The organism is Burkholderia sp. Bp9099, from assembly GCF_003857805.1.
Lineage (GTDB): Bacteria > Pseudomonadota > Gammaproteobacteria > Burkholderiales > Burkholderiaceae > Burkholderia.
Genome location: NZ_QTPU01000047.1, coordinates 1 through 44,819 on the forward strand (window position 1 = coordinate 1; position 44,819 = coordinate 44,819).

General features: G+C 66.5%; 39 protein-coding genes and 3 pseudogenes. 26 read left to right on the forward strand and 16 right to left on the reverse strand.

Translation table 11 applies throughout. The features are described 5' to 3' along the window. From DIE17_RS34375 to DIE17_RS34395, 5 genes are all read left to right on the forward strand, one after another. The coding region (locus DIE17_RS34375) for an amidohydrolase family protein (RefSeq protein WP_148095672.1) at positions 1-615 on the forward strand (615 nt) is incomplete at its 5' end. A gap of 1 nt (position 616) precedes the next feature. Further along, a complete protein-coding gene (locus tag DIE17_RS34380) occupies positions 617-1,063 on the forward strand; it encodes a DoxX family protein (RefSeq protein ID WP_124921741.1) in 447 nt (148 codons plus the stop codon). 384 nt (positions 1,064-1,447) lie between these two features. Beyond that, positions 1,448-2,467, forward strand: coding sequence for an aldo/keto reductase (locus DIE17_RS34385; protein WP_124921742.1), 1,020 nt, complete (start codon positions 1,448-1,450; stop codon positions 2,465-2,467). Between the two features lie 17 nt (positions 2,468-2,484). Further along, positions 2,485-2,898 (forward strand): SRPBCC family protein, encoded by a 414-nt coding sequence (locus DIE17_RS34390; RefSeq protein WP_124921743.1) that lies wholly within the window; start codon positions 2,485-2,487, stop codon positions 2,896-2,898. Between the two features lie 627 nt (positions 2,899-3,525). After that, complete coding sequence (locus tag DIE17_RS34395; protein ID WP_124921744.1) at positions 3,526-5,109, forward strand: aldehyde dehydrogenase (NADP(+)); 1,584 nt, start codon at positions 3,526-3,528, stop codon at positions 5,107-5,109. A 274-nt stretch (positions 5,110-5,383) separates the two neighbouring features. On the opposite strand, the gene DIE17_RS34400 is transcribed toward DIE17_RS34395, so the two are convergent. Next, positions 5,384-6,292 (reverse strand): LysR family transcriptional regulator, encoded by a 909-nt coding sequence (locus DIE17_RS34400; RefSeq protein WP_124921745.1) that lies wholly within the window; start codon positions 6,290-6,292, stop codon positions 5,384-5,386. A 101-nt stretch (positions 6,293-6,393) separates the two neighbouring features. Between DIE17_RS34400 and DIE17_RS34405 the strand changes: the two genes are divergently transcribed. After that, positions 6,394-7,413, forward strand: coding sequence for an aldo/keto reductase (locus DIE17_RS34405; protein WP_124523812.1), 1,020 nt, complete (start codon positions 6,394-6,396; stop codon positions 7,411-7,413). Positions 7,414-7,687: 274 nt separating this feature from the next. Then, positions 7,688-7,852: pseudogene (locus DIE17_RS34410) on the forward strand (IS5/IS1182 family transposase); the annotation flags it as partial. On the opposite strand, the gene DIE17_RS34415 reads toward DIE17_RS34410, so the two are convergent. Next, entirely contained in the window at positions 7,839-8,285 is a 447-nt protein-coding gene (locus tag DIE17_RS34415) for a DUF6196 family protein (RefSeq protein WP_124921746.1), read from the reverse strand. The pseudogene DIE17_RS34410 and the gene DIE17_RS34415 overlap by 14 nt on opposite strands. A 318-nt stretch (positions 8,286-8,603) precedes the next feature. Further along, on the reverse strand, positions 8,604-9,392 hold the full coding sequence (locus tag DIE17_RS34420) for an EamA family transporter (protein WP_260439295.1): 789 nt from the start codon (positions 9,390-9,392) through the stop codon (positions 8,604-8,606). A 244-nt stretch (positions 9,393-9,636) separates the two neighbouring features. Between DIE17_RS34420 and DIE17_RS34425 the strand changes: the two genes are divergently transcribed. Next, complete coding sequence (locus tag DIE17_RS34425; protein ID WP_124489418.1) at positions 9,637-10,536, forward strand: LysR family transcriptional regulator; 900 nt, start codon at positions 9,637-9,639, stop codon at positions 10,534-10,536. Here DIE17_RS34425 and DIE17_RS38465 read toward each other — a convergent pair. The 4 genes and pseudogenes from DIE17_RS38465 to DIE17_RS34445 form a co-directional block, all read right to left on the reverse strand. Further along, a pseudogene (locus DIE17_RS38465) lies at positions 10,528-10,650 on the reverse strand (IS5/IS1182 family transposase); the annotation flags it as partial. The gene DIE17_RS34425 and the pseudogene DIE17_RS38465 sit on opposite strands and share 9 nt — an antisense overlap. Beyond that, positions 10,644-10,748 (reverse strand): annotated as a pseudogene (locus DIE17_RS38195) (IS5/IS1182 family transposase); the annotation flags it as partial. The pseudogenes DIE17_RS38465 and DIE17_RS38195, both read right to left, overlap by 7 nt. 112 nt (positions 10,749-10,860) lie before the next feature. Next, complete coding sequence (locus DIE17_RS34435) at positions 10,861-11,802, reverse strand: LysR family transcriptional regulator (RefSeq protein ID WP_124489408.1); 942 nt, start codon at positions 11,800-11,802, stop codon at positions 10,861-10,863. A 542-nt stretch (positions 11,803-12,344) separates the two neighbouring features. Next, positions 12,345-12,644 (reverse strand): H-NS family nucleoid-associated regulatory protein, encoded by a 300-nt coding sequence (locus DIE17_RS34445; RefSeq protein WP_124523822.1) that lies wholly within the window; start codon positions 12,642-12,644, stop codon positions 12,345-12,347. Positions 12,645-13,040: 396 nt separating this feature from the next. Between DIE17_RS34445 and DIE17_RS34450 the strand changes: the two genes are divergently transcribed. Further along, positions 13,041-13,436 carry a hypothetical protein gene (locus DIE17_RS34450; RefSeq protein WP_124921748.1) on the forward strand — a complete coding sequence of 132 codons (396 nt, stop codon included), beginning with the start codon at positions 13,041-13,043 and terminating at the stop codon, positions 13,434-13,436. A 257-nt stretch (positions 13,437-13,693) separates the two neighbouring features. Here DIE17_RS34450 and shc read toward each other — a convergent pair whose 3' ends face one another. Further along, positions 13,694-15,754, reverse strand: coding sequence for a squalene--hopene cyclase (gene shc, locus DIE17_RS34455; RefSeq protein WP_124921749.1), 2,061 nt, complete (start codon positions 15,752-15,754; stop codon positions 13,694-13,696). Positions 15,755-15,806: 52 nt separating this feature from the next. Between shc and DIE17_RS34460 the strand changes: the two genes are divergently transcribed. From DIE17_RS34460 to DIE17_RS34475, 3 genes are all read left to right on the forward strand, one after another. Next, a complete protein-coding gene (locus DIE17_RS34460) occupies positions 15,807-16,553 on the forward strand; it encodes a TetR/AcrR family transcriptional regulator (protein WP_124921750.1) in 747 nt (248 codons plus the stop codon). A 711-nt stretch (positions 16,554-17,264) separates the two neighbouring features. Beyond that, complete coding sequence (locus tag DIE17_RS34470) at positions 17,265-17,519, forward strand: hypothetical protein (protein WP_124489403.1); 255 nt, start codon at positions 17,265-17,267, stop codon at positions 17,517-17,519. Between the two features lie 145 nt (positions 17,520-17,664). Then, entirely contained in the window at positions 17,665-18,837 is a 1,173-nt protein-coding gene (locus tag DIE17_RS34475; protein WP_124646692.1) for a 4-hydroxybenzoate 3-monooxygenase, read from the forward strand. 78 nt (positions 18,838-18,915) lie between these two features. On the opposite strand, the gene DIE17_RS34480 is transcribed toward DIE17_RS34475, so the two are convergent. Then, a complete protein-coding gene (locus tag DIE17_RS34480) occupies positions 18,916-19,815 on the reverse strand; it encodes a helix-turn-helix domain-containing protein (protein WP_124489401.1) in 900 nt (299 codons plus the stop codon). 183 nt (positions 19,816-19,998) lie between these two features. On the opposite strand from DIE17_RS34480, the gene DIE17_RS34485 reads away from it, so the two are divergent. From DIE17_RS34485 to DIE17_RS34500, 4 genes are all read left to right on the forward strand, one after another. Then, positions 19,999-20,835 carry an SDR family oxidoreductase gene (locus DIE17_RS34485; RefSeq protein ID WP_185735422.1) on the forward strand — a complete coding sequence of 279 codons (837 nt, stop codon included), beginning with the start codon at positions 19,999-20,001 and terminating at the stop codon, positions 20,833-20,835. 80 nt (positions 20,836-20,915) lie between these two features. Next, positions 20,916-22,730 (forward strand): FAD-dependent oxidoreductase, encoded by a 1,815-nt coding sequence (locus tag DIE17_RS34490; RefSeq protein WP_409410402.1) that lies wholly within the window; start codon positions 20,916-20,918, stop codon positions 22,728-22,730. Between the two features lie 14 nt (positions 22,731-22,744). Next, on the forward strand, positions 22,745-23,086 hold the full coding sequence (locus tag DIE17_RS34495; RefSeq protein WP_124489399.1) for an NIPSNAP family protein: 342 nt from the start codon (positions 22,745-22,747) through the stop codon (positions 23,084-23,086). A 240-nt stretch (positions 23,087-23,326) separates the two neighbouring features. Further along, positions 23,327-24,700 (forward strand): MFS transporter, encoded by a 1,374-nt coding sequence (locus DIE17_RS34500; RefSeq protein ID WP_124921752.1) that lies wholly within the window; start codon positions 23,327-23,329, stop codon positions 24,698-24,700. A 125-nt stretch (positions 24,701-24,825) separates the two neighbouring features. On the opposite strand, the gene DIE17_RS34505 is transcribed toward DIE17_RS34500, so the two are convergent. After that, positions 24,826-25,767 carry a dihydrodipicolinate synthase family protein gene (locus tag DIE17_RS34505; RefSeq protein WP_124523839.1) on the reverse strand — a complete coding sequence of 314 codons (942 nt, stop codon included), beginning with the start codon at positions 25,765-25,767 and terminating at the stop codon, positions 24,826-24,828. A gap of 589 nt (positions 25,768-26,356) precedes the next feature. Here DIE17_RS34505 and abaF point away from each other — a divergent pair. Both abaF and DIE17_RS34515 read left to right on the forward strand, forming a co-directional pair. Next, a complete protein-coding gene (abaF, locus tag DIE17_RS34510; RefSeq protein ID WP_124668330.1) occupies positions 26,357-27,736 on the forward strand; it encodes a fosfomycin efflux MFS transporter AbaF in 1,380 nt (459 codons plus the stop codon). 365 nt (positions 27,737-28,101) lie between these two features. Continuing rightward, positions 28,102-30,861, forward strand: a complete 2,760-nt coding sequence (locus DIE17_RS34515; RefSeq protein ID WP_124921753.1) for a UPF0182 family protein — start codon at positions 28,102-28,104, stop codon at positions 30,859-30,861. A gap of 157 nt (positions 30,862-31,018) precedes the next feature. Here the strand turns inward: DIE17_RS34515 and DIE17_RS34520 are convergent, their stop codons facing one another. Next, entirely contained in the window at positions 31,019-32,389 is a 1,371-nt protein-coding gene (locus DIE17_RS34520; RefSeq protein WP_124489394.1) for an MFS transporter, read from the reverse strand. A gap of 460 nt (positions 32,390-32,849) precedes the next feature. On the opposite strand from DIE17_RS34520, the gene DIE17_RS34530 reads away from it, so the two are divergent. Further along, positions 32,850-33,251: a hypothetical protein gene (locus DIE17_RS34530; protein ID WP_124921754.1), complete on the forward strand. Its 402-nt coding sequence runs from the start codon at positions 32,850-32,852 to the stop codon at positions 33,249-33,251. Between the two features lie 157 nt (positions 33,252-33,408). On the opposite strand, the gene DIE17_RS34535 is transcribed toward DIE17_RS34530, so the two are convergent. Both DIE17_RS34535 and DIE17_RS34540 read right to left on the reverse strand, forming a co-directional pair. After that, positions 33,409-34,332: a recombination-associated protein RdgC gene (locus tag DIE17_RS34535; RefSeq protein ID WP_044847162.1), complete on the reverse strand. Its 924-nt coding sequence runs from the start codon at positions 34,330-34,332 to the stop codon at positions 33,409-33,411. 242 nt (positions 34,333-34,574) lie between these two features. Continuing rightward, the gene (locus DIE17_RS34540; RefSeq protein ID WP_124523845.1) at positions 34,575-35,492 is read right to left on the reverse strand and encodes a LysR family transcriptional regulator; all 918 of its coding nucleotides are present in this window, start codon (positions 35,490-35,492) and stop codon (positions 34,575-34,577) included. Positions 35,493-35,630: 138 nt separating this feature from the next. Between DIE17_RS34540 and DIE17_RS34545 the strand changes: the two genes are divergently transcribed. The 3 genes from DIE17_RS34545 (at position 35,631) to DIE17_RS34555 (ending at position 38,109) form a co-directional block, all read left to right on the forward strand. Further along, positions 35,631-36,395, forward strand: a complete 765-nt coding sequence (locus DIE17_RS34545; RefSeq protein ID WP_124489416.1) for an SDR family NAD(P)-dependent oxidoreductase — start codon at positions 35,631-35,633, stop codon at positions 36,393-36,395. A gap of 83 nt (positions 36,396-36,478) precedes the next feature. Continuing rightward, on the forward strand, positions 36,479-37,186 hold the full coding sequence (locus DIE17_RS34550) for a pirin family protein (protein WP_124921755.1): 708 nt from the start codon (positions 36,479-36,481) through the stop codon (positions 37,184-37,186). A gap of 242 nt (positions 37,187-37,428) precedes the next feature. Further along, positions 37,429-38,109, forward strand: coding sequence for a GntR family transcriptional regulator (locus DIE17_RS34555; protein ID WP_044847167.1), 681 nt, complete (start codon positions 37,429-37,431; stop codon positions 38,107-38,109). A gap of 142 nt (positions 38,110-38,251) precedes the next feature. On the opposite strand, the gene DIE17_RS34560 is transcribed toward DIE17_RS34555, so the two are convergent. Next, on the reverse strand, positions 38,252-38,446 hold the full coding sequence (locus DIE17_RS34560) for a hypothetical protein (RefSeq protein ID WP_124921756.1): 195 nt from the start codon (positions 38,444-38,446) through the stop codon (positions 38,252-38,254). A 558-nt stretch (positions 38,447-39,004) separates the two neighbouring features. Between DIE17_RS34560 and DIE17_RS34565 the strand changes: the two genes are divergently transcribed. From DIE17_RS34565 to DIE17_RS34580, 4 genes are all read left to right on the forward strand, one after another. Beyond that, entirely contained in the window at positions 39,005-39,991 is a 987-nt protein-coding gene (locus DIE17_RS34565) for a TRAP transporter substrate-binding protein (protein WP_124523850.1), read from the forward strand. Beyond that, positions 39,988-40,566 (forward strand): TRAP transporter small permease, encoded by a 579-nt coding sequence (locus DIE17_RS34570; RefSeq protein ID WP_124921757.1) that lies wholly within the window; start codon positions 39,988-39,990, stop codon positions 40,564-40,566. Before DIE17_RS34565 ends, DIE17_RS34570 begins: the two co-directional genes overlap by 4 nt. Positions 40,567-40,570: 4 nt before the next feature. Next, positions 40,571-41,923 carry a TRAP transporter large permease gene (locus tag DIE17_RS34575; RefSeq protein ID WP_124523853.1) on the forward strand — a complete coding sequence of 451 codons (1,353 nt, stop codon included), beginning with the start codon at positions 40,571-40,573 and terminating at the stop codon, positions 41,921-41,923. A 320-nt stretch (positions 41,924-42,243) separates the two neighbouring features. Continuing rightward, on the forward strand, positions 42,244-43,068 hold the full coding sequence (locus tag DIE17_RS34580) for an alpha/beta fold hydrolase (protein WP_124921758.1): 825 nt from the start codon (positions 42,244-42,246) through the stop codon (positions 43,066-43,068). A gap of 98 nt (positions 43,069-43,166) precedes the next feature. On the opposite strand, the gene DIE17_RS38200 is transcribed toward DIE17_RS34580, so the two are convergent. Together DIE17_RS38200 and DIE17_RS34585 are read right to left on the reverse strand one after the other, a co-directional pair. Further along, positions 43,167-43,295 (reverse strand): hypothetical protein, encoded by a 129-nt coding sequence (locus DIE17_RS38200; protein ID WP_260427357.1) that lies wholly within the window; start codon positions 43,293-43,295, stop codon positions 43,167-43,169. Positions 43,296-43,434: 139 nt separating this feature from the next. After that, a complete protein-coding gene (locus DIE17_RS34585; RefSeq protein WP_124921759.1) occupies positions 43,435-44,502 on the reverse strand; it encodes a porin in 1,068 nt (355 codons plus the stop codon). Positions 44,503-44,819: the final 317 nt, after the last annotated feature.

The following is a 44,819-nucleotide window of genomic DNA, read 5'->3' on the forward strand; positions in this document are numbered from 1 at the left end:
GCGAAGATGCTGTCGAAGGGCCTCAAGGTGTCGGCCGGCACCGACGCGACACGCGTGGCGTCGTACAACCCGTGGGTGTCGTTGTCCTGGCTCGTGACAGGCAAGACGATCGGCGGCCTGCGCATGTACCCGCAGCGCAACCTGCTCGATCGCGAGACCGCGCTGCGCATGTGGACCGAATACGTGACGTGGTTCTCGAACGAGGTCGGCAAGAAAGGGCGCATCGCGGTCGGGCAGCTTGCCGACGTGGTGGTCCCGGATCGCGATTTCTTCGCGTGCGCCGAGGACGACATCGCGGGCACGACCGCACTGCTGACCGTGGTGGGTGGCAAGATCGTGTGGGGCGCGGGCCCGTTCGCGTCGCACGATGCGCCGATTCCGCCCGCGATGCCGGACTGGTCGCCGGTGCGTGAGTATGGCGGCTACGGCGGTTGGGGCGCGACGCAGCGCAGCGGCGCACCGCTGCAACGCGCGGCGGCCGCCGCGATGTGTGGCTGCGCGAATGCATGCAACGTGCACCAGCATGCGCACGCGAGTGCGTGGGGCAGCACGCTGCCGACCTCGGACGCGAAGGGCTTCTGGGGCGCGTTCGGCTGTTCGTGCTGGGCGGTCTGACATGTCGACGACGATCGGCCGGTACAGCCCCGCGTGGATCCGTGTCCTGCTCGCGCAGCCGTGGGTCGGCGCGCTGGTCCGGCTTGCACTCGTTTCCGCCTTTCTGCTCGGCGGCGTCGCGAAGGCGCTCGACTTCGACGGCGCGGTCGCGGAGCAGGCGCATTTCGGCCTGCATCCGCCTGCGCTATGGGCTGCACTGGCGGTTGTCGTCGAGATCGGCGGTTCGCTGTGCGTGGTGTTTCGCCGCTTCACATGGCTCGGCGCCGGCAGCCTCGGCGTGCTGACCGTCGTCGCGATGCTGGTGGCGAACGACTTCTGGAACCAGACGGGCGCGGCGCGCGTCATGGCGCTCAACGGTTTCTTCGAGCACCTCGGCCTGATTGCAGCGCTCGTCCTCGTCACGATGCTGGGCGATGCCCGGGATCCGCAAGGGGACGGTCGCGCCTGAGGGCATGAGCCGCGCATTGCGACGGAACGCAGATTCGATCACCAGGCGGTTTTTCCCCGTTGCGCATTTGAAAGAGGCGCAACGGGGATTCCTTTGCGCGACGCGTTGCAGGCGTGCGGCAATTGGGGGCACGCGTGGCGTTGCCCATCGTGCTCACCGGCGAAATCACTTTTGATCTGAAATCACGAATCGGCGGCCGATTCCGTCGCCAGCCTTGTCGGGCGGGGCCGCCGCGCGAACGGACCCTCCGGACGCGATATCCGCCCACCCCTTCAGACCACGTTTTAGACCTCCAGGGACTCAACTGTGTCGAATTCCGTCTTGGACAGACTTAACCCGTCTGCCTAGACTGAACTCGCTTTTCCCTCACCCCTGGAGAAAATGATGAGTCTCAAAGACAAGCTGCCCGGTAACAAGATCCTTGGTTTCGGTACTGCCCCGCTCGGCAACATGTTCCGCAACATCCCCGACGCGGAAGCGGCGGCCACCGTCGAAGCGGCATGGCAACACGGCATCCGTTATTTCGATTCGGCCCCGTTCTACGGCGCCGGCCTCGCGGAAATCCGCCTCGGCGACGCGCTGGCGAATCACCCGCGTGACGAATACGTACTGAGCACCAAGGTCGGCCGCGTGATCCTCGACGAAGTCGAGGACGTGTCGGCGCGCGATCTCGGCGAGAAGGGCGGCCTGTTCGAACACGGCCGGCCGAACCGCATCGTCAACGACTACACGGCCGATGCGACGCTGCGTTCGATCGAGGACAGCCTGAAGCGTCTGCGCACCGACCGCCTCGACATCGTCTGGGTGCACGACATCGCACAGGACTTCTACGGCGACGAATGGCTCGCGCAGTTCGAAGTCGCGCGCAAGGGCGCATTCCGCGTGCTGAGCAAGCTGCGTGAAGAAGGCGTGATCAAGGCGTGGGGCCTCGGCGTGAACCGCGTCGAGCCGATCGAGCTCGTGCTCGACCTGTCCGAGCCGCAACCGGACGGCATGCTGCTCGCCGGCCGCTACACGCTGCTCGATCACGAGCGCGCGCTGCAACGCGTGATGCCGGCGGCTGCCGCGCAGAACGTCGGGATCGTCGTCGGCGGCCCGTACAGCTCGGGCGTACTCGCGGGCGGCACGCACTTCGAATACCAGAAGGCTTCGCCGGAAATCCTCGCGAAGGTCGAGCGCATCAAGGCGATCGCCACACGCTACGACGTGCCGATCAAGGCCGCCGCGCTGCAGTTCTCGATATCGCATCCTGCCACCGTCGCGGTGATTCCGGGCGCGAGCCGTCCGGAGCGGATCGCGGAAGACCAGGCTGCGCTGAACGTGGTGATTCCGGCCGACTTCTGGCGCGAAATGCGTGAACAAGGTCTGATTGCGGCCAATGCGCCGCTGCCGACCGATCGTTGATCCGCAAAGGTGATGACATGGCACAGGCCAATGCAAGCATCGAGATCACGGCTTCGGCCGACACGGTCTGGACACTGATCGGCGGCTTCGGGTCGCTGCCCGACTGGCTGTCGTACATCCCGGCGAGCGAGCTGAGCGAAGGCGGTCGCGTGCGCAGCCTCGCGAACCCGGACGGCGACGCGATCGTCGAGCGGCTGGTCGCCTTCGACGACGCGGCACGCAGCTACACGTACGCGATCCTGGAAGCGCCGTTCCCGGTCGTGAACTATCGCTCCACGCTGCGCGTGCGCGAGAACGGCGCGAACGCGGCGACGGTCGAGTGGTCGGGCACGTTCACGCCGCACGGCGCGACCGACGACGAAGCGATCCGCCTCTTCCGCGGTATCTACGAGGACGGTCTTGCCGAGCTGGCGAAGCGGTTCGCGGCGTGACGGTGTCGTGGCGTAGCGGCGCGATCGCGTGACGGTGTGACGATGTCGCGCGCGGTGGCGCGGGTGCCGGTCGTGTCGGCACCCGCCGGCGCCGTGCGCCGTGGCGGGTTTTCATCCGTGACGACGCGCGGCACCCGCGCCACCGCGCGTGCATCGTCAATCGTCGTATGAACGTGCCGAGCCGTCGTCGGCGTTGCGGTCGCACCGTTCGTCGTCCGGCCGCCGCGGCGGCATGCGATGGACGCGGAACGCGCCCGCATGCGGCGGCGGGGCAACGACCGATAACGCGCGGTTATACCGGTATCACATCCTGTCAATTGTCGCGCGGGGGCGGACTCCGTATGCTGGCCCATTGCGCGGCTTTCCGGCGCATTTCGGACGTGCGCGTCAGTCGGTGCGCCGCCGGCACGCGCTGCGCGCACGGCAGCGCCGGCGCGTGAGCGTGCCGGCCGGCGCACGCGGCGGCACCCGAGCCCGGCATCGAGCGCCCCGCTGCACGGGTTCGAACCGCCCGGCCCACTCACGGCGACGCGACAGGCGCGTCGGCACGACAAACAACACACAACACCTATGCGAGCCCGTGATCGCACGGCGTTCGCCCCCGATCCATCTACAGAGGAAACGAACATGACACTCGCAGGCAACCTGCTGATCGGCTCGCGCGCACGGCGCGGCACGAACGGCGACACATACGCGGTCAACGCATCCAGCGGCGAACGCATGGCGCCGGCCTTCGGCGGCGCGAACAGCGCCGATCTCGATGAAGCATGCGCGCTCGCCTGGGCCGCGTTCGACACGTATCGCGAAACGCAACCCGAAGCGCGCGCGACGTTCCTCGAGACGATCGCGGCGAACATCCTCGCGCTCGGCGACGAACTGGTCGAGCGCTGCGTCGCGGAAACGGGCCTGCCGCGCGCCCGCGTCGAAGGCGAGCGCGGCCGAACGGTCGGCCAGCTGCGGATGTTCGCCGACGTGGTGCGCGCGGGCGACTACCTCGACGCGCGCATCGATCCGGCGCAGCCGGCACGCCAACCGGCGCCGCGTCCCGACCTGCGCCTGCGTCATATCGGCCTCGGGCCGGTCGCGGTATTCGGCGCGAGCAATTTCCCGCTGGCATTCTCGGTCGCGGGCGGCGATACGGCGTCCGCGCTCGCGGCCGGCTGCCCGGTGATCGTGAAGGCGCACCCGGCGCATCCGGGCACGTCGGAACTGGTCGGGATCGCCGTGCAGCGGGCGGTGAAGACGTGCGGGATGCCGGAAGGCACGTTCTCGCTACTGTTCGACACCGGCCTCGAGATCGGCCAGGGGCTCGTGCGCGATCGGCGCATCAAGGCGGTCGGCTTCACCGGTTCGCGCCATGCCGGCACCGCGCTGATCGCACTTGCGAACGCGCGGCCCGAGCCGATCCCCGTGTACGCGGAAATGAGCAGCATCAATCCGGTGCTGCTGTTCCCGAACGCACTCGACGCGCGCGGCGACGCGATCGCGCAGCAGTTCGTGCAGTCGCTGACGCTCGGCGCCGGGCAGTTCTGCACGAATCCGGGGTTGATCCTCGCCGTGGACGGGCCGGCACTCGAGCGCTTTACCGCCGCGGCGGCGGAGCGTCTCGCCCAGGCCGCGGCGGCGACGATGCTCACGCCGGGTATTCATCAGGCCTTCGAGCGTTCGGTGGCCGCGCTCGCGCAGCATCCGCAGGTGCGCACCGTCGCGCGCGCGCATGCGCCGGCCGGCGCGAACCAGGGGCAGGGCGCGCTGTTCTCGACGAGCGCGGACGCGTTCCGCGAGTCGAAGGCGCTGCATGAGGAGATGTTCGGCGCGGCGTCGCTGATCGTCCGCTGTCCGGACCTCGACACGATGCGCGATCTGATCGAGTCGCTGGAAGGGCAGCTGACGACGGCGCTCCATATCGACGAAGCCGACTACGCCGCCGCGCGCACGTTCCTGCCGGCGCTGGAGCGGCGCGCGGGCCGCGTGCTCGTCAACGGTTTCGGCACCGGCGTGGAAGTCGCGCATGCGATGGTGCACGGCGGCCCGTATCCGGCCACCGCGGACGGGCGTACGACGTCGGTCGGCAGTCTCGCGATCCGTCGTTTCCTGCGGCCGGTCTGCTATCAGGACATGCCGGAGGCGCTGCTGCCCGATGCGCTGAAGACCTCGAACCCGCTGGCGATCAACCGGCTGATGGACGGGAAGGTCACGCTCGCGAACTGACGCGCGAGCGGGGGGAAGCCGGCATCAGGTATCGCGCATGCAATCGCATGCGGACCGCTGCCGGCTCGATCGATTTCAGACGGATTCGTGTGCGGGGATGCGGACGGCACGATAGATTCCCTGCCTTTGCCGGCGATCGCGTCGCTCCGGATCGCGGGTCTTCATGCTGAGGCACGGCGATACGGCGATACGGCCGCAGGTCGCGTCATTCGATGTGCGGGCAACGACGCCGCGCGCGGCGCGCGTCACGAGCACACCACGCCCCCCCGTCACGTCACTTGACCGTCGCGACCACATCCTCGCCGGTCAGAATCTCGCGAAACACGCCGACCAGCGGCCGCAGGTTGACCTTGTGCCACGCGGCCCACAGCGGCGTGCGATAGCTGAACCACGGCAGCTCGCGCAGCACGACGCCTTCCGGCACCTGGTGACGCAGGCTCTGCTGGATCATCGTCACGCCGAGCCCGGCGGCGACGAGCCCGAGCGCCGCGAGCGGCTCGCTCGCCTCGACGGAAATATCCGGCGAGAAACCGGCCTTCGCGCACGCGGCGACGAACGCGCCGTGACGCGGCGCGCTTTCCTGCTGCGTGACCCCGATCCACGGCTGCGTCGCGAGATCGTCGGCCGCAAGCGTCTTCTTCTTCGCGAGCGGATGGCCTTCGGGCAGCGCGAGCAGCATCGGGTCGTTCAGCACGCGCATCGATTCGAGTTCCGGATCGTCGGGCGCGGGCGGCTCGGTCACGAGCGCGATGTCGAGACTGCGCTCGCGCAGGCCTTCGAGCTGCGCGGCGGACGTGTAGTTGTACAGCGCGATGTGGACGGCCGGGCGGTCCGCGCGCAACGTCTTCAGTGCGCGCGGCAGCACGCCCGAGTGCGTGGCCGTTTCCAGGTAGCCGATGCAGAGCCCGCCTTCGTCGCCGCGGCCGAGCCGGCGCGCGAGCGATTCCAGCCGGTGCGCATGGCGCAGGAACGCCTGCGTCTCGCTGAGGAACGTGCGGCCGTCGCGTGTCAGACGAATACGCTGCTGGCTGCGCTCGAACAGCGTCAGCCCGAGCTTTTCCTCGAGCTGCGCGATCTGGCGGCTGAGCGGCGACTGCGAAATGTGCAGCCGTTCGGCGGCGCGGCCGACGTGTTCTTCCTCCGCGACCGCGATGAAATATTGAAGCTGACGGATGTCGAGCATATAAGACCTCGGGGGACTCAACTTTGATGAATTATGTCTTGGACAGACATAACCATGCAACCTAGACTGGACGCACTTTTCCGTGACCTGTGGAGAAATGCATGCGTCTCAAAGCCACGCTGCCGGCCGACAACACGCTCGGTTTCGGCGCCGCCCCGCTCGGCAACATGTTCCGCGACATCCCCGACGACGAAGCCGCCGCGACCGTCGAAGCCGCGTGGGCGCGCGGGATCCGCTACTTCGACACCGCGCCGTCGTACGGCGCGGGGCTGGCCGAGTCGCGTCTGGGCGACGTGCTCGCAGGCCATCGGCGCGACGACTACGTGATCAGCACGAAGGTGGGCCGCGTCGTGCTCGACGAAATGGAAGGCGCGAGCGCGCGCGACTACGGCGAGAAGACCGGGATCTTCGCGCATGGCCGCGCGAACCGGCTCGTCAGCGACTACACGGCCGACGCGACGCTGCGCTCGATCGAGGGCAGCCTGAAGCGCTTGCGTACCGATCGCCTCGACATCGTATGGGTGCACGACATCGCGCAGGACATCTACGGCGACGAATGGCTCGCGCAGTTCGAAGTCGCGCGCAAGGGCGCGTTCCGCGTGCTGGGCAAGCTGCGTGAAGAAGGCGTGATCGGCGCGTGGGGGCTCGGCGTGAACCGCGTCGAGCCGATCGAGCTCGTGCTCGATCTCGACGAACCGCAGCCGGACGGCATGCTGCTGGCCGGCCGCTATACGTTGCTCGATCACGAGCGCGCGCTGCAGCGGGTGATGCCGGCGGCAGCCGCGCGAGGCGTCGGGATCGTCGTCGGCGGTCCGTACAGTTCGGGCGTGCTGGTCGGCGGCGCGCACTTCGAATACCAGAAGGCTGCGCCGGAAATCGTCGCGAAGGTCGAACGCATCAAGGCGATCGCCGCACGCTACGACGTGCCGGTCAAGGCGGCCGCGCTGCAGTTCGTGCTCGCGCATCCCGCGGTCGCGTCGGTGATTCCCGGTGCGAGCCGTCCGGCGCGCATCGCGGAAGATGTCGACGCGCTGAACGCGACGATTCCGGCCGACTTCTGGCGCGAGATGCGCGAGCAGGGGCTCGTCGCCGCGAACGCGCCGCTGCCGATCGATCGCTGATCGGGCCGGTCGACGCGAGTCGATAAAAAATGCCCGCGCAAGCGGGCATCGTCGGGACGGTGCGGTGCGGCGCGCCGTTCGGGCGCGCGCTTGGCCGTTCAATTAGAATCTCTAACAAAATGAACGGATGGGGCTGCCAACCTGCCGCACGCTCCGCTCACCACTTCGTTGTTTCGCTGACGACGAGACCATGGCAAAACCGATACTCGATGGCGAAATGCGGTCACTGATCCAACCGCTGCGATATTTCGTGCGCGAATGACCGGTTTAGCGCTTGCGTGCCGTTGCGGTCATCGCTGACAAAGGCTACGACTCGAACGCCTTTGTGGCGAGTATCCACTCTCCGCGTGCGAAGGCCGTCATCCCGCTTCGCTCGAACAGAAAAACCAAGCGTCGCTATAGCCGCGTGCTGTATCGGATGAGCTTTATCGATGATCGCTCTGCCCCTGAACAAGCCGCTTGACTTCCTCGATCACCTCGTCTGACAGCGTCTCGGGTACGCCCCAGTAATCGAAGATACCGCCATCCGCATGATTCTGTCCGCACGTCACGAATACGCCGGTGCCAAATCGATTCTTGAGATGGGTAGCCAGCCAGCCAACGAAGCCACTATTGTCTGCCCCTGCCGGGAAGTGGAATCGAAAGATGCCGAACTGTTCCTTGTGTGAACCGTCACTCGGCACAAGCTGACTCCACACGTTGTCGTCTCGCACCAAGGCAAGTGCGTCGGCCCGCACAGCGCTTGGGAATTGATCCAGCGGAAATTCAATGAACGTGTACGTGCCGGAGTAAATCCGTAGGCGTGCCTCGGTGATGACTCGTCGAAGGCGACGCTCAGTTTGTTCGACGGTCTCACGTGAAATATCAACCATGTCTACTCCGAGAATGAGGCGGTTACAGGTCAGATCATCAATGCAAGTAGAAACGAACTTCATCCTACCAGCATGTGACGCAATCACCGGCGAATAGTCGCCCGAACCGAGCGGACCGGATAACCCGACAACCCGCACAAATGTAAACAGACCCTGGAGCTGCCCGGAGCAGGCGTTTGGCGGACAGACAGGTCGCTCAACATCACCCTGCACTCGAATCGTCGATCGCGGCCAGCGCCTGTCTTGTCAATCCGACTCCGACTCCGACTTCGATGGCGAGGCGACGAAGCGCATGCCAGCCAAGCCTTGTGGAGCCGGCTACTGCTGCATCACGGCGCCTGTGCTGGCACCGATGACAAACAACGTGCCGATACTTTGCAGCAGGGTCACGGGCTGCCCGAGTACCGCAAATCCGATTGCCGAGGCAATCGCAGGCTCGACGCTCATCAGGATGCCAAACGCCGACGCCGTCATGCGCCGTAACGCAATCATCTCCAGAACATAAGGCAGGAGCGGGACGAGCACGGCGAGACCGGCAGCGTCGATCAATTGCCCGGCCGGAAAATGCCCGCCGCTTTCCGCGAGGCCGAATGGCGCGGTCACGAGCGCCGCGACGATCAGCGACGTGGACAGGCCTTGCAAACCATCGAACAGCGACCCCACGCGCTTCATCATCAGGATGTAGGCGGCCCATCCGAGCGCCGAGCCGAGCGGGAATACGAGCGCCGAAACCGGCACGATCCACATGTCGTCCTGGCGCGCGAGCAGCACGATTCCTGCCAGGGCGAGCGCGGGCCACGCAAGCATCCGGATCTTGCGTACGCCGATGGTCGCGACGCACAGCGGCCCCAAGAAATTGATCGCGACCGCGAGCCCGAGCGGCACGCGCTTGACCGCCTCGAAGAAGCACAGTGTCATGCAGGCCATCGCGCAGCCGAGCGCGATGGCGGCGATCCAGCGCTGCCGGGAATAGCGCCGGACGGGCGGGCGCACGATCACGGCCAGCGCGAAGGCGGCGAAGCACAGGCGCAGCCAGGTCGTGCTGAACGTTCCGTACTCGATCATCGCGGGCCGCGACAGTGCAGCGCCGAGCTGGACGCTGCACATCGACACCACGGCGAACCCGGGCGCCAGAGCCGCTTGGAAGCGTCGTGTCCGCGACGCGCCAAACGACGCATTCGCCGTGAACGCGTCGCGCGCAACCGGTGTGGAAGCGGTCGTGTGCCGGCCGGCCCGGATGCTTCCGGTTTCTTCGTTCATGCAGTGCTCCATGATGGCGATGCGGCGATGGTAACCACGCATGTTCGTTTGGTATAAGCTCGAATTTTTTATGGGCGCTTCAAGAATATTTATGGCTCGGGATCTCGACAGCGGCTTGTTGCGCACCTTTCTGATCGTGGTCGAAACCGGTAGCGTGAGCGAGGCGGCGCAGGCGCTGCATCGCACGCAGGCCGCCGTCAGCATGGCATTGCGCCGGCTGGAAGAATCGGTCGGGCAGCGCCTGCTCGAACGTTCGCCACGCGGCATCAAGCCGACAGCGGCGGGCAGCGTGCTGCTGCCTTACGCGCAGCGCATGCTCGACATCGGTATCGCGGCGCGCGCTGCGCTGAATGCAGGTGAGATCTCAGGGACGGTCCGGCTCGGCCTCCTCGAGGACATCGCTGTTGGCCATCTGCCGCACACGCTGCGTGATTTTGGCGCGTCGTTCCCGAATGTCGCCGTGGAGATCGTCGTCGATTCGAGCAAGGCGCTGTCGCAGGATTTCATGAATGGCTCGCTCGATTTCGCGATCATCGACCCGACGTTCATCCATGCGGAACCGCTCGTGCGGTGGCAGCATCCGCTGTTCTGGGCGGCTGGCCTTGCGTATGACGGAGATGTCCGCCACGGTCCATTGCCGTTCGTCGCATTCGGCGGTGCGTGCCCGTGGCAAGACAGGCTGTATGCGTCATTGCGCGATGCTCGGGTCGCATGGAAAGTCATCTGCACGAGCACGAGCCTGGCCGCCATTCAATCCGCAGTCGAGGCAGGGCTGGGGGTCACGGTCCTGCTCGAATGGAACGTCCGGCGCGATTCGATGCGCGTGCTCGATCCGGCTGCCACCGGATTGCCGCACCCGCCATCTGCGGAATTCGGCTTGTTCAGCCGTGCGGATGGCAGCGATCGCATGTCGGCGGTACAGGCCTTGCAGCGCTTTCTCCTTCGCGAGTTGCGCGATGCCGCAACGCTCCAGGAAGCGCTCACACAATGAGTCTTGAAGCCGTCGCCGGCAGTTGATGCAAGCGGCGATCTTCATGAACGCTTCGTGGATCGCCGCGAGGCGCTCGAACCGGATGTGCAGTCGCCCGAAGTTGTGCAGCCAGGCTGTTGCCAGTCGCGCGGTCTGCGCCAGCAGCTGATGCCCGAGCCGCAGCCCGTTTCCTGCGGAAGCATCTTCCAGGAAATGCCGGACTGCGGCACGAACCCAACGGCATCGCGAACGCGGCGCTGCTGCGTTCGTGATCGACTTCAACCTCTCCGCGTGCCCGACGCTCTACCGCGACATCGCGGCGGCGTTCGGCCGCGTTCTCGCCGATCAAGTAGGCAGCGGCTGCTGTAGCGTCTCGACGAGCATGCGCGCACCGGGTGTCAGGTGCGCGAAGGTGCGGGCCACCACGCCGAACGGCTCGTCGAGCGCGGGGATCGCGACCGGCAGGCACGCGACGAGGCCGAAGCGTTCGCCGAACTCGGCGACTTCGCGCGGAATCACCGCGACCAGTTCCGGGTTCGCCTGCAGCAGCGTCAGCGTCGCGAACGTCGACGCCGTCTCGATCGGATAGCCCGGCACCTCGATGCCGGCATCCGCGAGCGCGCGTTCGAGCGCGAGCCGCATCGGCGTGTTGACCGGATACGCGACCCATTCCGCGTCGGCGAGATCGCGCAGCGTCAGCGCGTCGCGTTCGGCCAGCGCATGCGTGCGCGCGGTCACGACCGCGAGCGGTTCGGACTGCAGCGGGATATGGTCGTAGGCTCCCGGGCGCCGGTTGTTGCCGTTGCGGCAGATCGCGAGATCGATGCGGCCGTCGTCGATCAGGGCGAGCAGGCTCGCGCTGGTGCCTTCGACGATCTCGACCGACAGGTGCGGCTGGCGGCGGCGCAGGTCGGTCAGCGCGCGCGTGAGCAGCGGCACCGCGCCCATGACCACGCCGACGGCCAGATGGCCGCCATGCCCCTGCGTGATCGCGAGCACTTCGGTATGCAGGTGTTCGAGGTCGCTGTAGATGAGGCGCGCATAGCGCGTGACGCAGCGGCCGAGGTCGTTCGCGACGAGGCCTTTCGGTTGCCGCTCGAACAGCGGCATGCCGAGGATGTCCTCGATTTCGCGCAGCACCTTGGTCGCACCGGGTTGCGATATCGCGATTTCTTCGGCGGCCTTGTGCAGCGAGCCGTGGTTTTCGAGCGCGATAAGCAGCTTGAGCTGCTTCAGGCGAAGGCGCGACGCGATGTTCGCGAGAGAGGGAACGGCCAGCGGTTTCATGGCGTCGACCAAACCGAAAGCGGCGATTATAGCCCTGCCGGGCCGAAAACGATCTTGAGGATCGCCAATGCAGAACCGGTCAGCGCGCGTGCGGTGAAGCGGCCCCGCACGCGACGCGGCCCGTGATGTTCGTCGTCAATTACCGTACATGTCGAAGTCGAAGTATTTCGACTGGATCCGGTTGTACGTGCCGTCGCCGTGGATCTGCGGGAGGCATTTGCGCGGATGCGGGATCGGCGCGACGCATGAGCGGGGGAGCGGAGGAGCGGATCGCGATTGCGCCGCACCGATTGGCCGTTGCCCGTCGATCATGCTCGGCCCGTATCGCAATGCAGGCAGGTGTTTGCCCACACGTAGCGGAGTGTTCGGCGTGTTGCGGTTGCTCGGGCGAGCACACAAGCGAGCGTAGGGTGCCACTACGCTCGCTTCAGCGCTCCTTGCGAGCGGCTTCATCGACGCGATGACGTGCATTGCCGAAGCACATGATCGGCGCTCGATGAGCGTGTTGCCGCTGATCGAGCCGCGGCGTTATCCGGAATGGTTCATTCCTGAATCAGGAATCGATTCCGGTTCTTGGCATCCTTGATCCATGCGGGCGCGCGGCCACGGCCCGACCAGGTTGCGCCAGTCTTGGGATCGCGATACTTCGCATTCACGGTCGACGGCTTTTTTGCCGTCGCTCGATCCCGACGAACACCGAAGATGTCTTTTTCGGTAATTCCGTACTCCGCGACCTTGGTACGGATGTCTTCGATTACAGCCTGGAGCTCGGTGAGACGGGCGGTTTCCGCTTTCTCCGCCAGCGCGTCCATTTGAGCCTTCAGTTCCTTGTATGTAGCCATGCTTTCCTCCGCGGGTTGTACTGCAAACATGATATGCGGCTTTTTGCCGAAATGATAATGATTGGCTATGCCTAATTCGCCAAGTTTAAAGCAAATTGAACTTTGGATCTCCCTTGCCTTCGGCGCGAGGAACTGTCCGGCTATCGAATTCTATTTTCATATGATGTGAGTTTCGCTGCCGATCGCACTGCCTACGACTGGAAATCGGCGATGAATCCGTTTGTCATCGTGTTTGGCGAGCGATTCACGCCATCGTCGCGACAAGCAGGTCGGTCATGAGTGTCACCAAAAGCGGCGCGGGACCGGAAGGCTGCTACAACATAGTTACCGAATGGCAACGGAAAGCCGGCAATAACGTCGCGAAACGAAAGATGATCTAAAGAGGACACCTGGTTTATGAACTCCGCCAAAGGCAGCGGGGCGGCTGCGCTTACTCGAACGGCGGGCTTTCGTGCTCTGTTGGCGAAATTGCTTTACGAACGGGGCCCGGATTTCGCGCTCGAGGTTCTTGTGGTGACCACGACGCCGGGTTGGGAAGAAAACAGACGAGCGCAAATTTGCGACATCCTTTCAGATGAGGCGAGGCTTGCGGTTATTCAGCGTATGGCGGCAGCGCAGCAGCCTGAAATCGTAGATCAGACAGCGTCCACAACGGTGATTGACGAAATTGCGAGATTTGCTCTGGAATTCCGGATCGAGTCGAAGCGTTTAAGGCAGGGTGCGGCGAAAACGCTCCGTACGAGGATCTTATCTTCCGCCGGCGATCGATTACCTCGCTGTCAGACCGCGTGATCAACCGCTTTTCCCGTGCGTTTTCGCAGCCACGTTGCGGCCGATGATCGTCCGAGAGGGCGGGCATACCCTACATCAGGTAGCAGGACGGGCTCGGCGGAAAGCTTTCGCCGAGCCCGTCCTCGCCGTTCATGTACTCGGCGCGTCACGCGATCGAGCGCGAGGAACGCGCGGCACCTCCCGCGCGCGGGCGGGAAGATCGCGCGCGTTGCCGCTCGAGTTCGGACTCGTGCTTGCGCTCATGCACACGCTCAGGCTCAGGCGAGCGCGGCATCCGTGGTGCGGGAGGCCGACACGCCGGCCCCGCTGGACGAAGACGTACCGGCCAGCGCAGCGCCGGCCAGACGCCGATAGCGCGCAAGCGCCCACAGCGGGAAGTACGCGGTATAGCCGTGATACTTCAGGTAGAAGATGCGCGGAAAGCCCGGCGCATTGTGCGAGCGGTGCCACCAGAAGCCGTCGTCCTGCTGCACCGATTGCAGATACGCGATGCCGCGTTTCACCGAGTCGGATTCGCAGTCGCCGAACGCCATCTGCGCGAGCAGCGCCCACGCGGTGAAGTTCGACGTGCTTTCGCCCGCATTGGTGCCGGCGAGCGCCGGGTCGATGTAGCTGTCGTTCGTCTCGCCCCAGCCGCCGTCCGCGTGCTGACGCGCGCGCAGCCAGGCCAGCGCGCGGGCAATGTACGGCTGCGCGGGGTCTTCGCCCGCGAGCGCGAGCCCGGCCAGCACGCTCCACGTGCCGTAGATGTAGTTCGTGCCCCAGCGGCCCCACCAGCTGCCGTCGGGCTGCTGCGTGCGCTTCACGTAGTCGATCGCGCGCGCGAGCGACGCGCGGTCGGCCGCGCGCTTCGTGACACCGAAGCACAGCAGCACGCGGCCCGATACATCCTCGGTCGGCGGATCGAGCAGCGCGCCGTGATCGGCGAACGGGATCGCGTTCAGGTACATGCGGTCGCAGTCGGCGTCGAACGCCGCGAAGCCGCCGTTGCGCGATTGCAGCCCGCGCATCCAGTCGAGTGCGCGTGCGACGCGCGCCGCATACGGGTGCGAGCCATCCGCGTTGCGGTGCGTGCGGCCACGGCGGTCGAGCATCGCGGTGACGACCGCGGTGTCGTCGATGTCGGGGTAGTACGGGTTCGCATACTGGAACGCCCAGCCGCCGGGTTGCGTGTCGGCGGGCGCGTTCTCGATCCAGTCGCCGCGCAGGTCGTTCACCTGGCGCTCGGCGAGCCAGTCGTATGCGCGGGCGATGCGTGCGTCGAGTTCATTCAGTGAGCCTGCCGGCTCGCCGGCGTCGGGCGCGGCCACGCCACGCGCCTGCTCGAGCGCCATCGTGCTCCACGCGGTGTCCCATACCGGCGACAGGCACGGCTGGCAGTACACGCTGCCGTCGGGCCGCGTGACCAGCAGCTTTTCGAGCGCGTTCTCGCAGTCGCGGCGCAGCGGATGATCGTCCGGGTAGCCGAGCACGTCCATCATCTGGTAGCTGTACACGATCGGCGGAAAGATCCCGCCGAGCCCGTCCTCGCCGTTCATGCGCTCCGCGCACCACGCTTCCGCATGCCGGATCGCACGTTGCCGCAGGCGTTTCGGCAGCAGCGGCTCCACGTGACGCACCGCGCGATCGAGCGCGAGGAACGCGCGGCGCATCCCGCGCGCGGGCGGAAAGTATTGGCGTTCCTGGTCGGGCGGCGTGACGAACAGCTCGGGGATCGCGATGTTGCGCGGGTTGCGCGCACGCGCCTTCAGCGAGCACAGCACGAGCAGCGGCACCATCGTCGTACGTGCCCAGTACGCGACCTTGTACATCGAGATCGGCACCCACTTCGGGAACAGCACGAATTCGACCGGCATGAACGGCGCCGCGCGCCACGGCACCTGGCCGAAGGTCGCGAGCAGGATGCGCGTGAACACGTTCGCGCGTGCCGCGCCGCCGAGCTTCAGGATCGCGTCGCGCGCGCGGACCATGTGCGGCGCCTGCTCGCTGTCACCGGCGGCCTTCAGCGCGAAGTACGCCTTCACGCTGCACGACACGTCCGGATCGCCGTCGACGTACAGATCCCACCCGCCATGCGTGTCGAGCCGCTGGATCGCGCGCAGGTAGCGCGCCATCTTCTCCTGACGCGCGTCGTCGATCTTGTCCATGAAATGCATCATCAGGATGTATTCCGCGGTGATCGTCGCGTCGGATTCGAGTTCGAAACACCAGCTGCCGTCGGGCTGCTGAAGACGCATCAGCGCGTCGCGGCCGCGGGCGATCGCGGTGTCGAGCGCGGACCGGGAGGAGGGGGCGGGTTTATTCATGCGGCGGATCATACCATCCAGCCGGAATGTTTATATCGAGACCGCGGGTGCTAACATCGCCGCCATGAAGAAACGCCCCGAACCCGCTTTGCACGACATCCCCGCGCCCGTCGACACGGCCGAACCGGCCGGCCCGCAGGCGTCCGGCGCACCGGCTGTGCCCGGTTCTGCGCCTGATTCCGCGCCTGATTCCGCGCCCGTCGCCGGCGTGCGGCGTAAAAAGGCGCCGGAACAGGTGCGCGCGCAACTGCTGGAAGCCGCGTCGGAAATCGCGACTCATCATGGCGTGGCCGCGTTGACGCTCGACGCGGTCGCCGAGCGCGCAGGCGTGACGAAAGGTGCGCTGCAGTATCACTTCGCGAACAAGCAGGGCTTGCTCGACGCGCTGTTCGGGCAGGCGACCGAGCGCTTCGCGACGCAGATGGCCGCACGCCGCGCGGCCGATTCGCACGGCGACGGCGCGGCGGCGCGCGCATATCTGCATGCGGTGCTCGACACCGCGCAGCCGGCCGCGAGCACCGACGTGCTGCGCGTGCTGGTCGCGTCGATGATCACCGAGCAGGAGACGCGTGCGCGCTGGTCGGTGCCGATGCGCGAGTGGACGCGGCCGGACCCGGTGCCGCTCGAACGGGCGGCGACGCTGATGATCTGCCGGCTCGCGGCCGACGGGCTGTGGATCTCGGAGCTGCTCGATAGCGTTGAGATTTCGGCGGAACTGCGCGCGGAGATCGTCCGGCAACTCGACCGGATGACCGCGGCGGAGCCCGCGGGCACCGGCAAGATCAAGGGTGAGCGCGGCCGGCGCCGCTGAGTATTCAGTCGCCGGACAGCGCGACGAGATCGGCATACGCCGCACGCCCGTCTTCGCGAAGACCGCCTTGCTCTGGCTGAGCACGGTGCGAATCTGTACGCCGTTGCATGCCGCGTGCTCGGTCGGCGCCAGGCCGCAGGCTATACCGGTCGCGACGGCCGGTTCCGGGCGGGTGAGCGAGAGCGGACGCCGGTGCCGGTGCGCGCGTCGCGCACGAAGCAGTTCGCCGCTCGCGCGTCGGCGAGCGCCATGAGGGCCTCGAGCGCGACGTCCGACTGTTCGGGATCGACGGCGGCCGTGCAGAGCGCCGCGATCGACTCGTCGGCAGCGCAAATCCTCGCGTCCCCGTTCCCCGTTTGCCGCACGCGCTACGTTGCGCGTGTTGCCGCATCGCGTTCGCCGGATCTGGCACGCCGGCGTGTCGCACGGATGCGGTGCGATCGACTTCTGCAGGCATCCTCAATTTTGGGGATGCCATCGTGAGGCGGAGTGTCTACGATCGGCAACGAAGAGAGGGGCCGTGGACGTGACGCGTGCGGTACGACATCGATCCGACGATATGAAGAAAATCGTCGTGCTGCCGGGTGTTTTTCTGACATACGACGCGCGTACCGTGAAGCGAAACGAGGACGACGCGTCGAGCGAAAGGACCATGCGGCGACGCGCCGATGAAGACAGGCCGGGTGCTCTGTTTCGGGGAGTGGCAAGCACATGCTGACGAGAGACTATGTGGAGCGCGAGCTCTCTCATATCGAGAGAATGGTCGCGCTGCTGGAAAGCGATACCGATACCGGCGCGGCGGTGATGCCGGTTGCGATGCGCGTGAGTCACCCGAGTTACTGGCGCGAGCGGATCGAGGCGCTGCTGGCGATCCCCGGCATGCCGCGCCATCTGACGAAGCTCGGCAATGCGCTGCTCGCGAGGATCGACGGGATGGAGTCGCGGCCGGCGCCGGCGAAGCCCTGAACGGATGGACGCGCGCGGCCCGGGACGTGCCGCGCCCGCCCGCCTGTATCCATTATCGAGATAGTCCATATTCCGGATATCGCGTTGCGGGATAGCACTCGTCGCCGCCACACTTGCGCAAAATCAATCCCAACCGGAGACATTCATGCGTACGCAAGTCGGCATCATCGGCGCTGGGCCCGCGGGCCTGCTGCTTTCCCATCTTCTTCATCTGCGCGGTATCGAGTCGGTCGTGCTCGAGTCGCGCAGCCGCGAACAGATCGAATCCACCATCCGCGCCGGCGTGCTCGAACAGGGCACGATGGACGTGCTGACCGAATCGGGCGTCGGCGACCGGATGAAGGCGGAAGGCGCGCTGCATCACGGGTTCGAACTGGCATTCGAAGGCAAGCGCCGCCGCATCGACCTGACCGAACTGACCGGCAAGGCGATCACCGTCTATGCGCAGCACGAGGTGCTGAAGGATCTCGTGGCCGCGCGCGTGGCGGCCGGCGGCGCGCTGTACTTCAACGTGTCCGGGACGACGATTGCCGGCATCGAGACCGATGCGCCGTCGATCCGCTTCGTGCACGACGGCGTCGAACAGACGCTCGACTGCGACTTCGTGATCGGCTGCGACGGCTCGCAGGGCGTGTCGCGCACGATGATCCCCGCCGCCCTGCGGCAGGACTACGAGCGCGTGTTTCCGTTCGGCTGGTTCGGCATTCTCGTGGAGGCGCCGCCGTCGTCGGACGAGCTGATCTATGCGCGCCACGAACGCGGCTTCGCGCTCGTCAGCACGCGCTCGCCGAACGTGCAGCGCATGTATTTCCAGTGCGACCCGAGGGATTCGGTCGACCAATGGTCCGACGATCGCATCTGGGCCGAGATGCACGCGCGCGTCGACTCCGCCGATGGCCGGCAGGTCGTGGAAGGGCGGATTTTCCAGAAGAACATCGTCGGCATGCGCAGCTTCGTGTCGACCACGATGCAGCACGGCCGCCTGTTCCTCGCCGGCGACGCCGCGCACATCGTGCCGCCGACCGGCGCGAAGGGCCTCAACCTCGCGGTGTCGGACGTGCGCATCCTGACGTCCGCGCTGCAGGCGTTCTACGACGAAGCGCGCACCGACCTGCTCGACGCGTACAGCGAAACCGCGCTGCGCCGGATCTGGCGCGCCGAACACTTCTCGTACTGGATGACGCGCATGATGCATCGTCTCGACGACGCGTCGCCGTTCGAGCAGCGTTTGCAGGTGGCCGAACTCGAGCACGTGACGACGTCGCGCACGGCGGCGATGGCGATGGCCGAAAACTACGTCGGCGCGGTCGCGGTCTGACGCGCGGCGATCGAGCGGGCTGTTGCGGTCGCGGCTTCCGGGAGCCGCGACCGCGCGCATCGCCCGCACCGCGCCCGTTTACGAGCGGCCCGGCATCAGGTCGCGATGGGCCGCTTCCCTGAACTCGCCCGGCGTCAGGCCGGTCTGCTTGCGGAAATAGCGGCTGAAGTATGCGCTGTCCGCAAACCCCATCTCGTGCGCGATCTGCTTCACGCTCAGATTCGAATAAACCAGATCGCGCTGCGCTTCGCGAATCAGATGCGCGTTGACGACCGCCGTCGTCGAGATGCCCAACTCCTCCCGGCACACGCGCGCAAGCTGCGCGGCCGTTACGCCGAGCCGGTCCGCGTAGAATTCCACCGGCCGATGCTCGCGAAAATGCGTGTCGATCAGTTCGCGAAACCGCCGCAGCAACGTGGCGCGCCGATCGGTTCCGGCATGCGACGGCGCGGCCGCGAGATCGCTCAGGCGCGCGACATGCACGATCAACGCCACCAGCAACGCCATCCCGGCCGCGCCGCGTCCGCGTGAGGTGCTGCGGAATTCCTGTTCTAGCAACGCGAACAGCGGCATCAGCATCGACGCGCTCGCATCCGGCTCCTTGACCGGAATCACCGCCGCGCGTTGCAGGATCGACAGCGCGCCCGGCGCGGCGGTCTTGACCAGCGTTTCGAGCGCGCGCTGCACGACCGTGATCACGAGGCCGTCGATCTGCGGCGAGAACTCGAACGCATGGACCGTCTGCGCGGGCAGCACCACGAGGCACGGCGGCGCGAACGTGTGCTTCCCGCTCTCGATCACGACATGCCCCTGCCCGCCGCGGATGTACAAAATCTGCAATAGCGCATCGTGACGGTGCGCGGCGATATGCCAGTCGTTCGGCTGGCTGCGCTCCGGTATCCATTCGAAGTTGAACGCGTCGTACCAGGGCGGACGCGCCGATTCGCCATACAGATCGTAGTTAGGGATTCTCCTCATGCCGCACGGCCTCCTGTGTACAAATTGTCCTGTTGCTTGCGGCGTTTGTCCAATTTTCGCGCGATGCGCGCTTCTATACTTTTCCCATCGACGTAGCGCTTGCCACTGACGCAGCGCGCGACGTTCGGGTAGCGTGTGCCGGATCGAGCCGGATCTATCAAGCTCATTTCAAGAGGATACCTAATGATATCGCAAGCGAACCATCAACAGCAGGACTGGCTTCGTCTCGACGGGCAGGTGTGCGTCGTGACGGGGGCCGCGGGCGGCATCGGCGCGTCGATCGTCGAAACGTTCGTGGCGGCCGGCGCGCGGGTCGCGCTGCTCGACCGCGACGCGGACGGCACCATCGCGATCGCCGAGCGGCTGCGCGCGGCCGGCGGCAACGTCGTCGCGATCGGCTGCGATATCGGCGACGCCGCCAGCGTGACCCAGGCCGCCGAACGCGTGGAGCGCGACCTCGGTCCCGCCGACGTGCTGGTGAACAACGCCGGCCTGTTGCGTGCCGGCGGCATCGAGACCATCGACCTAGACGCATGGAACGCGATGCTGCAGGTCAATCTCACCGGCTACATGTTGTGTTCGCAAGCGTTCGGGCGCGCGATGCTCGCGCGCGGCTCGGGTGCGCTGGTACATGTCGCGTCGATCGCGGCGCGCCACCCGCAAACGTACAGCGGCGCCTACAGCGCGAGCAAGGCGGCGGTCGCGATGCTCGCGCGGCAACTGGCGGCGGAGTGGGGGCCGCGCGGCATCCGCAGCAATACCGTGTGCCCGGGAATGATCCGCACGCCGCTGTCCGAGTCGTTCTATGCGAGCGGCGACATCGAGGCACGCCGCAGCGCGATGACCGCGAACCGCCGCATCGGCCGGCCCGACGACATCGCGAACGTCGTCGCGTTTCTCGCGAGCCCGCGTGCGGCATACGTGAATGGCGCGGAACTGGTGGTCGACGGCGGCCTCGACGCGATGCTGATGGATCTCGTGCCGCGGCCCGGCTACGAGGCCGGTGCCGGCGCACGCTGATTCGCGGCCTTGCCGCGCTGCACTCACGGCGCGCAGCACGAGCACGGCGACGCACATTTATTCAAGAGATGGAGGAAGACATGATGAACGACCAGCAGCGTTCGAAGCACGTCACGTGCGATTTGCTCGTGATCGGCTCGGGAGCGGGCGGCCTGTCCACCGCCATTACCGCGCGCAAGGCGGGGCTCGACGTGATCGTCGTCGAGAAGGAAGCATGTTTCGGCGGCACGACCGCATTTTCCGGCGGCGTGCTGTGGATCCCCGGCAATCGCCATGCGCGCGCGAACGGCGTGCAGGATACGCGCGATGCGGCCCGCACGTATCTGCGCGGCGAGACGGGCGCGTTCTACGACGATGCGGCGATCGACGCATTTCTCGAGCACGGCCCGCACATGCTCGATTTCTTCGAGCGCGAGACGGACGTGAAATTCGTGCCGACGCTGTATCCCGACTATCACCCGGACATGCCCGGCGGCGTCGACATCGGCCGCTCGGTCGTCGCCGCGCCGTACGATGCGCGCGGGCTCGGGCGCGATCTCGAGCGCCTGCGTCCGCCGCTGAAGACGATCACGTTCATCGGGATGATGTTCAATTCGTCGAACGCAGACCTGAAGCACTTCTTCAACGCGACGCGCTCGCTTCGGTCAGCGTGGTACGTGACGAAGCGGCTTGCCGCGCATCTGAAGGATCTCGCGCTGTACCGGCGCGGCGTGCAGATCACGAGCGGCAACGCGCTCGCCGCGCGCCTCGCGAAGTCCGCGCTGGATCTCGGCATTCCGATCCTGACGAACACGCCCGCACGCGAACTCGCCGCGGACGGCGCACGCATCGCCGGCGCAACGGTCGGGGCCGACGGCGCGACGTATCGCATCACCGCACGCCGCGCAGTCGTGCTCGCGAGCGGCGGCTTCTCGCACGACGTCGCGCGCATCGCGCGTGCTTATCCGCACGTTGCGCGCGGCGGCGAACATGTATCGCCGGTGCCGGCCGGCAACACCGGCGACGGCGCGACGCTCGCCGAGCGCGCGGGCGGCCGCGTCGAGATCCGCTATCCGCAACCGGCCGCATGGATGCCCGTCTCGCGCGTGCCGCTCGGCGACGGCCGCTTCGGTGTGTTTCCGCATCTGCTCGATCGCTACAAGCCCGGCGTCATCGGCGTGACCCGGCGCGGCACGCGTTTCACGAACGAATCGAATTCGTATCACGACGTCGGCGCCGCGATGATCGCAGCATGCCAAGGCGAGACCGAGACGGCGATGTGGCTCGTGTGCGATCACGCGACGATCCGCAAATACGGGCTCGGCTTCGCGAAGCCGGCACCCGTGCCGCTCGGGCCGCTGCTGCGCAACGGCTATCTCGTGCAGGGGCGCACGCTGGCCGAACTCGCGCAGCGCGCCGGCCTCGATGCGGCGAATCTGGAAGCGACCGTGCGACGCTACAACCGCGATGCCGCGCGCGGCGAGGATCCCGAATTCGGCCGCGGCACGACGTCGTTCAACCGTTATCTCGGCGACGCCGACCATCGTCCGAATCCGTGCGTGGCGCCGCTCGGCGACGGGCCGTATTACGCGCTGAAGGTCGTGATGGGTGACCTCGGCACCTTCGACGGCATCCGGACCAACGTGGTCGGCCAGGTGCTCGCCGCCGACGACCGGCCGATCGCCGGCCTGTATGCGGTCGGCAACGATCGCGCCAGCATCATGGGCGGCAACTATCCGGGCGCGGGGATCACGCTCGGGCCGATCATGACGTTCGGCTATCTGAGCGCACGCCATATCGCGGGGCTGGCCGATCTAGGCGACCAGACCGACCTTCGTGACCGACTCGATCTTGCCGAGCCGACACCATCCGCCGCCGAGCCGACACCACCCGCCGCCGCGCGCGCGACCGCCTGACCCCGGAGCCGACCATGACTACCGCTAAATCCTTCATCGACCATCGCATCTATACGATCCGCCCGCGCGGCATGGCGGAGTTCATCGAGATCTTCGACCGGCTCGCGATGCCGATCCAGGTCAAGTATCTCGGCGCGCCCGTCGGCTTCTACATGAGCGACATCGGCGCGTTGAACCAGGTCGTCCATCTGTGGGGCTACGACAGCATCGCCGACTACGACGCGCGGCGCACCGCGCGCGATGCCGATCCGGACTGGCCCGCGTATCTGCAGGCGTCCGGCCACCTGATCGTCGCGCAGGAGAGCCGCATCATCCGCCGCGTCGAGTTCCCGAGCCTCGCGTACCTGACGCGCTGAGCCGATGACGATGAAACCCGGACCCGACACGGACGACACCCCGCGCGCGGGGCGATCGTCACGGGCGGCGCGGACGGCATCGGCCGGGCATGCGCGATGCGGTTAGCCGCCACGGGCTGCCGCGTCGCGATCGCCGGCCTGCAAGGGCGCCGGGTTCACGACGAAACCATGACCATGAACAGGTCCGCGCGCGGGCGGTGCATCGGCACCGTCGTGCGACCGGACCGAAGGAGACATACGATGAAAACCCCCCCGCGTACGCTCGACGTGCAGTCGTTCATCGACGCCGAGCGCTTTTCCCCCTGTCAGTGGCTGATCCTGATCCTGTGCTTCCTGGTCGTGGCCGCCGACGGCTACGACACGGCCGCGATCGGCTTCATCGCGCCCGCGCTGACGCACGACTGGGGCATCGCGCGCAGCGCGCTCGGCCCGGTGATGAGCGCGGCGCTGGCCGGGCTCGGCATCGGCGCACTCGCCGCCGGCCCGTGCGCGGACCGGCTCGGCCGCAAGACCGTGCTCGTGCTGTCGGTTGTGTGCTTCGGCGCGTGGAGCATGGTGTCCGCGCATGCGCAGTCGATCGAAGCGTTGACTGCATTCCGCTTCCTGACCGGGCTCGGCCTGGGCGCGGCGATGCCGAACGCCGTCACGCTGATGTCGGAGTACGCGCCCGCCCGGATCCGCGGCGTGGTCGTCAACGCGATGTTCTGCGGTTTCTCGTGCGGGCTCGCGGTGGGCGGCGTCACGTCCGCGTGGCTGATTCCGCAGTTCGGCTGGCAAAGCGTGCTGACCGTGGGCGGCATCGGGCCGCTCGCGCTGGCGGTCGCGCTCGTGATGCTGCTGCCCGAGTCCGCGCAGTATCTCGCGGCGCGACCGGGCACGCATGCGCGCATCGCGCGCATCCTCGCGCGGATCGCACCGCGCGAGCGCTTCGACGACTGCACGTTCGTGGCCGCCGGCGCGCGAGCGCAAACGGGCGGGGCGTCCGCGCTCGCGCAGGTCGTATCCGCGCAGTTCCGTTCGCGCACGCTGATGCTGTGGGCGGCCTATTTCATGGGACTGCTGATCTATTACCTGCTGACCAACTGGATGCCGACGCTGCTTCGCGACGCCGGTTTCAGCGCCGAAGGCGGCGCGCTGATGACGTCGTTGTTCCCGCTCGGCGGCGTGCTCGGCAACCTCGGCGCCGGATGGCTGATGGACCGCTTCAATCCGAACCGGACGATCGTCTGCGCGTATGTCGTGGCGGCGCTGCTGGTGCTCGTGGCGAGCCGCACGATCGGGCATGCCGCATGGCTCGGCACGCTGATTTTCCTGTGCGGCACCGTGGTGACGAGCGCGGTGACGTCGATGTCGGCCTATGCGGCGAGCCTGTATCCGACGCGCTGCCGCGCGACGGGCGTGGCATGGATGCTCGGCATCGGACGAATCGGCGGCGTGGCCGGCGCATTCGCCGGCGCGATGCTGATGGGGCTCGGCTGGCACTTCGGCGACGTGTTCAGCCTGCTGGCGGTGCCGGCGCTCGCCGCGGCCGGTGCGTTGTACATGATCGGCCATTGCCGCACGGAGATCACGGAACAGGAGCGCGCGAGCGGGGCGGCCGTGCAGCAGCACTGATCCGGCAGGTGCGCGATTGCAGCGCAGAGCGCGAATGAAAAAAGCCACGGAGGGTTCCGTGGCTTTTTGTTTTCGTCACGCAGCCGTTTCATGGCTGCGTATCGAACGGTTTCGTGCGAACGCGCTTACGCGATGCTCTTCGACCAGTTCGCATACCAGTTGCGGAACAGCGTGTACTGCGCTTCCGCGTAGTTGCGCTGCGCGTCGCTCAGGGCGTCGGTTTCGTTGAAGTGCAGCGTGTATTCCTTGTCGCCGTTCAGCACCATCAGGTGCTTGTAGAACAGGACCAGGTCGCAGCCTTCGTCGAACGACGACAGCACGGCCAGCGCCGCTTCCAGTTCCTTCGCCCGCACGCGCGCCACTGCGTCGCCTTGCGCGGCCTTCTTGCACAGGTCGACCAGTTGCAGCACTTCACGCGGCAGCGCGTTGCCGATACCGGTGATCGCGCCTGCGGCGCCGCAGTTCACGAAGCCGTGGAAGACCTGCGTGTCGACGCCGGCCATCAGCGTGACGCTGTCGTCCTGCGACGTGATGTTCTCGGCTGCGTAGCGCATGTCGGCGGCGCCGCCGAATTCCTTGAAGCCGATCAGGTTCGGGTGCTGGCGACGCAGTTCGAAGAACAGGTCGGCGCGGGTCGCGAAGCCGTAGTACGGGCTGTTGTAGATCACGGCCGGCAGGTTCGGCGCGGCGTTCAGGATCGCGGCGAAGTGCGCCTTCTGGGCCGCCGGCGACGCGCCGCGCGACAGCACGCGCGGGATCACCATCAGGCCGTGCGCGCCGACCTTCGCGGCATGCGCGGCGTGCGACACGGCTTCCTTCGAGTTCACCGCGCCGGTGCCGACGATCGTCGGGACGCCGGCTTCGACCAGGCGCGCGACGCCTTCCTGGCGCTGCGCTTCGGTCAGCAGCGGCCAGTCGCCCATCGAGCCGCAGTACACCACCGCGCGCATGCCGAGTGCAATCAGTTCCTTGCCCTTCTTCACCAGCGCGTCGAAATCCGGCTGACGGTCAGCGGTGCACGGCGTCATCAGGGCCGGAATGGTGCCGGTAAAAATGTTGTCGCTCATCTCGTTTCCTCACATTCAGATAGGGTCAACTGCCATTGCTGGCAACCTGGGCTGTACGCGCGCTCGCCGTCTCGTCGGTGCTGCATGCGATCCGGACGGCGGCTGGCCGCCTCTTGTTTGCCTCGGTGCCGAAACGTTGCCTCCGGTTTCGCCCGAGAGTCAGCCATCGACGGAAGTCATTCTAGCCACTTCGAATATTTTATACAATATAAAATAAAAAGGGCGTGACGAAGGTCGTCGTGCCGGAGCCGCGGGGAGGATGGCGAACCGCGCCGCAGCGGCTTTGGGCGGGGGCGACGGACGATCCCGTCGACGCCGGAAAATTCACGCCACGCCCCGTCCGTCGGCCCGCGAGCCGCGGTCGGCGTCCCATAGACGGGTCCTGCCGTACTTTCCTCTGATCAGAACCATCGCGCTCGCAGGCTCGGAACCTGACGGCCAGATGCCGCCCCGCATGTCGCATTTCTGCCGAAACCTTTTTTGAGATTGCGTGGATTGTGTATTGGATATTGTATAAAATCTTTCGACGTGCTTACGCGCGAACCCGGCCCGCCAAGGGAAATGGAAGACAACGAGAGGAGATACGGAGATGACAAGTCAGGTCGGCGAGGCAGTCTCGCCTGGTAGTGCAGCAGCCGTGCGGGACACGGCGTCGAAGCGGGAATTGAAGCGGGTCGTCGCGGCGTCGATGGTCGGCTCGGTGGCGGAGTGGTACGAGTTCTTCCTGTATGGAACGGCGTCGGCGCTGGTGTTCGGCACGCACTTCTTCAAGAAGACCGGCAACCCGATCGACGGCCTGCTCGCCGCGTTCGCGCTGTATGCGGTGGGATTCGCCGCGCGCCCGATCGGCGGGCTGGTGTTCGGTTATTACGGCGACAAGTTCGGCCGCAAGTATCTGCTGCAGGTGAGCCTGATCGTGGTCGGCGTCACGACCTTCCTGATGGGGTGTCTGCCGACCTTCGATGCGATCGGCTACTGGGCGCCGGTGCTGCTGGTGTCGCTGCGCCTGATCCAGGGCTTCGCGTTCGGCGGCGAGTGGGGCGGCGCGATCCTGCTGGTCAGCGAACACAGCCCGGACAACCGCCGCGGCTTCTGGGCCAGCTGGCCGCAGGCCGGCGTGCCGGCCGGCAACCTCGTCGCGACGATCATCCTGCTGGTGCTGTCGAGCTCGCTGTCCGAGGCCGACTTCCTGGCGTGGGGCTGGCGCGCGGCGTTCTGGTTCTCGGCGGTGGTCGTGCTGATCGGTTTCTGGATTCGCCGCAAGGTCGACGATGCGCCGATCTTCAAGGAAGCGCAGGCGCGCCGCGCGCAGAAGCAGGAAAAGCAGCTCGGCGTGGGCCACGTGCTCAAGTATCACTGGCGGCAGGTGCTGATCGGCATCGGCGCGCGGTTCGCCGAGAACATCCTGTATTACATGGTCGTCACGTTCTCGCTGACTTACCTGAAGCTGGTCGTCGGCTTCGACACCACGCGGATCCTGAAGCTGATGTTCGCCGCCAACGCGATTCACTTCTTCTTCATCCCGCTGATGGGGCTGATGTCGGATCTCGTCGGGCGCAAGCCCGTGTATCTGACGGGCGCCGTGCTGACCGCCGGCTGGGGCTTCGTCGCGTTCCCGATGATGGATACCGGCAACGACTGGATCATCATGGCCGCGATCGTGCTCGGCCTGTTCATCGAATCGATGACGTACTCGCCGTATTCGGCGCTGATGACCGAGATGTTCCCGACCAACGTGCGCTATACCGCGCTGTCGCTGTGCTACCAGGTCGCGCCGCTGATGGCCGGCTCGCTTGCGCCGCTGATCGGGCTGTCGCTGCTCGAGCGCTATCACTCGTCGACGCCGATCGCGTTGTATCTCGTCGCGGCCGCGCTGATCTCGATCGTGTGCGTCGGGCTTGCGAAGGAAACGCGCGGCAAGTCGCTGCGCGAGGTCGATGCGGAAGCGAGTCGGCGCACGCACGTGTGAGGCGGGTGATCGACGACTGATTGCACGCACGGAAGCCACCCGCGAGGGTGGCTTTTTTGTGCTTCATCGAGGATGTCCGGGGAGCGCGGGGAAGACGGCCGGCGTTCGGTTCACTACGGTCGTCACTGATTGCGCCCGGCAGCGGCCATCGACGGGTGCTGGTCGAGGGGGGGCGAATCTGCCGTAGCGCACTGCACTGCGTTCGCTCGTTCCCGGTGATGTCGCGCATGCCGTCGGATGGCGACGCGTCGACAACGGGCGTAGCATTCAGACATGCGGCCGGCCGCGATGCTCGCTGCCGGATCGGCGGCACGCCAGGTCCGGCCGCGGCCGGCCACCCATGACGGCCCGGCAAAGGAGCCTCGATGCGCTCGCAAGCAACGTCCGTCCCACGCCTGAGACGCTACGGGATCGCGGCTGCGATCGTCGTCGCCTGCCTGATCGTCGTCGGGCGCGTCACCGGTCTCCTGGTCGACTGGCTCTGGTTCGCGTCGATCGGCTATGCCGACGTCTTCTGGACGATCCTGTCCGCGAGGGTGCTGCTGTTCGCCGCGGTGTTCGCCGTGTCGGCGGCCGCGATCGGCGCGTCGGGGTGGCTCGCGCATCGTCATGCCAGGCCCGTCGATGTCTGGCAGGTAGCGGACGCTTCGTCGACGCGTGCGGAGGATGTCCTGCGGGCGCTGGCGGGGGAGGTCGCGTCGCGCATTCCCTGGCGCGCGGTCATTGCCGCGGGTGCCGTCATTCTCGGGCTTGCGATCGCCGCCGGTGCGATGTCGAGCTGGGATGTCGCGCTTCGCTTCCTGCATCGGGTGCCGTTCGGCGGGCGCGATCCGATCTTCGGCAAGGACATCGGTTTCTATCTGTTCGCGCTGCCCGTCTGGATCGTGCTGAAGAACCTGCTGCTGCAAGTGGTCGTGTGCTGCGCGATCGTCGCGGGCGGCGTCTACTGGCTGCGTGGCGACATCATGCTCCGCCCGCCGAAGGGGCTTTCGTCGGCCGCCGCGGTTCACGGGTCGGCGCTACTGGCACTGTTCTTCCTGCTGAAAGCCTGGTCCTGGTGGCTCGAACGCTTTCTGCTGCTCTACGACAACAACGGGGTCGTGGTCGGCGCCGGTTATACGGATGTCCACGTGATGCTGCCGGTGCTGTGGCTGCTCGTCGGCCTCGCCGTTGCGTCGGCCGTTGCGATGCTGGTCAACCTGCGCCGGCCCGGCTATCGGTTGCCGGCCGCCGCGATGCTGCTCGTGTTCGGCACGTCGTTCGCGCTCGGCATCGTCTATCCCGCGCTGTTCCAGCGCTTCTACGTCAAGCCGAGCGAACTGCAGCTCGAGACGCCCTATATCCAGCACAACATCGCGTTGACGAGGCAGGCTTACGGTCTCGCGCAGATCGAGGTCAAGCCGTTCGCGGCCGAGCAGGGCCTGAACATCGCGTCGCTGCAGGCCAATCGCGCGACCGTCGACAATATCCGCCTGTGGGATGTGCAGCCGCTGATGGATACCTACGCGCAGTTGCAGGAGATCAGGACTTACTACAAGTTCTTTTCCGTGGATATCGATCGCTACCGTCTCGACTCCGGCTACCGGCAGGTCATGCTGTCGGCGCGCGAACTGGAGCAGTCGATGCTGCCGGAGAACGCCCGGACCTGGGTGAACCTGCATCTGCTGTTCACCCACGGCAACGGCATCGTGATGTCGCCGGTTACGGAGAAATCGACAGAAGGCTTGCCGTCGCTCTATCTGCGCGACATTCCGCCCGTCGCCGATGGCGGACCGGCGATCGACGAACCGCGCATCTACTTCGGCGAAGGCGGGCAGGGCTATGTGATCGTGAAGGGCAGCGTGCCCGAATTCGACTACCCGAAGGGGGACAGCAACGTCTACACGTCGTACAGCGGGCGCGATGGTGTCGCGATCGGCGGCGCGGTGCGGCGCAGCCTGTTCGCATGGCAGTTCGGCGATCCCAACATCCTGCTGACGCACTACATCACGAACGAGAGCAGGATCCTCTTTCACCGCAACATCCGGGACCGGATCCGCACGATTGCACCGTTTCTCGCGCTCGACCACGACCCCTATGTCGTGGCAAGCAACGGGCGCCTGTTCTGGATGCAGGACGCCTATACGACCAGCCAGTGGTTTCCGTATGCGCCGCCCGGCACTGGCGATGGTGCCAACTACATTCGCAACGCGGTCAAGGTGGTGGTCGATGCGTACAACGGCACGGTCGACTTCTACGTCAGCGATCCTTCCGATCCGCTGGTGCGGACTTACGCGCGCATCTTCCCCGGCATGTTCAAGCCGCTCGACGCGATGCCGCAGGATCTTCAACGGCACATCCGCTACCCCGAGGATCTGTTCCTGATCCAGGCGAACCTCTACCGCGCTTATCACATGGATGCACCGGAAGTGTTCTATAACCGCGAGGACCTCTGGCAGTTTCCTCGTGCGCTCGGCGATATCGACGGGGGCGACGCCGCGAACCGGCAGATGGCGCCGTACTACACGATCATGCGGCTGCCCGGCGATGCGCAGGCCGGCTTCGTGCTCATGCTGCCGATGGTGCCGAGCCAGCGCGAGAACATGATCGCGTGGCTGGCCGCGCGTTGCGATCCGCCCGGGTACGGCAAGCTGATCGTCTACGCGTTCCCCAAGGAAAAGCTGATCTACGGGCCGTACCAGATCGAGGCGCGCATCCAGCAGAGCACGGAAATCTCGCAGCAGATCTCGCTGTGGAACCAGATGGGCTCGCGCGTCATCCGCGGACATCTCGTGGTCGTTCCGATCGAGCACTCGATTCTCTACGTGTCGCCGCTCTATCTGCGCGCGTCGTCCGGCCAGTTGCCCGAGCTGAAACGGGTAATCGCGGCCTATGGCGATCGCGTCGTGATGGAGGAAAACCTGAGCGAGGCGCTCGCGGCGCTCTTCAAGGAGACGAGGCCGGGGCCGGTGGCGGCGCCGGCCGGCGGCGCCGCGGATACGCGCGCCCGCGACGCGCTGGCCCATTACGATCGTGCGATCGAGCGGCTGAAGGCGGGGGATTGGGCCGGCTTCGGCGCGGAACTCGATGCGCTTCGACCGTTGCTCGAAGCGCTGGGCGCCGCTCGCGCGGATCACAAACAGTGAGTGAGGCGCGGCTGAGCGGGCGTGGGCGTAATTGACCGCAATCAAGCAGTTGTCGTGTCGTTCCGGGCGCACACGTTGGCTTGAATCGGGACCGGGCGCGGAAAGCGGGCCGGCAGCCGGCTCGTCGTCCCATGCATCGAGCGAACCGGCCAACCCGTCAGGTCAGCGGCGGCGCGTGCCCATGATCCTCCAGACTTCGCGCGTCGTCGTATTCCCGCGAAATATCCTTGTTCGTGTAGTCGCCGAGCTTCGATGCGGCGACCAGGCTCAGCACCGCACATATCAGCACGTACACCGCGATCGCATACCCCGAATGGTAGTAGGCAAACAGCGCGGTCGCGATCAGCGGTGCCGGGCCGCCCGCAATGACCGAAGCGAGCTGATAACCCATCGACGCACCGCTATACCGCAACCGCCCGGTAAACGATTCGGCGATCAATGCCGCCTGCGGTCCGTACATCATCGAATGCGGGACCAGCGACAGCACGATGGCCGCGAAGATCCACGCCGGATTCCGGCTGTCGACCATCGCGAAGTAGAGGAATCCGAATACACCGACGGAAACCGCACCGATCATGTACATCCGCCGCCGCCCGATCAGATCCGACACGTGGCCGAACAGCGGAATGGTGACGAATTCGACCACGGACGCCACCAGCACCGCCGTCAGCAGCAGCTCTCGCGTGACGCCCAGCGCCGTGATCCCGTAAGTGAACACGAACGCCGTGAAGATATAGAACGGCGCCTGTTCGGCCATCCGCGCGAACGCCGACAGCACGATATCCCTCGGCTGCTTGCGCAGCACTTCGAGCATCGGCGCCTTCTCGATCCGGCGCTCGGCCAGCAGTTTCGCGAAGATCGGCGTCTCGAGAATGTTCAGGCGGATATAAAGCCCGATCGCGACCAGCAGGATGCTGAGGACAAACGGCACGCGCCAGCCCCACGTGAGAAAACTGCTGCCGGACAACCAGCTCATGGCCAGCACGGCGAGGTTGGCGAGGAACAATCCTGCCGGCACGCCGAACTGCGGCCACGATGCGACGAAGCCGCGATGCGCATTGGTGCGCGCCCACTCCATCGACATCAGGACCGAGCCGCCCCATTCGCCGCCGACGCCGACGCCCTGGATGAAGCGCAGCACCGTGAGGAGAACGGCGCCCCAGATGCCGATCGTCGCGTAGGTCGGAACGAAGGCCACGGCGAACGTCGCGAGCCCCATCAGCAACAGGGTCACGATCAGCGTGGCCTTGCGGCCGATGCGATCGCCGTAGTGGCCGAAGATCGCCGCGCCGACCGGCCGCGCGACGAAGCCGACGGCATAGATCAGGAACGCCTGAAGCGTGCCGACGAGTGGATGGGATTGGGGGAAATACAGCTTTGCGAAGACCAGGCCGGTGACCGTGCTGTAGAGGAAAAAGTCATACCATTCGATCGTGGTGCCAATCGTGCTGGCGATGACGGCGCGGCGCAACTGGCGCCGGGCTTCCTCGTCGGAGAGGGGCGTGGCCGCGGATTGCATGGCAGCCATTTTGGTATCTCCCGGAAAAGGGCGATAGAGAAATAAACCATACGCCCGGCGACAGGTTTCAGCAAGCGCAGGCCACGAATGATTTGCAGGGCGATCAAGACCTTCAATAAGAAGTCCTGATATATGGCTAGATCAACCACCCGCGCGCGCATGCATGTCGATGAACGCGCGGTTGCACGATGGCTCGGTGATTTTCGTCGATTGAAGATGCGCGCATTTGCAGTACGCGATCCGCAGCGATTCCCGGTTTCCGTGAGAAGGCCCGGTGCGGTGCCGGTCGAAACGGCGGCCGTGGACTCGTGGAGTAGTATTCCCCCATGTCAGGTTATGGCTCGGCCTCTATGGCGCATAGCCAACCCGTCCGCGACGAGGGCGGCAGGCTCGTCAAAGGATTTGGAAGCTGCTTCAACGATACGTATGGTGGCGTCGGCCGTGACGACGGCATTGAGGGGAGTGCGTCATGTCAACCGAGTGGAAGCAGCGCGTCAGACTGTTCATCCAGCGCTTCTGGCAGCCGACCAGTGCGTGCATGACCTGCATGCCGGGGAGCTGGGGCAATATCATGAGCCTTACCCACTGGTCGATTGCATTTCATACAGGCCTGTTTACCGGACTCCTGGCTGTACTGCTGACCTTCACGCCCGCGGCGAAACTCTACGCGCATCGATACGGCAATGCGGTGATCGTCGGCGTCCTGACGACGTTGGGCGACGCCTACTCGCACACGAGTCACTACCGTATCCCGTATGTCGAGCACATCGTGACGGGTGCGATTTCAGGTCTCTTGACGCTGGCAGCCTCATATCTGTTCGAAGACCGCGCGCGACGCCTTCGGGCGGTATGGGCCCGGGTGTTCGGATAGCTTGTCCGCTGCTCCACGGTGAGGCTGCGCTTCGCCGGCGCGCAGCCGCACCCCGCCCGCCGCAAGAGCGGCGACGGTCCTCCCCGACAGGTCGCGTCAGCGCGAAGCCGCGCCGTCGCGCCGTAGCGCGGCGACGATCCTCGACAGCCGACGAGGTTCAGGCTGCCGCCGCGATTTGAACCGAGTCTTGCCGCTCGCCACCCAGGATATCGACGAGATCGGTCAACATCCGCGCCAATTCACCCGTCATCAGCGTGACATCCGAGTCGAAGCGTTCGTCGTCGTTCTGCGCGGTGGGATCCGACGCCTCCTTGATCACGTCGAGCGGCGTGACACGCTTGATCGTCAGCGACGGCGTGAGCACGAAGGAGATCCGGTCATTCCAGGTCATCGCGAGGCGCATGCATTGTTTGCCGGCCTCGATGTGCCGGCGCATGTCGTTCGCCTCCAGCGCGTGGCCGACGTATCGCACCGTGGCGCCACCTTCGCCGCTCGAGCGCAGCTCGGCGTCCTGATCCACGGTGAATCCGCCCGGCGCCTCGCCGGACAGCAGCCAGTCCGTCATCGCGGCGACCGGCGACAGCGCCACCTGGACGCCGGCGAGCGGCAATTGATCGATCGATTTGACGAGCAGGCCGCGAACGTCGTCGGCAAGTGCCTGTGCGGCCGCATCGATGACGAGCCAGCCGTTCACCGTATCGATCCACACGCGGGTATCGCGGCGAATGGTGAACGCGCGCGGCAGCAGTTCGTCGGTCACCTGCTCCTTGAGTTCGCGCAGCTGTTTTCGCCCGACCTTGAAACCCTGCTGCTCCTCGACCTCGAGCGCCCGGGCCTTGGTCACCTGATTGACGACCGACGCCGGGAGCAGCTTCTTTTCGGCGCGAAACGTCAGCAGCATCTGCCGGTTGATCGAATACACGAGCGCGCCGTCGTCACGCGGCGACGCCCATCCCGAGCGCTGCATCTCGACGCTGGTGCCCGGCTGAAACGCGTGGGGCGCCAGCCATGCTTCCATCTGATCGGGGGTAACGGCCCACGGTGCCGGAAGACGGTGAAGCTGAAGATTCTTGAACCACATAGGCGTGCGGGCAAAGCGCGTCATTCTATATGACGGTGACGTCTACCGGCCAGAAGCGCCGGTCGGGATGCAACATCGGCAGGCCGCTTCGATTGCTCGAGCGGCCGTTCGTCGTCGTGTCGTCAAGCGGGTTGCGCCGCCGAGAATGCGTGTGCCGCGGCCATCGTATCCGGTGCTTCGCGCCACACCGTCATTGCATGAATGCAATGACGAAACGCCGGCTGATCGACCGTGCCGACGCATCATTTCGGCCATCGCCAGGTCGGCTCGGAAAGGTGCTCGGCGAGATAATCCGACAGCGCCGCGACTTTCGCGGGCCGCGCGCGCGCCGAGGGCGTGACGAAGTAAATGCCGCCCTTCGTCAGCGACCAGTCGGTCAGGATCGCTTCGAGACGACCGTCGGCCAGGTAATCGCCGGCGATGAACTCGGGCAGTTCGGCAATCGCCAGTCCGGCGAGCAGCGTGGGCAACAGCGCATCGGCGTTCGTCACGCGCAGCGGGCCCGTCGGCATCACCGGCTCTTCTTCGCCTGCGTCGTTCGTGAAGCGCCATACGGCGCTACGCGCGCGGTATGCGTACGAGAGACAGGGACGATCCGCGAGCTCGCGCGGATGGGCGGGCCGTCCTTCACGCATCAGATATTCCGGCGACGCCACCACGAATTGCGTCACCGCGCACAGCCGCCGCGCGACCAGCGACGAGTCCGGAAGCGCGGCGATCCGCAGCGCGGCGTCGAACCCGTCGGCGACCAGATCGACCGACGCATCCGACAGATGCAGGTCGATCGACACTTCCGGATACGCGCGAAAGAAGCCCGGCAGCAGCGGCGCGACCCAGCGCAGGCCGTACGACATCGGCACGGCCAGACGTACCAGCCCGCGTGGCCGCACCGACATTTCGCGTGCCGAGCTTTCCGCCTCCTCGGCCTGGCGATAGATCTCGCCGGCTTTCTCGCTGATCGTGCGGCCGAACTCGGTGAGCGAGAGCTGACGCGACGTGCGATTGAACAGCCGCGCGCCCAGCCGGTCCTCCAGGCGGGCCACGCCGCGCGAGACGGTCGCGACCGACACGCCGGTCGCGCGCGCCGCGGCGGCAAACGAACCGTGCTCGGCCACCTTCGCGAACATCGCGAGCCCCTCGAAATCGGGTAGTTGAGCCATCTTCCCTCATCTTTTCATTTCTGCAACGTTTGTTTGCAATCAATTCTATTTCGAAAAGATGAGGCCGTCGATATTCTCCTCACATCGCAGTACGCGATGCAACGAAACCCCCACCGACCCAACGAAAGGAGCAATACCATGGCACGCAAACTCGACAACAAGATCGCACTCGTCACCGGCGCAACCAGCGGCATCGGTCTCGCCACCGCCCAGCGCTTCGCGGCCGAAGGTGCGCACGTCTATCTCACCGGCCGCCGACAGGCCGAACTCGATGCCGCCGTGAAGGGCATTCGCGAAGCCGGCGGCAAGGCGACCGGCGTACGTTCGGATTCCACCAAGCTCGATGAGCTCGACGCGCTGTATGCGCAGATCAAGGAAGAACAGGGCCGCCTCGACGTGCTGTTCGTGAACGCCGGCGGCGGCTCGATGCTGCCGCTTGGCAGCATCACCGAAGCACACTACGACGACACCTTCGAGCGCAACGTGAAGGGCGTGCTGTTCACGGTACAAAAAGCGCTGCCGCTGCTTGCCGAGCGTGCCTCGGTGATTCTCACCGGCTCGACGGCGGGCAGCGCGGGCACCGCGGCGTTCAGCGTGTATTCGGCTTCGAAGGCAGCGGTGCGGGCCTTTGCACGCAGCTGGATTCTCGATCTCAAGGAACGCGGCATCCGCGTGAACACGATCAGCCCGGGCGCGACCCGCACGCCTGGCCTGCTCGATCTCGCCGGCGACGATGCCGCGCAGCGCCAGGGTCTCGCCGATTATCTGGCTGCCCAGATCCCGATGGGGCGCCTCGGCGAGCCTGGCGAGATCGCGAGCGCGGCGCTGTTCCTGGCCTCGGACGACGCGAGCTTCGTGAACGGCATCGAATTGTTCGTCGATGGCGGCCAGCAGCAGATCTGAGCGCAGCCACGGCGCGCGGGTGCGGAAGACGCCGTCTGCGACGATCGCGATCCGCGCCCGGCGTACTCGAACCGGGCTCCGTCATGATTGAACATCGGCCATTTCTTGCGCTTGGCGCAATCCGGCGCGGCCGTGTCGACATTCGCCAGTATTTCCGCATCGGCGAATCCGGGCGCGCCGACGATGCGCCGCTCGGTCCGCTCTACATGTGGAGCGACGTCGAATTCGCGCCGCGCTCGGGCCTCGGCCCGCATGCCCACCGCGACGTCGAGATCGTCACGTGGGTGCGGTCGGGCGCCATCACGCATGAAGACGACGCAGGCAATCGCGTGCGTCTGGTCGCCGATTCCGTCCACGTGACGAGTGCCGGCACGGCGATCCATCACGCCGAGCGCAACGACGAGAATATGCCCGCGCGGCACTTCCAGATCCGGCTGCGGCCGCGCACACCTGCCGGTACACCGCGCTGTGCGACGCGAGTCTGTTCGCCCGGATGTCGCGAGGGCCGATTCGTGACGCTGGCGAGCGGCGATCCGGAGGATGTCCGCGCCGGCGCGTTGCCCGTTCATGCCGATGCACGCGTGCGTATCGCGACACTGCGTGAAGGCACTGCGTTGCGGCACGCGTTGCCGATGCCCGGTTCCGCTTATCTGGTTGTCGATCATGGCCGGCTGGACGTAGGGCCGATCAGGCTGGCACGACGCGATGGCGTTGCCGTTCGCGATGAAACGTGGCTCATGTTGCGGGCGCGGGACGACACGGACGTCATGATCGTCGAGCGCTTATGCTAGGGCGCATGCTCGATCAGCGCGCGGCCGCAGCCTGGTTCATTGCCGTGCCGACTTCGAGAAAGCGCGCCGGTGAGCGTCCGGTGCCGTATTGCGGGAACACCGGACGTCGATGCCGACGTCGCCTGTGGCGGCGACCGCCGACGCTCGCCCGCAAGGCCGCTCTGCTAATATCGTAGAAAGTATGCAATATCCAGCGCCGCGTCGGCGCTTGCCTGACCGCCATCCCCAGTCCGAACCGCAACATGAACGAGAAACGCCCCGCTCTTGTCTACGCCACGCGCGCCGAAGCCGCAGCGAATGAACTGCGCCGCCGCATCCTGACGGGGGAATACGTCGACGGCTACCAGCTTCGCCAGGATGCGCTGGCGACCGAACTCGGCATCAGCCGGATCCCGCTGCGCGAAGCGCTCGTGCAGCTCGAGAGCGAAGGGCTCGTGAAGATCCTGCCGCACAAGGGCGCGATCGTGTCGGAGCTGTCGCCGGAGGACATCACCGAACTGTTCGAATTGCGCGCGCTGCTGGAGCCCGTGCTGCTGAAAAAGTCGATTCCGAAGCTGACCGCCGAGGATTTCGCGCGGCTCGACGCGATCCTCGACGAATACAGCGCAGTGCTGCACGCGAGCCAGTCCGGCCGCTGGGGCGAACTGAACACCGAGCTGCATCATCTGCTGCTGTCGCGCGCCGACCAGCCGAAGACGGCGGCGATCGTCGCGTCGCTGCTGCAGCAGACCGACCGCTACACGCGCGTGCAGCTGTCGCTGTCCGAGGCTGCGCGCGACGTGGCCGAATCCGAGCACGCGGAGCTCGTCGCGCTGTGCCGCAAGGGCGATGCGCGCGCGGCGGCGTCGCTGCTCAAGCGCCACATCGAGCATGCGGGCGGCGAGTTGAATGCGTTTCTGCGGGACCGGCGGCTCGGGCGTTGAGGTCTTTCACGCGCCGCGCGCCGCGCGGATACCCGATTCCGGTCGATCGCGGCGTTGCAGCGCGGTCGCATTCGATCCGTGGCCCGTCCGGGCGCCGCACGGCGCCGAAGGCGGCCTGCACGCATCGCTTCCGTTTGACCGTCTAGCCGCCGCCGATCCCCTGCAGTACCTTACCCGTCCCTCCGCACACCGCGCATGGCTGTCCTTCGACCATCCCGGTGCCGCGACACACGCCGCATAGATCCTCGCCGACGCCCGGCGCCTCGGGCGGCCCTTCGTCGCCCGGATTCAACGGCGTGTCCTGACGCTGTCCCGCCGGCGTTCTGGTCGTCTGCATCGCACACCTCCTTGCGTGTTTCCGATGTCGCGGCAAGCGCGCATCGCGCGTGCCTGCCGCGACGGCATGCGCCGTGGTCGACGCGCGGTGCCGCCAGCACGCGTGAGCAGGCACGCCGGCAACGATGACGCGACGCCCCGCATGACCGCGGGGGCAACGGCATCGTCACGTCGTCATTACAACGACGGCGCCCACGTCGAGCCGGCCGTCTCCGACAGCAGTCAGTCATCCTACGACTGTAGAAATAGAAACGAAAGAGAGTATCCGGCTCCGGAAAACGACACGGCACCGCGCCGGCTCAAATGCAGCCCCATTTCCGGAAAACGTTTCGCCGGCTACGTGCTGAACTGAGAAGGCTTTTCCCTTCGCCTCGCCGAAAACCCGCTACAGAAGCGCCTATAGGGTATGCACCAAGTGAGTTAAACGATTAACCGACGTACATTCGCTTCCACACGTCATACAACGTATGACTGCGATTCGGTAAAGGCCGTGCCCCGACTGATGCGCAAGCCGCCCGGATCGCCGCCAGACGACGAACAACCATCAAGGAGACTGACGATGAAGCACCGATTCACCCGCTCCCGTACCGCCCTGGCCGTCGCGCTGATGGCCGGCTTCGCGGTGTCCGCGCAGGCCCGCGTGTTCCGCTCGGCGGACGTGCACGGCGACAGCTTCCCGACCAACATGGCGGTCAAGTACATGGGCGACGAGCTGTCGAAGCTGACGGGCGGCAAGGACTCGATCAAGGTGTTCGGCAACAGCGCGCTCGGCTCCGAGAAGGACACGGTCGACCAGGTGCGGATCGGCGCGATCGACATGGCGCGCGTGAACGGCGCGTCGTTCAACGAGATCGTGCCGGAGTCGCTGATCCCGTCGTTCCCGTTCCTGTTCCGCGACGTCGACCATTTCCGCAAGGCGATGTACGGCCCGGCCGGCCAGAAGATCCTCGACGCGTTCGCGGCGAAGGGGATGATCGCGCTGACGTTCTACGAGAGCGGCGCGCGCTCGATCTACGCGAAGCGCCCGGTGCGCACGCCGGCCGACATGAAGGGGCTGAAGGTGCGCGTGCAACCATCGGACCTGATGGTCGACGAGATCAAGGCGATGGGCGGCACGCCGACGCCGATGCCGTTCGCCGAGGTCTACACGGGCCTGAAGACGGGCCTCGTCGATGCGGCGGAAAACAACCTGCCGTCGTACGAGGAAACCAAGCACTTCGAGGTGGCGCCCGACTACTCGGAGACGCAGCACGCGATGACGCCGGAAGTGCTGGTGTTCTCGAAGAAGATCTGGGACACGCTGTCGCCGCAGGAACAGGCCGCGATCAGGAAGGCAGCATCCGATTCGGTGCCGTACTACCAGAAGCTGTGGACCGCGCGCGAGGCATCGGCGCAGCAGACGGTGACGAAGGGCGGCGCGAAGATCCTGCCGGCCGCGCAGGTCGACCGCGCGGCATTCGTGAAGGCGATGCAGCCGCTGTGGGCGAAGTACGAGAAGACGCCGCAGATGAAGCAGATCGTCGACGAGATCGAGGCCACCAAGTGACCCGTCGCACTTCCCTGAACGGCGCGGCGGCCGTGGGCGCATCGGACGCGGCGGCCGCGGACGGTGCGGCGCCGTGCCGGCCGCATGCGGCGGCGCCGCGCCTGCGCTGCATGAACGACCTGTTGTTCCGCGCGCTGGCCGTGGTCGCGTCGCTGTGTCTCGCCGCGCTCACGGTGCTGGTGTTCTACGCGGTCGTGATGCGCTACGCGTTCGAGAACGCGCCCGACTTCGTCGAGCCGATCGCGCTGCTGCTGGTGATCGTGATCGCGATGTTCGGCGCGGCGATGAAGGTGCGCGACGGCGGCCACATCGGCCTCGACTCCCTCGTGCGGCGCCTGTCGTCGGGCCCGCGTACCGTGGTGATCGCGATCCAGCACCTGAGCCTGATCGCGTTCGCGATCGCGATCATGGTCGGCTGCGGCAGCATGGCCGCGGAGACGATGGGCGACCGCATTCCGATCATCGGGTTGCCCGAAGGCGTGCGCTACCTGATCACGATTCCCGCGGCGATCGCCATCATCCTCTTCTCGCTCGAGCACCTGCTCGCGCTTCGTCGTTCTTCGTCGGGACAATAACGCCATGGAACTCGCGATCCTGTCCGTCAGTTTTCTGGTTTTCCTCGTGCTCGGCGTACCGGTCTCGTTCGCGCTCGGCATTTCCTGCGTGCTGACCTACCTGGTCGAAGGGCTGCCGATCGCGACCGCGATGCAGGCGATGATCTCGGGGATGAACGCGTTCTCGTTCCTCGCGGTGCCGTTCTTCATCTTCTCCGGCGAGCTGATGCTGCACGGCGGCATCGCGGACCGGATCCTGCGCTTCGCGCAGGCCACCGTCGGCCATTTCCGCGGCGGCCTCGGGATGGCCAACGTCGTCGCGTGCACGCTGTTCGGCGGCGTGTCGGGTTCGCCGACGGCCGATACCTCCGCGATGGGCGGCGTGGTGATTCCGCTGATGAAGCGCGAAGGCTACAGCGCGGCTTACGCGGTCAACGTGACGACCCACGCGTCGCTCGCCGGCGCGCTGATGCCGACGTCGACCAACATGATCATCTACGCGTTCGCCGCGCAGGGGATCACGGGCATGCTGCACGGCCAGCCGGTGAGCGGCGTGTCGATCGGCGACCTGCTGTTCTCCGGCCTCCTGCCGGTGCTGTGGGTGATGGGCTTCGTGCTCGCGGCCGCATACTGGCAGGCCGTGCGCCACGGCTATCCGCGCCGCGAGGACGGTTCGTCGGCGCTGCCGTCGTTCCCGGGCTGGTATGCGGTGCTGCGCAGCTTCGTCGGCGCGGTGCCGGGCCTGATGGTGATCGCGATCATCCTCGTGTGTGTCGCGAAGGGGATCGCGACCGCGACCGAAGCCGCCGCGATCGCCGTCGTGTACTCGCTCGTGCTGACCGCGCTCGTCTACCGGACGCTGACGGCCGGGAAGCTGCGGCGCGCGCTGTCGCATGCGGCGCGCACGACGGGCGTCGTGCTGCTGCTGATCGCCGTGTCCAACATGCTGCGCTTCCAGATGTCGTACCTGGAGATTCCGGATGCGATCGAAGGGCTGCTCAAGCAGTCGACCGCCGCGCCGTGGCTGATGCTGCTGTACATCAACATCATCCAGGTGTTCCTCGGCACGTTCGTCGACATGGCCGCGCACATCCTGATCACGACGCCGCTGTTCCTGCCGATCGCGATGGCATGCGGCGTCGGGCCGGTGCAGTTCGGCATCATGCTGCTGCTGAACTGCTCGCTCGGCCTCGTGCACCCGCCGATCGGCTCGGTGCAGTTCGTCGGCTGCGCGATCGGCAACGTGTCGATCGGCGAGACGACGAAGATGGCGTGGCCGTATTACCTCGCGATCTTCAGTGCGATCAACATCGTCACGTACATGCCGTTCTTCTCCACCTGGCTGCCGAGCCTCATCAGCGGGCACGCGGTGTTCTGAGCGCGCGTTTCGCCCGTCGCGGCGCCGGACGATCCGAGGTCGTCCGGCGCCGCAGTCACGTCGGCGGTTGCTTCACGCGCGGCGTGGCGCGCCATCGCGGCGGCCGCACCGGCGCCGGTCGCGTCGCGCGATCGGCGTCGTGCCGGCCGCACGGCGCAAGTGCGCGATGCGCTGCGTCGCGGCACGCGCGGCAGTCACCCGCAACGGCGGCAACCTGTGCGATGATTCGCCGCTTCGCGTTCGTCGCAGAACGCCGCGGATCGCGACGCCCGTTGCCGGGCCGCCGCTCACCGCCCACCGCATTGACATCCGGAGACGACATGCCCGCACACATCGTTCATGGCAGCACCCTGCATTACCAGGATCACGGCACCGGATTTCCGGTGCTGTTCGGGCACAGCTATCTGTGGGATGCCGCGATGTGGGCGCCGCAGATCGACGCATTGTCGAGCCGGTATCGCGTGATCGTGCCGGACCTGTGGGGACATGGCGCGTCGGGCCCGCTGCCTGCCGGCACGCAGACGCTCGACGATCTCGCCGCGCACGCGAGCGCGTTGCTCGATGCGCTGGAGATCGGGCAGTGCGCGGTCGTGGGGCTGAGCGTCGGCGGGATGTGGGGCGCGCGGCTCGCGTTGCGCGAACCGCAGCGCGTGCGCTCGCTCGTGCTGATGGACGCGTCGCTCGAGGCCGAACCCGACGCGACGCGGCTGCGCTACTTCGGGATGCTCGATGCGATCGCCGCCGCCGGCTGCATCGCGCCGCCGCTGCTCGATGCGATCGTGCCGCTGTTCTTCCGGCCGGACGTGAACCTGGCCGACCCGGTGCCGCGCGCCTTTCGCGCGGCGCTTGCGAACCTGCCAGCCGACCGGCTGCGGGAATCGATCGTCCCGCTCGGCCGGCTGATCTTCGGGCGGCCGGATACGCTCGCCGCACTCGCCGGGCTGGATGCCGGACGCACGCTGCTGATGTGCGGCGCGGGCGACATGGCGCGCCCACCGTCGGAGACGGTGAAGATGGCGAGCGTGATCGGCTGCCGCCATGCGCTGGTGCCGGACGCCGGCCATATCTCGAACCTGGAGAACCCCGCGTTCGTCACGCGGATGCTGCTCGACTGGTTCGACGAGCAGCAGCTCGCGGCGGGCTGAACGCCGCACGCGATGCCGGCGGCGGGCGCCGCGCGGCATCGCGTGACGACGCAACGACTTGCGTTGCGACGTGGCCGCGGCAATGCGCCATTACCGCGTCATGCGCGTTCGCCGACCGGCGTGAACTGGCGGTCGCGCACGCGGCCCGCGTCGGCACCGCGGCGGATCAGGTCCTGCGCCTCCGCACGGCTCGCGACGCACGGTGACGGGCGGGTGGAGCTTCGCATGTGCATCCGCATGTGCATCCGCCCGCAACGGAAGTCGCGCCGAAACGGATGCATCGCTGCAGGCCGGCTTCGGCGAAAAACGATTCGGAGTGCGAATGCATCGGGGCGGTGGTTCGATGCAGTCTCCACCGCCCGTGCATCAGAACATGTGGCGGATCCCGAGGTTCGCGCCGACGGTCGTGCCGGTGACCGCGTAAAGCGCGTTGGTGATCCCCAGCCCGGTGTTCATCGCACCGTGGTTGTTGACCATCGCGACCTGCGCGTACAGCGCGGTCGCCTTCGACAGGCTGTAGGTCGCGCCGATCGCCGCGAGCAGCGAGTGATTGGCCGTGTCGTTGCGATCGCTGGTGAACCAGACGCCGCCGTTCAGGTCGACGGCCGGTGTCGCCTGGTAGTCGAGGCCGCCGCCGTACACGTTGTTGCTGAACGAGCCGCCGACCTTGTAGCTCGTGAACGACGCCTTCGCGGTGACCGGGCCGAAGCGGTAGGCGGCGCCGATCGTGCGCCCGACGAACGCGACGGTGCTCGGCGTCGGCGTCGGGTTGGTGCCGTCGTTGCCGTCGTAGAACGCGGCGTCGATCATGAAGCCGTCGTGCTCGTACTTGAGGCTCGCCGAATACTGGCGGCCGGCCTGGAAGTCGCCGGCCTTGCCGCCGAACGCGAACATCGCGCTGCCGGTGAGGCCGGCGATCGTCGGGCTCGTGTACGACACGGCGTTCGGGTTGAACAGGCCCGTCACCAGCACGTTGTCGACGTAGTTGATCAGCCCGCTGCCGAAGTGCGAGAAGCTGCGCGGATCCGAATCGAAGATCGCGAGCAGGAACGGCGAATACTGCACGCCGGCCTTGACCGTGCCGAACCCGCCGTCGAGCCCGACCCACGCCTGGCGGCCGAAGAAGTTGCCGTTCGAATGCGCGAACGCGCCGTTGGTGACGGCGAAGCCGCTCTCGAGCTGGAATTTCGCCTTGAGGCCGCCGCCGAGATCCTCGGTGCCGGTCATCCCGAACGTCGTCGGCGTCATGCCGGTGTCGGTCATCGCGAACTGATGGCCGGCGTTCGCGCCGGTGGCCGCGTCGCGTGTCTTGCTGGTGTACAGCAACGCGGCGTCGAGGTTGCCGTACAGCGTCACGCTGCTCTGCGCGAAGCCGCTGCTGCTGGCCAGCGCGCCTGCCAGCGCCGCGCAACCGATCACGATTCTGCTTTTCATTGAGGTGTCTCCAGTGTTGTTGTACGTCGATGCTTCGAACAAGGGGATGCGGCGGATGCCCGCGTGGCGGTGTCCGTCGCATGAGCCGCGCACGCAGGGTGGGGCGCGGCGGGACGCACGTGCGCGGCCGGGTGGCGGCCGCGTGCGACGCGTTCAGGGCGGGGATGGGCGCCCGAACGCGCGTGTGTCGACAGTGTCGGGTGCGGCCGGTGCCGGCCGCGTCATTCAGAGCGACCGGTTGAGCTGCTCGAGGATCGCCGGGTTCTCGAGCGTGGACGTGTCCTGCGTGATCGCCTCGCCCTTCGCGAGCGAGCGCA

What these genes read in the sequence shown, in the direction of transcription:
- DIE17_RS38200 (WP_260427357.1), bottom strand. Translation starts at nt 43,295, where the DNA reads ATGCGAAGCTCCACCCGCCCGTCACCGTGCGTCGCGAGCCGTGCGGAG.
- DIE17_RS34580 (WP_124921758.1), top strand. Translation starts at nt 42,244, where the DNA reads ATGCCCGCACACATCGTTCATGGCAGCACCCTGCATTACCAGGATCAC.
- DIE17_RS34530 (WP_124921754.1), top strand. Translation starts at nt 32,850, where the DNA reads ATGTCAACCGAGTGGAAGCAGCGCGTCAGACTGTTCATCCAGCGCTTC.
- DIE17_RS34540 (WP_124523845.1), bottom strand. Translation starts at nt 35,492, where the DNA reads ATGGCTCAACTACCCGATTTCGAGGGGCTCGCGATGTTCGCGAAGGTG.
- DIE17_RS34445 (WP_124523822.1), bottom strand. Translation starts at nt 12,644, where the DNA reads ATGGCTACATACAAGGAACTGAAGGCTCAAATGGACGCGCTGGCGGAG.
- DIE17_RS34400 (WP_124921745.1), bottom strand. Translation starts at nt 6,292, where the DNA reads ATGCTCGACATCCGTCAGCTTCAATATTTCATCGCGGTCGCGGAGGAA.
- DIE17_RS34545 (WP_124489416.1), top strand. Translation starts at nt 35,631, where the DNA reads ATGGCACGCAAACTCGACAACAAGATCGCACTCGTCACCGGCGCAACC.
- DIE17_RS34555 (WP_044847167.1), top strand. Translation starts at nt 37,429, where the DNA reads ATGAACGAGAAACGCCCCGCTCTTGTCTACGCCACGCGCGCCGAAGCC.
- DIE17_RS34485 (WP_185735422.1), top strand. Translation starts at nt 19,999, where the DNA reads ATGATATCGCAAGCGAACCATCAACAGCAGGACTGGCTTCGTCTCGAC.
- DIE17_RS34385 (WP_124921742.1), top strand. Translation starts at nt 1,448, where the DNA reads ATGAGTCTCAAAGACAAGCTGCCCGGTAACAAGATCCTTGGTTTCGGT.
- shc (WP_124921749.1), bottom strand. Translation starts at nt 15,754, where the DNA reads ATGATCCGCCGCATGAATAAACCCGCCCCCTCCTCCCGGTCCGCGCTC.
- DIE17_RS34490 (WP_409410402.1), top strand. Translation starts at nt 20,916, where the DNA reads ATGATGAACGACCAGCAGCGTTCGAAGCACGTCACGTGCGATTTGCTC.
- DIE17_RS34415 (WP_124921746.1), bottom strand. Translation starts at nt 8,285, where the DNA reads ATGGTTGATATTTCACGTGAGACCGTCGAACAAACTGAGCGTCGCCTT.
- DIE17_RS34460 (WP_124921750.1), top strand. Translation starts at nt 15,807, where the DNA reads ATGAAGAAACGCCCCGAACCCGCTTTGCACGACATCCCCGCGCCCGTC.
- DIE17_RS34515 (WP_124921753.1), top strand. Translation starts at nt 28,102, where the DNA reads ATGCGCTCGCAAGCAACGTCCGTCCCACGCCTGAGACGCTACGGGATC.
- DIE17_RS34420 (WP_260439295.1), bottom strand. Translation starts at nt 9,392, where the DNA reads ATGTGCAGCGTCCAGCTCGGCGCTGCACTGTCGCGGCCCGCGATGATC.
- DIE17_RS34500 (WP_124921752.1), top strand. Translation starts at nt 23,327, where the DNA reads ATGAAAACCCCCCCGCGTACGCTCGACGTGCAGTCGTTCATCGACGCC.
- DIE17_RS34470 (WP_124489403.1), top strand. Translation starts at nt 17,265, where the DNA reads ATGCTGACGAGAGACTATGTGGAGCGCGAGCTCTCTCATATCGAGAGA.
- DIE17_RS34550 (WP_124921755.1), top strand. Translation starts at nt 36,479, where the DNA reads ATGATTGAACATCGGCCATTTCTTGCGCTTGGCGCAATCCGGCGCGGC.
- DIE17_RS34390 (WP_124921743.1), top strand. Translation starts at nt 2,485, where the DNA reads ATGGCACAGGCCAATGCAAGCATCGAGATCACGGCTTCGGCCGACACG.
- DIE17_RS34535 (WP_044847162.1), bottom strand. Translation starts at nt 34,332, where the DNA reads ATGTGGTTCAAGAATCTTCAGCTTCACCGTCTTCCGGCACCGTGGGCC.
- DIE17_RS34405 (WP_124523812.1), top strand. Translation starts at nt 6,394, where the DNA reads ATGCGTCTCAAAGCCACGCTGCCGGCCGACAACACGCTCGGTTTCGGC.
- DIE17_RS34495 (WP_124489399.1), top strand. Translation starts at nt 22,745, where the DNA reads ATGACTACCGCTAAATCCTTCATCGACCATCGCATCTATACGATCCGC.
- DIE17_RS34395 (WP_124921744.1), top strand. Translation starts at nt 3,526, where the DNA reads ATGACACTCGCAGGCAACCTGCTGATCGGCTCGCGCGCACGGCGCGGC.
- DIE17_RS34480 (WP_124489401.1), bottom strand. Translation starts at nt 19,815, where the DNA reads ATGAGGAGAATCCCTAACTACGATCTGTATGGCGAATCGGCGCGTCCG.
- DIE17_RS34520 (WP_124489394.1), bottom strand. Translation starts at nt 32,389, where the DNA reads ATGGCTGCCATGCAATCCGCGGCCACGCCCCTCTCCGACGAGGAAGCC.
- DIE17_RS34505 (WP_124523839.1), bottom strand. Translation starts at nt 25,767, where the DNA reads ATGAGCGACAACATTTTTACCGGCACCATTCCGGCCCTGATGACGCCG.
- DIE17_RS34560 (WP_124921756.1), bottom strand. Translation starts at nt 38,446, where the DNA reads ATGCAGACGACCAGAACGCCGGCGGGACAGCGTCAGGACACGCCGTTG.
- DIE17_RS34380 (WP_124921741.1), top strand. Translation starts at nt 617, where the DNA reads ATGTCGACGACGATCGGCCGGTACAGCCCCGCGTGGATCCGTGTCCTG.
- DIE17_RS34450 (WP_124921748.1), top strand. Translation starts at nt 13,041, where the DNA reads ATGAACTCCGCCAAAGGCAGCGGGGCGGCTGCGCTTACTCGAACGGCG.
- DIE17_RS34475 (WP_124646692.1), top strand. Translation starts at nt 17,665, where the DNA reads ATGCGTACGCAAGTCGGCATCATCGGCGCTGGGCCCGCGGGCCTGCTG.
- DIE17_RS34565 (WP_124523850.1), top strand. Translation starts at nt 39,005, where the DNA reads ATGAAGCACCGATTCACCCGCTCCCGTACCGCCCTGGCCGTCGCGCTG.
- DIE17_RS34435 (WP_124489408.1), bottom strand. Translation starts at nt 11,802, where the DNA reads ATGAAACCGCTGGCCGTTCCCTCTCTCGCGAACATCGCGTCGCGCCTT.
- DIE17_RS34425 (WP_124489418.1), top strand. Translation starts at nt 9,637, where the DNA reads ATGGCTCGGGATCTCGACAGCGGCTTGTTGCGCACCTTTCTGATCGTG.
- abaF (WP_124668330.1), top strand. Translation starts at nt 26,357, where the DNA reads ATGACAAGTCAGGTCGGCGAGGCAGTCTCGCCTGGTAGTGCAGCAGCC.
- DIE17_RS34575 (WP_124523853.1), top strand. Translation starts at nt 40,571, where the DNA reads ATGGAACTCGCGATCCTGTCCGTCAGTTTTCTGGTTTTCCTCGTGCTC.
- DIE17_RS34585 (WP_124921759.1), bottom strand. Translation starts at nt 44,502, where the DNA reads ATGAAAAGCAGAATCGTGATCGGTTGCGCGGCGCTGGCAGGCGCGCTG.